The 55,844-nt window shown below is 56.6% G+C and carries 57 protein-coding genes (2 of these 57 only partly in view); 26 read left to right on the top strand and 31 right to left on the bottom strand.

Annotated features, from left to right (window positions below; genetic code table 11):
• Together BV390_RS11280 and BV390_RS11275 are read left to right on the top strand one after the other, a co-directional pair.
• Positions 1-904: the 3' portion of an aryl-sulfate sulfotransferase gene (locus BV390_RS11280; protein ID WP_032696177.1), read on the top strand. 221 nt of this gene lie to the left of the window's left edge; the window shows 904 of its 1,125 coding nt (coding positions 222-1,125); its start codon lies off the left edge, out of view; the stop codon is at positions 902-904.
• A 60-nt stretch (positions 905-964) separates the two neighbouring features.
• Positions 965-2,290 carry a uracil-xanthine permease family protein gene (locus BV390_RS11275; RefSeq protein WP_032699821.1) on the top strand — a complete coding sequence of 442 codons (1,326 nt, stop codon included), beginning with the start codon at positions 965-967 and terminating at the stop codon, positions 2,288-2,290.
• Between the two features lie 10 nt (positions 2,291-2,300).
• On the opposite strand, the gene pgtA is transcribed toward BV390_RS11275, so the two are convergent.
• Genes pgtA through BV390_RS11260 form a run of 3 tightly spaced genes read right to left on the bottom strand, consistent with a single transcriptional unit; the run spans position 2,301 to position 6,728 of the window.
• A complete protein-coding gene (gene pgtA / locus BV390_RS11270; protein ID WP_032687668.1) occupies positions 2,301-3,545 on the bottom strand; it encodes a two-component system response regulator PgtA in 1,245 nt (414 codons plus the stop codon).
• On the bottom strand, positions 3,511-5,538 hold the full coding sequence (gene pgtB / locus BV390_RS11265) for a two-component system sensor histidine kinase PgtB (protein WP_046852493.1): 2,028 nt from the start codon (positions 5,536-5,538) through the stop codon (positions 3,511-3,513). The genes pgtA and pgtB overlap by 35 nt, the downstream gene beginning before the upstream one ends.
• Positions 5,535-6,728: an ABC transporter substrate-binding protein gene (locus BV390_RS11260; RefSeq protein WP_139155984.1), complete on the bottom strand. Its 1,194-nt coding sequence runs from the start codon at positions 6,726-6,728 to the stop codon at positions 5,535-5,537. The genes pgtB and BV390_RS11260 overlap by 4 nt, the downstream gene beginning before the upstream one ends.
• Positions 6,729-7,255: 527 nt before the next feature.
• Here BV390_RS11260 and pgtP point away from each other — a divergent pair.
• The gene (gene pgtP / locus BV390_RS11255) at positions 7,256-8,641 is read left to right on the top strand and encodes a phosphoglycerate transporter PgtP (protein ID WP_032696173.1); all 1,386 of its coding nucleotides are present in this window, start codon (positions 7,256-7,258) and stop codon (positions 8,639-8,641) included.
• A gap of 84 nt (positions 8,642-8,725) precedes the next feature.
• Here pgtP and oxlT read toward each other — a convergent pair whose 3' ends face one another.
• Positions 8,726-10,000 carry an oxalate/formate MFS antiporter gene (gene oxlT / locus BV390_RS11250; RefSeq protein WP_046852492.1) on the bottom strand — a complete coding sequence of 425 codons (1,275 nt, stop codon included), beginning with the start codon at positions 9,998-10,000 and terminating at the stop codon, positions 8,726-8,728.
• A 300-nt stretch (positions 10,001-10,300) separates the two neighbouring features.
• On the opposite strand from oxlT, the gene BV390_RS11245 reads away from it, so the two are divergent.
• Positions 10,301-10,774 (top strand): GNAT family N-acetyltransferase, encoded by a 474-nt coding sequence (locus BV390_RS11245; protein WP_223526187.1) that lies wholly within the window; start codon positions 10,301-10,303, stop codon positions 10,772-10,774.
• 24 nt (positions 10,775-10,798) lie between these two features.
• Here BV390_RS11245 and BV390_RS11240 read toward each other — a convergent pair whose 3' ends face one another.
• Complete coding sequence (locus tag BV390_RS11240) at positions 10,799-11,998, bottom strand: MFS transporter (protein ID WP_032687665.1); 1,200 nt, start codon at positions 11,996-11,998, stop codon at positions 10,799-10,801.
• A 108-nt stretch (positions 11,999-12,106) separates the two neighbouring features.
• On the opposite strand from BV390_RS11240, the gene BV390_RS11235 reads away from it, so the two are divergent.
• Positions 12,107-13,054, top strand: coding sequence for an AraC family transcriptional regulator (locus tag BV390_RS11235; protein ID WP_032687664.1), 948 nt, complete (start codon positions 12,107-12,109; stop codon positions 13,052-13,054).
• A 30-nt stretch (positions 13,055-13,084) separates the two neighbouring features.
• Here BV390_RS11235 and BV390_RS11230 read toward each other — a convergent pair whose 3' ends face one another.
• Positions 13,085-13,363, bottom strand: coding sequence for a VF530 family protein (locus BV390_RS11230; protein WP_032696169.1), 279 nt, complete (start codon positions 13,361-13,363; stop codon positions 13,085-13,087).
• Between the two features lie 285 nt (positions 13,364-13,648).
• Here BV390_RS11230 and BV390_RS11225 point away from each other — a divergent pair, with 285 nt between their 5' ends.
• Genes BV390_RS11225 through BV390_RS11210 form a run of 4 tightly spaced genes read left to right on the top strand, consistent with a single transcriptional unit; the run spans position 13,649 to position 16,951 of the window.
• Entirely contained in the window at positions 13,649-14,677 is a 1,029-nt protein-coding gene (locus BV390_RS11225) for an isopenicillin N synthase family dioxygenase (protein ID WP_032687662.1), read from the top strand.
• A gap of 23 nt (positions 14,678-14,700) precedes the next feature.
• A complete protein-coding gene (locus BV390_RS11220; protein WP_032687661.1) occupies positions 14,701-15,507 on the top strand; it encodes a MetQ/NlpA family ABC transporter substrate-binding protein in 807 nt (268 codons plus the stop codon).
• Positions 15,504-16,295: a methionine ABC transporter ATP-binding protein gene (locus BV390_RS11215; protein ID WP_073554066.1), complete on the top strand. Its 792-nt coding sequence runs from the start codon at positions 15,504-15,506 to the stop codon at positions 16,293-16,295. Before BV390_RS11220 ends, BV390_RS11215 begins: the two co-directional genes overlap by 4 nt.
• Positions 16,292-16,951 carry a methionine ABC transporter permease gene (locus BV390_RS11210; RefSeq protein WP_162180096.1) on the top strand — a complete coding sequence of 220 codons (660 nt, stop codon included), beginning with the start codon at positions 16,292-16,294 and terminating at the stop codon, positions 16,949-16,951. The genes BV390_RS11215 and BV390_RS11210 overlap by 4 nt, the downstream gene beginning before the upstream one ends.
• Positions 16,952-17,002: 51 nt before the next feature.
• On the opposite strand, the gene BV390_RS11205 is transcribed toward BV390_RS11210, so the two are convergent.
• Positions 17,003-18,070, bottom strand: coding sequence for an NAD(P)H-dependent flavin oxidoreductase (locus tag BV390_RS11205; protein ID WP_085396934.1), 1,068 nt, complete (start codon positions 18,068-18,070; stop codon positions 17,003-17,005).
• A 90-nt stretch (positions 18,071-18,160) separates the two neighbouring features.
• Between BV390_RS11205 and BV390_RS11200 the strand changes: the two genes are divergently transcribed.
• Positions 18,161-19,003, top strand: coding sequence for a LysR family transcriptional regulator (locus BV390_RS11200; RefSeq protein WP_085396933.1), 843 nt, complete (start codon positions 18,161-18,163; stop codon positions 19,001-19,003).
• On the opposite strand, the gene BV390_RS11195 is transcribed toward BV390_RS11200, so the two are convergent.
• From BV390_RS11195 to BV390_RS11180, 4 genes are all read right to left on the bottom strand, one after another.
• The gene (locus BV390_RS11195) at positions 19,000-20,175 is read right to left on the bottom strand and encodes a YbfB/YjiJ family MFS transporter (protein WP_085396932.1); all 1,176 of its coding nucleotides are present in this window, start codon (positions 20,173-20,175) and stop codon (positions 19,000-19,002) included. The genes BV390_RS11200 and BV390_RS11195 overlap by 4 nt on opposite strands.
• Before the next feature lie 207 nt (positions 20,176-20,382).
• Positions 20,383-21,003: a LysE family translocator gene (locus BV390_RS11190; RefSeq protein ID WP_032687653.1), complete on the bottom strand. Its 621-nt coding sequence runs from the start codon at positions 21,001-21,003 to the stop codon at positions 20,383-20,385.
• Between the two features lie 125 nt (positions 21,004-21,128).
• The gene (locus BV390_RS11185; RefSeq protein ID WP_085396931.1) at positions 21,129-21,674 is read right to left on the bottom strand and encodes a GNAT family N-acetyltransferase; all 546 of its coding nucleotides are present in this window, start codon (positions 21,672-21,674) and stop codon (positions 21,129-21,131) included.
• A complete protein-coding gene (locus tag BV390_RS11180; RefSeq protein ID WP_032687649.1) occupies positions 21,671-22,117 on the bottom strand; it encodes a VOC family protein in 447 nt (148 codons plus the stop codon). Before BV390_RS11180 ends, BV390_RS11185 begins: the two co-directional genes overlap by 4 nt.
• 201 nt (positions 22,118-22,318) lie before the next feature.
• On the opposite strand from BV390_RS11180, the gene BV390_RS11175 reads away from it, so the two are divergent.
• From BV390_RS11175 to tam, 3 genes are all read left to right on the top strand, one after another.
• On the top strand, positions 22,319-23,509 hold the full coding sequence (locus tag BV390_RS11175; RefSeq protein WP_032696161.1) for an MFS transporter: 1,191 nt from the start codon (positions 22,319-22,321) through the stop codon (positions 23,507-23,509).
• 228 nt (positions 23,510-23,737) lie between these two features.
• Positions 23,738-24,028, top strand: a complete 291-nt coding sequence (locus BV390_RS11170) for a hypothetical protein (RefSeq protein WP_004862141.1) — start codon at positions 23,738-23,740, stop codon at positions 24,026-24,028.
• A 193-nt stretch (positions 24,029-24,221) separates the two neighbouring features.
• The gene (gene tam / locus BV390_RS11165; protein WP_032687646.1) at positions 24,222-24,986 is read left to right on the top strand and encodes a trans-aconitate 2-methyltransferase; all 765 of its coding nucleotides are present in this window, start codon (positions 24,222-24,224) and stop codon (positions 24,984-24,986) included.
• 294 nt (positions 24,987-25,280) lie between these two features.
• Here the strand turns inward: tam and BV390_RS11160 are convergent, their stop codons facing one another.
• The 7 genes from BV390_RS11160 to sad form a co-directional block, all read right to left on the bottom strand.
• A complete protein-coding gene (locus BV390_RS11160; RefSeq protein WP_032696160.1) occupies positions 25,281-25,721 on the bottom strand; it encodes a GNAT family N-acetyltransferase in 441 nt (146 codons plus the stop codon).
• A 298-nt stretch (positions 25,722-26,019) separates the two neighbouring features.
• Complete coding sequence (locus BV390_RS11155; protein WP_046852484.1) at positions 26,020-27,471, bottom strand: tagaturonate reductase; 1,452 nt, start codon at positions 27,469-27,471, stop codon at positions 26,020-26,022.
• Between the two features lie 105 nt (positions 27,472-27,576).
• Complete coding sequence (locus tag BV390_RS11150; protein ID WP_032687641.1) at positions 27,577-28,101, bottom strand: GNAT family N-acetyltransferase; 525 nt, start codon at positions 28,099-28,101, stop codon at positions 27,577-27,579.
• Positions 28,102-28,182: 81 nt separating this feature from the next.
• Positions 28,183-29,604 carry a GGDEF domain-containing protein gene (locus BV390_RS11145; protein ID WP_032696158.1) on the bottom strand — a complete coding sequence of 474 codons (1,422 nt, stop codon included), beginning with the start codon at positions 29,602-29,604 and terminating at the stop codon, positions 28,183-28,185.
• Between the two features lie 112 nt (positions 29,605-29,716).
• A complete protein-coding gene (locus tag BV390_RS11140; protein ID WP_032687639.1) occupies positions 29,717-30,085 on the bottom strand; it encodes a DUF4186 domain-containing protein in 369 nt (122 codons plus the stop codon).
• Entirely contained in the window at positions 30,085-31,011 is a 927-nt protein-coding gene (gene glsB, locus BV390_RS11135) for a glutaminase B (RefSeq protein ID WP_032687638.1), read from the bottom strand. The genes BV390_RS11140 and glsB overlap by 1 nt, the downstream gene beginning before the upstream one ends.
• 79 nt (positions 31,012-31,090) lie before the next feature.
• Positions 31,091-32,476, bottom strand: a complete 1,386-nt coding sequence (gene sad / locus BV390_RS11130) for a succinate-semialdehyde dehydrogenase (protein WP_085396930.1) — start codon at positions 32,474-32,476, stop codon at positions 31,091-31,093.
• Positions 32,477-32,594: 118 nt separating this feature from the next.
• On the opposite strand from sad, the gene ptrR reads away from it, so the two are divergent.
• Positions 32,595-33,473: a putrescine utilization regulator PtrR gene (gene ptrR, locus BV390_RS11125; RefSeq protein WP_032687636.1), complete on the top strand. Its 879-nt coding sequence runs from the start codon at positions 32,595-32,597 to the stop codon at positions 33,471-33,473.
• On the opposite strand, the gene BV390_RS11120 is transcribed toward ptrR, so the two are convergent.
• Positions 33,427-33,909, bottom strand: a complete 483-nt coding sequence (locus BV390_RS11120; protein ID WP_032696155.1) for a GNAT family N-acetyltransferase — start codon at positions 33,907-33,909, stop codon at positions 33,427-33,429. The two genes, ptrR and BV390_RS11120, sit on opposite strands and share 47 nt — an antisense overlap.
• A gap of 143 nt (positions 33,910-34,052) precedes the next feature.
• Between BV390_RS11120 and BV390_RS11115 the strand changes: the two genes are divergently transcribed.
• Entirely contained in the window at positions 34,053-34,997 is a 945-nt protein-coding gene (locus BV390_RS11115; protein ID WP_049264327.1) for an L-lactate dehydrogenase, read from the top strand.
• Between the two features lie 74 nt (positions 34,998-35,071).
• Here the strand turns inward: BV390_RS11115 and BV390_RS11110 are convergent, their stop codons facing one another.
• A complete protein-coding gene (locus BV390_RS11110) occupies positions 35,072-35,860 on the bottom strand; it encodes a PhzF family phenazine biosynthesis protein (RefSeq protein ID WP_085396929.1) in 789 nt (262 codons plus the stop codon).
• A gap of 9 nt (positions 35,861-35,869) precedes the next feature.
• Positions 35,870-36,661, bottom strand: coding sequence for a PhzF family phenazine biosynthesis protein (locus BV390_RS11105; RefSeq protein WP_032687703.1), 792 nt, complete (start codon positions 36,659-36,661; stop codon positions 35,870-35,872).
• Between the two features lie 205 nt (positions 36,662-36,866).
• On the opposite strand from BV390_RS11105, the gene BV390_RS11100 reads away from it, so the two are divergent.
• Complete coding sequence (locus BV390_RS11100; RefSeq protein WP_032687630.1) at positions 36,867-38,066, top strand: sugar transporter; 1,200 nt, start codon at positions 36,867-36,869, stop codon at positions 38,064-38,066.
• Between the two features lie 88 nt (positions 38,067-38,154).
• On the opposite strand, the gene BV390_RS11095 is transcribed toward BV390_RS11100, so the two are convergent.
• The gene (locus BV390_RS11095) at positions 38,155-38,823 is read right to left on the bottom strand and encodes a MarC family NAAT transporter (RefSeq protein ID WP_032687629.1); all 669 of its coding nucleotides are present in this window, start codon (positions 38,821-38,823) and stop codon (positions 38,155-38,157) included.
• A 240-nt stretch (positions 38,824-39,063) separates the two neighbouring features.
• Between BV390_RS11095 and marR the strand changes: the two genes are divergently transcribed.
• The 4 genes from marR to BV390_RS11075 all read left to right on the top strand — a co-directional run bounded on the left by marR (position 39,064) and on the right by BV390_RS11075 (position 41,776).
• Positions 39,064-39,498, top strand: a complete 435-nt coding sequence (gene marR, locus BV390_RS11090) for a multiple antibiotic resistance transcriptional regulator MarR (RefSeq protein WP_004862187.1) — start codon at positions 39,064-39,066, stop codon at positions 39,496-39,498.
• Positions 39,499-39,515: 17 nt separating this feature from the next.
• Positions 39,516-39,896 carry an MDR efflux pump AcrAB transcriptional activator MarA gene (gene marA, locus BV390_RS11085; protein WP_004862191.1) on the top strand — a complete coding sequence of 127 codons (381 nt, stop codon included), beginning with the start codon at positions 39,516-39,518 and terminating at the stop codon, positions 39,894-39,896.
• A 30-nt stretch (positions 39,897-39,926) separates the two neighbouring features.
• The gene (marB, locus tag BV390_RS11080; RefSeq protein ID WP_032687627.1) at positions 39,927-40,133 is read left to right on the top strand and encodes a multiple antibiotic resistance protein MarB; all 207 of its coding nucleotides are present in this window, start codon (positions 39,927-39,929) and stop codon (positions 40,131-40,133) included.
• A 182-nt stretch (positions 40,134-40,315) separates the two neighbouring features.
• Entirely contained in the window at positions 40,316-41,776 is a 1,461-nt protein-coding gene (locus BV390_RS11075) for a TrkH family potassium uptake protein (protein WP_032687625.1), read from the top strand.
• A gap of 91 nt (positions 41,777-41,867) precedes the next feature.
• Here BV390_RS11075 and BV390_RS11070 read toward each other — a convergent pair whose 3' ends face one another.
• Both BV390_RS11070 and BV390_RS11065 read right to left on the bottom strand, forming a co-directional pair.
• A complete protein-coding gene (locus BV390_RS11070) occupies positions 41,868-43,262 on the bottom strand; it encodes an MFS transporter (RefSeq protein WP_085396940.1) in 1,395 nt (464 codons plus the stop codon).
• A gap of 51 nt (positions 43,263-43,313) precedes the next feature.
• Positions 43,314-44,402 (bottom strand): cellulase family glycosylhydrolase, encoded by a 1,089-nt coding sequence (locus BV390_RS11065; RefSeq protein WP_032687623.1) that lies wholly within the window; start codon positions 44,400-44,402, stop codon positions 43,314-43,316.
• 185 nt (positions 44,403-44,587) lie between these two features.
• Here BV390_RS11065 and BV390_RS11060 point away from each other — a divergent pair, with 185 nt between their 5' ends.
• On the top strand, positions 44,588-45,595 hold the full coding sequence (locus tag BV390_RS11060) for a LacI family DNA-binding transcriptional regulator (protein ID WP_032687622.1): 1,008 nt from the start codon (positions 44,588-44,590) through the stop codon (positions 45,593-45,595).
• 501 nt (positions 45,596-46,096) lie between these two features.
• Here BV390_RS11060 and BV390_RS31150 read toward each other — a convergent pair.
• From BV390_RS31150 to BV390_RS11035, 6 genes are all read right to left on the bottom strand, one after another.
• Positions 46,097-46,258, bottom strand: a complete 162-nt coding sequence (locus BV390_RS31150) for a hypothetical protein (RefSeq protein ID WP_164673314.1) — start codon at positions 46,256-46,258, stop codon at positions 46,097-46,099.
• Between the two features lie 250 nt (positions 46,259-46,508).
• A complete protein-coding gene (locus tag BV390_RS11055) occupies positions 46,509-46,991 on the bottom strand; it encodes a glutathione peroxidase (RefSeq protein WP_032687621.1) in 483 nt (160 codons plus the stop codon).
• Between the two features lie 50 nt (positions 46,992-47,041).
• Complete coding sequence (locus BV390_RS11050; protein WP_032687620.1) at positions 47,042-47,374, bottom strand: cupin domain-containing protein; 333 nt, start codon at positions 47,372-47,374, stop codon at positions 47,042-47,044.
• A gap of 181 nt (positions 47,375-47,555) precedes the next feature.
• Positions 47,556-48,146, bottom strand: a complete 591-nt coding sequence (locus tag BV390_RS11045; RefSeq protein WP_085396928.1) for a nucleotidyltransferase family protein — start codon at positions 48,144-48,146, stop codon at positions 47,556-47,558.
• 100 nt (positions 48,147-48,246) lie between these two features.
• Positions 48,247-48,891 (bottom strand): TenA family protein, encoded by a 645-nt coding sequence (locus BV390_RS11040; RefSeq protein WP_032687619.1) that lies wholly within the window; start codon positions 48,889-48,891, stop codon positions 48,247-48,249.
• The gene (locus BV390_RS11035; RefSeq protein WP_032696149.1) at positions 48,891-49,736 is read right to left on the bottom strand and encodes a BtpA/SgcQ family protein; all 846 of its coding nucleotides are present in this window, start codon (positions 49,734-49,736) and stop codon (positions 48,891-48,893) included. Before BV390_RS11035 ends, BV390_RS11040 begins: the two co-directional genes overlap by 1 nt.
• 26 nt (positions 49,737-49,762) lie before the next feature.
• Between BV390_RS11035 and BV390_RS11030 the strand changes: the two genes are divergently transcribed.
• Entirely contained in the window at positions 49,763-50,635 is an 873-nt protein-coding gene (locus tag BV390_RS11030; RefSeq protein ID WP_049264319.1) for a PfkB family carbohydrate kinase, read from the top strand.
• A gap of 1 nt (position 50,636) precedes the next feature.
• Here the strand turns inward: BV390_RS11030 and BV390_RS11025 are convergent, their stop codons facing one another.
• Complete coding sequence (locus BV390_RS11025) at positions 50,637-51,590, bottom strand: ABC transporter substrate-binding protein (RefSeq protein ID WP_032687613.1); 954 nt, start codon at positions 51,588-51,590, stop codon at positions 50,637-50,639.
• Positions 51,591-51,934: 344 nt separating this feature from the next.
• Between BV390_RS11025 and BV390_RS11020 the strand changes: the two genes are divergently transcribed.
• From BV390_RS11020 to BV390_RS11005, 4 genes are all read left to right on the top strand, one after another.
• On the top strand, positions 51,935-52,957 hold the full coding sequence (locus tag BV390_RS11020; protein ID WP_032687612.1) for a LacI family DNA-binding transcriptional regulator: 1,023 nt from the start codon (positions 51,935-51,937) through the stop codon (positions 52,955-52,957).
• 380 nt (positions 52,958-53,337) lie between these two features.
• Complete coding sequence (locus tag BV390_RS11015; protein ID WP_162180094.1) at positions 53,338-54,084, top strand: ATP-binding cassette domain-containing protein; 747 nt, start codon at positions 53,338-53,340, stop codon at positions 54,082-54,084.
• Between the two features lie 18 nt (positions 54,085-54,102).
• The gene (locus BV390_RS11010) at positions 54,103-55,104 is read left to right on the top strand and encodes an ABC transporter permease (protein WP_163921496.1); all 1,002 of its coding nucleotides are present in this window, start codon (positions 54,103-54,105) and stop codon (positions 55,102-55,104) included.
• A 7-nt stretch (positions 55,105-55,111) separates the two neighbouring features.
• Positions 55,112-55,844, top strand: the 5' portion of a protein-coding gene (locus BV390_RS11005; protein ID WP_032687609.1) for a phosphotriesterase family protein. The gene runs 347 nt beyond the window's last position; 733 of the gene's 1,080 nt are visible here — the first part of the coding sequence; the start codon lies at positions 55,112-55,114; its stop codon lies off the right edge, out of view.

The raw sequence follows: 55,844 nt of genomic DNA, 5'->3' as shown, positions 1-55,844 counted from the left end.
CGGCTATAACGGCAGCCATCGCACCTCGGCGAATCTCTATCCGGCCTGGGACCTGTGGCACGGCGGCGATTTCTATGAAGTCACGCCGGATAACGAAGTGGTCTGGCATTACGAGGATATTTTCCATCATCACGATGCGCAGTGGCTGGCGAACGGTCATCTGCTGTACACCGCCGCCGCCCCGCTGCCGGCGGAAATAGCCGCCCGGGTTACCGGCGGCGACCCGCGCCGCGATGCGCCGGATGGCATCATTCAAAGCGATGTCGTCAAAGAGGTTAACCGCGACGGCGAAGTGGTATGGGAATGGCGCGCCTGGGAGCATCTGTCGCCGGAGGATTATCCGGTACATACGATCTTCGATCGCCGTCACTGGCCGATGATCAACGGCCTCTCGGTTACCCGTGAGGGGCTGGTGCTGATGAGCCTGCGCACAACATCCGGCGTCATTGCCGTAGAGAAAGAGAGTGGCAACGTTGTCTGGCACGCGGGAGCGGATATTGTCGCCCAACAGCACACGCCGGTCGAGATGGCCAATGGCACCATTCTGGTGTTTGATAACGGCAATCTTCGTCAGGGGGTAACCTCTCCGCACTCAACGGTGCTGGAATTCGATCCACACACCATGGCTGTCACCTGGCAATATCGCGATATTTTCCCCCCTGCTTTTTTCTCGCCCTATATGGGAAGCGCTCAGCGCCTGGCGAACGGCAACACCTTTATTTGCGAATCGGCATTTGGCCGTCTGTTTGAAGTGACGCCGCAGGGCGAGACGGTATGGGAATACATCATTCCCTACTTCAATACCTACCCGGAACACCTCAGCAAGGGCATTATCCCCGGTCTGCAGAACAGCGCTTTCCGCGCGCACCGCTATGCTGCCGATGCGCTGCCGTGGTTGAAATAATTCGCCGCCGTCGGCCTGTGTCGACGGCTCTCTTTTGACCTCTTTGGGAGGCATTTATCTATGCCGCGTTCTGACTCGGATATTCCGGATAACGAAGCCCTGCCCTGGCAAACTCTGCTGTTGCTGGCGTTTCAGCATGTTCTGGTGGTGGTCGCCACGCCAATCACCGCCGTTTTCCTCATCGCCCAGGCGCTGCACTTCAGCGATACCGTCACCACGTCGCTACTGAGCGCGACCTTTTTGCTGTGCGGGCTGGGAGCCATCGTACAAAGCCTCGGTATCGGGAGCGTCGGCGCGCGGCTGCCTTTCATCATGGTGCCCGGCGGCGCGCCGATTGCAATTTTTATCGCGATTGCCCTACAAACGTCGATACAGACGGCGATTGGCGCAGTAATCTTAACGTCGCTGTTTTACTTTATCGCCCTGCCCGTTTTCCGCCGTTTTCTGCACCATTTCCCGCCGTTTATCATCGGGATCATGCTGCTGATGGTCTCGATTAACCTGATTCGTTTGTACGGCGGACTGATTATCGGGCCACCGGGCAGCGGCCATTTTGCCCAGCCAACCCACATTCTTCTGGCGCTGACGACCATCCTGATTACGCTTATCTTCGCGCTGGCGTTTACCGGGATCCTGCGTCAGCTGTCGGTGATGTTTGGTTTACTGGCCGGTACTCTGCTGGGGGTGGCCCTGGGCAGCGCCGATTTCAGCGAGGTCAGTCACGGGCCGCTGTTCAGCCTGCCACAGCTGTTCCCGTTCGGCTGGCCGGTTTTTAATCTTACGGCTTCGCTACCGTTATTAATTTACGCCGTCATCTCAATGGCGGAAGCGGCCGGGCAAACGATCGCCACCGCGGAGATCGTCAACTCGCCGCAAAACGTGCACAAAGCGATTCCCCGGACGATTCGCGGCGACGCCATTATTTCGCTGCTGGGAGGACTGTTCGGCACCTCCCTGATTATTACCTCCGGCGAAAATATTGGCGTCGTGCGCACGACCAACGTCAGATCCCGTTATGTCACGGCGACGGCGGGAGCGCTGCTGATCCTGATTGCGCTGCTTTCCCCACTGGTTCGCCTTGCCACCTGCCTGCCAGGCCCGGTGGTCTGCGGTACGGCGGTGATCGTTTTCAGCATCATCGGCGTCATCGGCATCGGTATGATTGCCCGCGAACCGCTGCATACGCCGGGGAAAACCTATGCCTTAGCTGCCGGTCTGGCGATGGGGATGTTGCCGATACTTGTACCCGGGCTGTATCAGAATTTCCCGTCAGGAATACAGATGGTACTGGGCAACGGTATGGCGGCCGGCACCCTGACTGCCATCATCGTCAATTCGCTGTTTATGCTGAGCGAAAAACGGGCGGCCGTCAGACTTAAGCATTAGGCCGTACCGCTCAGCGATAATGATGTTTGTCTAAGCCAAATTTTTTCATTCGCAGGTAGAGCTTTTTGCGCGGGATCTGCAAATACTCTGAGACATCGTTGATCCGGCCCTGATGGATGTTCAGGGCCTCAATAATGATCTGCCGTTCATAATCCTCAACCCGCTGGTCAAGCTGCATCGGCTCAACCTGATGCAGCAGCGGATTGGGGATTTCAGCCAGCGGCATCACCCCGACGGCAAATAGCTTGGCCGCATTTGCCAGTTCGCGCACGTTGTTCGGCCAGTGGCGATTGACCAGCTTTTTAGCCAGCGCCGCCGGCAGTTCTGGTACCGGATGGTTCAGCCGTAAACAGGCCTGCTGTAGATAGTGCAGAAACAGGGGCTCGATATCGTCGAGACGCTGCGCCAGCGGCGGGCAAAACTGCTGGGTCATGGCAAAGCAATAATAGAGATCGGGAAGAATAAGGTTATTGCCCACCAGGGCAATGAGCGGCTGCAGCCCCGTGGCAACCAGTCGACACGGCGGTTCATCCTGCGCTTGCTGATGGGCCAGTACCAACTGCTGTGCCTGGCTCAGAAACTCGATATTCCGCAGAACCAGCGTCCCGCCCTGCGCCTGCTCACACCACGCCTGCAGCGGTGCCTCCTGGCCTTGCAGGATATCGCCGAAAATTATCGGCCGGTCGCCGCGCGTGCTGAGGCGATGCAGGTAGCATGCCGCCAGCGTTCGCCCCGTTCCCCGTTCGCCATGAAAATAGACCGCGACATCCGTTTCGGCCAGCTGCTGAAGCGTTTGTCGCATCTGGGTAACCCACTCGCTGCGGCCAATCAGGTTGTCTTCCAGCTGCTCTTTTTGCCACTGTCGCCGCACCACCTGCGACTGACGCTGGGCCAGCGCTTTATCGATCAGGTCTAGCAGCTGCCCGGGATTAACCGGTTTTTGCAGAAAATCCCATGCGCCTTTCTTAACCGCCTCAACCGCCATCGGGACATCGCCATGGCCGGTAATTAATATCACCGGCAGATGCGGGTCGTGTTTAAGCAGTATCTTCAGCAAATCGATGCCGGAACAGTGCGGCATACACACATCGCTGAGCACGATACCGGGCCATGCTTCGCTGACCAGATCCTGCGCGCGCAGCGGATCGCCACAGGCGTAAACCCGATGCCCGGCCTGGGTGAGCAGCTGGGTATAGGCGTCGAGGACATCGCTGTCATCGTCAATCAGCAATATATTGTGGTGATCGGTCAACATGGCTTATTTCCGTAGCTAAAAATTGCAAAACAACACAGGCATGACGATCCAGCGTCGACGCCAGCCGCAGATGCCCTTCCATCTGTATCATTAATGATTCGCTGATCGACAGGCCGATCCCCAGCCCCAGCTGCTTGCTGGTTACAAACGGCTTGAGGAGCGACCCCGCCAGCGCCAGCGGCCAGCCGCCGCCATTATCCGCAATCATCACCGTCCAGCCTTCCGCCGTACGTTCCCATGCCACGCTAATGTAGGGCGCCGTCTGGGCGGCATCCAGCGCGTTGGTGAGCACATTTACCAGCACCTGCTGGATGCGCACCTCGTCACCGAGGACCTGCGGTTCATCAGGCGGCAGGTTCAGTACGCCGCACAGCGGTTTATGGCGCAGCGCCAGCAGCTCCCAGGCGGCAACGAATGCCTGGCGCAGACTGACGGCGCTGGCAGGCGTATCCGCTTCCGAACGACGAGAGAACTGCCGTAGGTTGCGGATAATGGCGTCGATTCGGCCAATCAGCCCTTCCGCCCTGGCCAGGGTCTGGCTGGCGCTGGCCATCTGCTCATGCTTAATGGCGGTGCGGGCGCTGTAGAGATACATCGACAGAGCGTTAAGCGGCTGATTGATTTCATGCGCCAGGGTCGTCATCGTCTGCCCGACGACCGCCAGCTTGGCCGCCTGAACCAGCTCATCCTGGGTCGTACGCAGATGGAGATCGATCCTCTTGCGCTCCGCGATCTCCTGTTCCAGCAGCTGGCGTTGTTGAGTAAGCTGTCCCAGGGTATGGCGCAGCAGTTTCCCGATGCGCCCCAGTTCATCTTCGCCATACACCGGAATAGCGGCGTTAACATCGCCCAGTCCGATACGCACCACCGCCTGATTAAGCTGAATAAAGCGTTTAACCAGCCGCGAACGGATAAAATAGTGGTTGAGCAAATATGCCAGCGCCAGCGCCAGCAGCGTGGCAATCAGAATCAGACTGCCGCTGAACCACATGGTATGTTCGAGGCGCTGATTGAAGGCGCGCATTTTTCCGTGGCTGTCGCTGAGCTGGGACTCCAGCTGGGCGCGAAAACGCGCCAGCGTGCTCTCTTTGGCTTGCGTCACCTGCGCCAGCGCCTTTTGCGCTTCAATATATTGCCGAATCGCGGCCGGCATTTTGTTTTCCGCGATCCCGGTATCGAGCAGCTCGTCAATGGTCTGCCGCAGGGTTATCGTGCTGGGATAGCCTTCCAGCAGATGCATATTTTCATCCGCGGTGTTTTTTAGGTAGGTCAGGTAGCGAATATGCCCTTCCACGTTACCGTCGCCCTCCGTGCTGGACTGCACCTCGGTGAGTCTGTCGCGCAGGTCGCTGATAATCTGGCTCTCAATACGCGCCAGGGTGTAGACCTGCTGCTGTTCCCCCTGCACCGCCCGCAGATTGGCCTGCAGACGATGAACGGCGTGGCCCTGCTGGTCCTCCATCTGATCTAGCAAGGCGCCCTGCTGCCAGCTGAAGTCTTGCACCAGCGAGTTCATCTCTGAGGTAAAGTCATCATGCAGCCAGTTAATCCGCGCGGTGATTTCATTGACCTTTTCCCGCGCGATAAACATGTTGTAGAGCGAACGATCGAGCCTGGCGAGCAGCTGACGGCTGTCGCGAAGCGTCAGCTTAATTTGCTGGCGTTCCGGCATATCAAGACGCTGGCTTAACCTGTCGATGTCATCCAGGTGTTGCAGGATCTGGTTGCGTAATTGCAGGCGCGAGGTGGTATTGGCCGCCAGTAAAAACTCATTAAGCTGATCGACCAGCGTATTCAGGCTGTTTTCAATCAGGAACGAGGTCTGAATCCGCGGGAAATAGTCGTTGAGCGCATAGCGAATTTGCGAGCTCTGCTCGTGCCAGGAGTAGAGGCTGACGCCGCTGACGACGAGGGTCAGCAGCGCGCCGGTCAGGAACGCGCCGCGCAGGCTGGCGCTGATGGTCAGGTTCCTGATAAAGCCGGGCAACCTCATTTCAGGTTCTCCAGTTTAACGATCGCCTGCCGCTGTTGTTCCTGGAAAAAGAGCTGCCACTCCATCATGAGCTGTTCGGCCCGATCTTTATTATCCAGCTGTCGGAGATAGTCCTCATCGCGACTCTGCTGCTCGCTGACCGGCATGGCGGTCAGCAACACGCGGACCTCCGGTAGCGGCGTTTTTAGCCGGGCTTCTGCATTGTGCAACGCTCGCCAGGCATCCTTCAGCTGCGACAGACGAAAGCTTATCGCAGTATCAAACAACTTTTGTACCAGACGCTGACGTTGCAGGATCAGCTGATAGTTGAGTGAGGGTTCGCTCAGTAGCTGGCGCTGCTGGCGCGCGCGCGGTGTATTTCCCGGATCGGGGATAATCGAGTATTTTCCGGTGTTGGTATCCGAGAGCGCCTGCTGGCCTTCCGGACTGAGCAAAAACTGAATAAAGCGCCGGGCATCCGCCGGGTACGGGTTATGACCAATCATCGCCACATAGGTAGGTGACGCCGCCGAGTGCGGAAAATAGTGAAACGTCAGGTTTGGATCGTCGAGCAACAGATTGGCGTAGTTATCAATCACCGGGCCGACCGAGCCTAAGCCGCTTTTGATTTTATCCGCCACGCCAAAACTGCGGCTGGAGATAGTGATCAGGTTCCCCGCCATGCTCAAAATGATTTCCCATCCGTGGTTCCAGCCCTCCTGTTGCAGCAGCGATTCCACCATCAGATGGTTAGTATCCGAACGCGAGGGGCTGCTCATTAATAAGGTGCCCTGATAGCGCGCCTGCATCAGATCGTCCCAGCTGGCGGGCAGCGGCAGCTGGCGCTCGCGGAGATTACGCTGGTTAATGAGCAGACCAAACCCGGAGATGGCCACCGCGACTGCGGTACCGCGGATCGAAGCCGGTACCCGCTGCTGCGACTGGGCCGGCGCGTCCGGGTAGGCGGCCAGTCGCTGATGCTCCTGCAGGTGCTGCAACAGCATGGGCGATGAAGTCAGCACCAGATCGATATTCTCGCCTCCGGCGCCGTCCAGCAGTTGTTCCAGCGAGGCGCTGGTGCGATTCAGAGTACGGATGATCACCGATTGCGGCTGAGTCTGCCAGCGGCTGATGATATAGGCGGTCGCATCAGGTGAGAAAGTGGTGGCAATCACCAGCTCATTCTTTTTGGCCTCAACGCTAAAGACCATCAGCAAGCTGAGGAAGAGTCCAATACCCCAGCCCCGCTGTCGTTTATTTGACCGTTTTGTCATGAAATACCCTTCTCGCTGCCAGCGTTTTGTGATCGTTTTCATAAAACCAGAACATGAATAAATAATATCTCGCTGAGCTTTGTGACAAAAAAGTTCATTGCCCGACGCGTTCGTTAAAGCCGGGGAAATATCCATATTCGGCTTTATCCTACAGAATAATAAACAGCCTACCACCGCTATTAAAATCATACTGTTAACAAGGTCAAACTAACAAGAACGCAGGCCATTAGGGCTATTGCGCAATTTGCACCCAGCTCGGCTAAGTATTTCACAAAAAGAGTGATGGCCGGGAAATATATTTGGGTCAAAAAAAAGAACCTCCGGATTTATATTTGAGTCATTTTTGACTCAAATAGCCTGGATTGTATTGCCGCTTTGTTTTCATCACAATTGATAACGTACTGACGACAGCTTAATTGAATTATCCCGACATTCACCACCGCTAATAAAATACAGGTACGGTTATGCTTTCATTATTAAAACCCAAGGTCGCCGCGGCCACGATTCCTGCGCAACAAATTGTCCCTACCTATAAACGCTATCGGATGCAGGCGCTACTGAGCGTCTTCCTCGGCTATCTCGCCTACTACATCGTGCGTAATAACTTCACGTTGTCGACTCCTTACCTCAAAGAGCAGCTTGACCTGAGCGCCACCCAAATTGGCATGCTCAGCAGCTGCATGTTGATCGCCTACGGTATCAGCAAAGGGGTGATGAGCAGCCTGGCGGACAAGGCCAGCCCGAAAGTCTTTATGGCCTGCGGGCTGGTGATGTGCGCGGCGGTGAACGTCGGGCTGGGCTTCAGCAGCGCGTTCTGGATTTTCGTCGCGCTGGTGGTGATCAACGGGCTGTTCCAGGGCATGGGCGTTGGCCCCTCGTTTATCACCATCGCCAACTGGTTTCCACGCCGCGAACGTGGCCGGGTCGGCGCATTCTGGAACATCTCGCACAACGTTGGCGGTGGTATTGTCGCCCCCATCGTCGGAACCGCTTTTGCGCTGCTCGGGACCGAACACTGGCAGACCGCCAGCTATATCGTCCCCGCCGCGGTTGCGGTGCTGTTTGCCGTTGTGGTGCTGATTCTGGGAAAAGGCTCGCCGCGCAGCGAAGGGCTGCCGGCGCTCGACGAAATGCTCCCGGAAGAGAAAGTGCTGCTCAATACCGGCAAAGTGGAAAAAGCCCCGGAAAACATGAGCGCATGGCAAATCTTTTGTACCTATGTGCTGAAAAACAAGAACGCCTGGTACGTCTCGATGGTCGATGTGTTCGTCTACATGGTGCGCTTCGGAATGATCAGCTGGCTGCCTATCTATCTTCTGTCGGTGAAGCACTTCTCGAAAGAAGAGATGAGCGTCGCGTTTCTGTTTTTCGAATGGGCGGCCATTCCGTCGACGCTGCTGGCCGGCTGGCTGTCGGATAAGCTGTTTAAAGGTCGCCGCATGCCGCTGGCGATGATCTGCATGACGCTGATCTTCTTCTGCCTGATTGGCTACTGGAAAAGTGATTCGCTGTTTATGGTCACGGTGTTTGCCGCCATTGTGGGTTGCCTGATTTACGTCCCGCAATTTCTGGCCTCGGTACAGACTATGGAGATTGTGCCGAGCTTTGCGGTCGGTTCTGCGGTTGGTTTACGCGGTTTTATGAGCTACATCTTCGGCGCGTCGCTGGGCACCAGTCTGTTCGGCGTGATGGTGGATAAGCTGGGCTGGCACGGCGGTTTCTATCTGCTGATGGGCGGCGTGGTGTGCTGCATTCTGTTTTGCTATCTGTCACACCGTGGGGCGCTGGAGCTGGAACGTAAGCGTCAGGAGGCGGCCAACGCGCACGAGCTGTCGCTGGCACAGGCGTAAATTCGCCGGTATGAGATAAAGGTTGAGATAAAGAATAGCCCCGGCGGCGGCAGGCTGGCGCCGGGGCAGACATCCGGAGAGCCTTTAGTCAATCGCGGCAGCGTCACTGTGTTGACGGATAAACCGCGCGCGCCAGGGTTTCAACAGCGCAATCGCCAGCGCGGCGGTAATAAAATCAAGTCCTATCGCGCAGCTAAAGACCACCTCCCACCCTTGAGTATGCTGGTACAGCAGCGCCGCCAGCGGGCCGCCAAAAATCGATCCGATCCCTTGCGATATATACAACCAGCCGTAGTTAGAGCTCGCATATTCGCTGCCGAACGTGTCGGTCAACGTGGAGGGAAACAGCGAAAAGATCTCCCCCCAGCCGAAAAACACCACGCCGGACAACAGCACAAACAGCATCGGATCGTCACGACAGGCCAGCCACAGGGTCATCGCCACCCCTTCCAGCGCAAAGGCGATAAACATGGTGTTTTCCCGGCCATAGCGATCGGAAATAAAGCCGAACAGCGGTCGCGTCAGGCCATTGGTAAAACGGTCGATAGTCAGCGCCAGCGGCAGCGCGGCCATGCCGAACACCACCGCCTTACTGATGCCGAAATCCTCAGCAAAGACCGCCATCTGCGACGTCACCATCAGTCCGGAGGTCGACATCATCGCCATCATGGCAAACATCAGCCAGAAAAGCGGTTGGCGCAGCATTTCGCGCGAAGTGAATTGCCGGCTACTTTGCGCGACGGTCTGGCTGGCGGGCAACGCACCGCTATCGGGCGGCAGCTTCAGCCCCTGGCTGGCCAGAAATCCCACGGCGGCAAAGAGGAGGCCGAAGACCGTCATGGTCTGTTCTAATCCGTATTGGCCCAGCGAGACGGAGACAGGAAAGGTGGTCATAATCGCCCCCATGCCATACCCTGCCGCAACGGCGCCGGCGGCAAATCCACGATGGCGGGGAAACCAGCGCACCATTAAACCGACGACGCCGATATAGACAATACCGGTCCCCAGCCCGCCGAGGCCGCCATAGACGAGGTACAGCGCGGCCAGGCCGCTGACCTGAGCCGAGAGAACCCAGCTCAGCCCCGCCATGACCGTGCCGAGAGAGATAAGCAGCCGCGGGCCAAAGCGTTCAACCAGCCGTCCCTGAAACGGCGAGAAAAACGTCTGCAGGATAATCAACAGCGAAAAGGTCACCTGTAGTTCCGCTAACCCGACGCCCAGTTTGTCGGTCAACGGTCTGGTCAGCAACGTCCAGACATATTGTGGACTGGATATCGCAGCCATACAGATCAGGCCAAGTGCGAGTTGCGTCCATTTGCCATATCTGGCGACAACCAAAGGTTCTCTGAGAACGGTCATAATCAGCTCCAGTAATCCGTTAGCCACAAATCAAAAATGACGGCCACGACGGTATGGGGTCGTTGAAACCCCGCCCCGTCCCCTGCGCATCCCAATACTTACAGTGCTAAGCATTAACCGTGCCACGTTACTTATTTGTTATTTATCAATGCATTATTAAAATAACCGGCCGTCGTGCCGCAGCCCTGCACCGCTGAAGGGCGGTTTTTGTTCGCCAGATGTGCAGGTAAAAAGGGAGATTCGCTATAATTGCGTCGCCGCCGGGGATGTTCCGGATTCAGGCAGAGAAAAGAGAAAGGAGTGAGATTGACTATTTCAGTTCGTCAGGCAACCCGTCATGACTGGCCGGCATTACAGCGGCTGTTTCTTTTATCGCGGTGTCATACGTTTACGTGGCTGAACGTCACCGATTTCCGCTTAACCGATCTGGAAAAGCAGACTGAAGGTGAAACGATCTGGCTGGCACACGATCCTCAGGGAGAGCTGGCCGGCTTCATTGCCGTCTGGATGCCAGACCACTTTATTCACCATTTGCATGTCGCTCCCGCCCGTCAGGGCTGCGGGGTTGGTAAAATGTTGCTGCAGGTACTACCCGGCTGGCAAGAGCACGGCTATCGGCTCAAGTGCCTGACGCGTAATCGCAATGCGCTGGCGTTTTATGCCGCCAGCGGCTTTGTCACGATTGGCGAAGGGATCAGCGACGAGGGAGCGTATCACCTGCTGGAACGCAAAGCGGCCTGGCCGGAACAACAGGCGAAGAAAATGCGCCCGTAGGCGCATCGTTAACGCGGCGCGGATTTATTCTTCGCTGACCGTGGATTTCACCCGCACGCCGGCAAAGACAATAATCATGGCGGTGAGCAAGAGTAAACCGCTGCCGGTAAAGACGCCGCTGGCGCCATTGAGGTCAAACACCGCCCCGCCGCCGGCCGCTCCGGCGCTGATCGCCAGCTGAATAGAGGCAACCAGCAGCCCGCCCGCGCTTTCCGCTTCATCCGGCACCGTCGTCGCCAGCCAGGTTGACCAGCCTACCGGCACCAGACCGAAGGCGAAGCCCCACATGGCGACCAGCAATCCATCGAGGAGCGCGATATGACCGAACGTCACCATCATCAGCGCCAGCACGCTCATAGCCAGAGGAACCAGCGCCAGCGTCAACCGCAGGCTGCGACTCAACAGATGCCCGGCGATCGAGGTCCCGATAAAGTTCGCCACCCCGAATCCCAGCAAAATCAGGGAGACGCCTTCGACGCTGGCCTGGGCGACGGTCTCGAGGAACGGCCGCAGATAGGTGAAAAAGGCAAAATGGCCGCTGAAGATTAAAATGGTGGCCAGCATCCCGCCAACCATGCCGGGACGGCGCAGCACCTTAAACAGCGTAGCAAAGCTGCCGACGCTTTCCGGGCGCATTGAGGGCAGCACCCACAGTTGCCACAGCAGCGCCAGAACGCTTGGGACCGTACAGAGAATAAAGACGCTGCGCCAGCCAATCAGGCCGCCCAGATAGCTGCCCAGCGGCGCAGCCACCACGGTCGCTATCGACACGGCGGAGAAGATCACCGCCAGCGCTTTCGGCACCAACGCGGCAGGCACCAGACGCATCGCCGTGGCGGTCGACATCGACCAGAATCCGCCGATCGCTATCCCCAGCAGCAGGCGTCCCAGCAGCAGAAACTCCAGCGAACTGGCGAAGGCCACCATCAGGCTGGAGACGATCTGCAGGACAGAAAAGAACATCAGTACCCAGCGGCGATCGATATTTTTGGTGGCGGGGGTGATCAGCAAGCCGGTCACCAGCGCCACCAGGGCCGTTGCGGTCACCGCCTGCCCTGCCATCCCCTCGCTGACCCCAAGGCTGGCCGCCATCGGTGTCAACAGGCTGGCGGGAAGGAACTCGGCAACAATCAGGCCAAACACGCCCAGCGCCAGCGCATAGACGGCGCGCCACGCGGGCCTGGCATTTGCCAGGCTCTCTTCAGCTGCAATGCAGGAACTCATAAACATCTCTCCAGAACAATTAACATTTCGTTAAGGTTAGGAGGTTACGCCAGGACGATCTATGATAAATACTCTGTGATTATTGATAATTCGTCCGGGAATGATGTTATGACTCAGCAAGCCCTCGATCTCACCAGCGAACTCCTGCGCGGCATGCGCCTTTCCGGCGTCAACTACCGGCGCATCGAAACCTCCCGTCCTTTCGGCGTCGAGTTCGGCTTCGTGCCTGGTAAAGCGCAGTTTCACTTTATCAGCCGGGGACCGGTACTCCTGCGCATGGTCAGCGGTCAGCGCTTAATGTTGCAAAGCGGCGATGCGCTGTTTATTCCCAACGGCGATGGGCACGTGCTGCTTTCTGATGACCAGGCATCGGTAGTCAACGTCTCCAGACTTCCCAGCGAACCGGTTTGTGGCTCGGTAAGCTGCGTCAAAAACGCGTGCGACGACGCGAAAAGTGACAGCGCCATTATCTTCAGCGCATGTATGGACTTTGAGCTCGGTGGCATGCAGCCTCTGGTCAAAGCGATGCCGGAAGTGATGCTGGTCAGCAGCCTGCTGACCAGTCGCCCGGAAATCCAGCCGATGCTGGCGGCCATGGAACGCGAAAGCCTCACCCGACAGGCGGGCTATGCCGGTATTCTGGCGCGGTTGGCCGATGTGGTCGCCGCGCTGATCGTTCGCGGCTGGGTGGAGTGCGGTTGCGGCAACGCCACCGGCTGGGTACAGGTGCTGCGCGACCCTAAGCTGGCCAAAGCCATTTACGTTATGCATCAGCAGCCCGGCATTAACTGGAAAGTCGAAGATCTGGCCCGCGAGACCGGGACCTCACGTTCCGTTTTTGCGGAGCGTTTCCTCACCGCCACCGGTACCACACCCGCGCGTTATCTTACGGAGCTGCGGATGCGTCTGGCCGTGCAGTATATTTCGGATGAAGGTCAGACGCTGGAAAAGGTCGCCTTCCGCCTCGGATACAGTTCGCTAGCCGCCTTCAGCCGGGCCTTTAAGCGCATCACCGGCAAGGCGCCGGGGTCGCTCCGTGGCGAGACGGTGCTGTAACGCGACGCACCATCACACCCGGGCTACGCCCTACTCTTTTTTCTGCCAGTTCGCCCACGGGCTATCCGCCGGTAGCGGCGTACTGGCGGAGCTTGAATCGTCGAGGGAGTCGATATAGAGGTCTTCAACTGCTTTGCGCGCCCACGGCGTTCGCCGTAAAAATTTGAGGCTCGATTTGATGCTCGGGTCGCTCTTAAAACAGTTGATCTTGATCCGTTTTGCCAACTCGGCCCAGCCATACTTTGCCACCAGGGCGTTGAGTAAAGCCTCGAGGGTGACGCCATGAAGAGGATCTTTGGAAGGCTGCATTGCGATGTTGAATCCTGAATACCTGGGAAATGTCGCACACCATACTGGCTACATCGCCCCTGCGCAAGGTTGAAAGAAGGTTCGCGTCACCTTTATCCATTATTCGCAAAAGCACAGAACCCCGCCCGGTCATAAATTAGAAAAGAAGGTTATTGGTTGATTATTTGCCGTTGAGGCAAGCTGTGTTCACCCCACAGAATGAGGAAATCACCATGCGCTGTTGTTGTCCCCGAACCCTGAACCTGAATAAACGCTACTCCCTGAACGCTGTCTTCGGAGAACACAATGAACGCAACGACTTTGCCGATTCTCGATCTTGCCCGCTACGCCGATCCTACTGAAAAAACGGCTTTTCTGGCCGACCTTCGCCATGCGGCCCGCGAGATCGGCTTCTTTTATCTGATCAATCATGGCGTCGACGATGGCTTGCAAAAAGCTGTCCAGCATCAATCCCGCCGCTTTTTTGCCCTGCCTGATGAGCAAAAGCAGCCGGTCGCGATGATTCATTCCCCACACTTTCGCGGCTATAACCGCGCCGCATCGGAGCTGACCCGCGGAGAGCCAGACTGGCGAGAACAATTTGATATTGGCGCCGAGCGTCCAGCGCTGCGTCTGGATGACAATGCGCCGCGCTGGCAGCGCCTACAGGGGCCCAACCTATGGCCGGATGCCCTACCGACGCTGAAACCCACGCTGCTCAGCTGGCAGCGCGCCATGACCCAGGTCGGCACAACCCTGCTGCGCGCCTTTGCTGAAGCGCTGGCGCTACCTGATGACGCCTTTGAAACCTTATATGGCAATAAACCCAACGAGCATATCAAACTGATCCGCTATCCCGGTCAGCATGAGACGCAAAGCCACCAGGGCGTCGGCGCGCACAAGGACTCCGGGTTCCTCAGCTTCCTGCTTCAGGATGAGCAAAAGGGCCTGCAGGTAGAAGTAGCTCCCGGGCACTGGATCGATGCGACCCCGCTGGCCGGCAGTTTTGTGGTCAATATTGGTGAACTGCTGGAGCTGGCCACCAATGGCTATCTGCGCGCCACCGTGCATCGGGTAGTCTCTCCGCCGGCACACCAGGAACGTCTCTCTATCGCCTTTTTCCTCGGTGCGCAGCTGGATGCCACCGTCCCGGTCTACACCCTTCCACCGGAACTGGCGCAGGAAGCGCTCGGGCCGGACAGCGATCCACAAAACCCGCTGCTGCGCGAAGTGGGCTGGAATTACCTGAAGGGCCGCCTGCGCTCACACCCGGATGTGGCTGAACGCTACTACCAGGATCTGTTTCGCGAACGTACCGAGCAACCGATCGTTTAAAGATAAAAATAAAGGAAAACACCATGAAAATTGCCGCTTTTAAACTGGCAGGGGTTGCTCTGTCTCTCTCCTTAGCCTGGACATCAGCACAGGCCGCCGCATTACGCGTAGCGGCGGACCCGGTTCCGCATGCGGAGATCCTTAACTACATCAAGAAAATCGACCCGAGCCTGGATCTGAAGGTGGTCGAACTGACCAGCGGCGTGAACGCCAATGAGCTGCTGGCCAACGGCGACGTGGACGCAAACTATTTCCAGCACGTTCCCTATTTGAAGGATCAGGAAAAGGCGCTGGGCAAGACCTTCGCCGTCGCCGCCACGGTCCATATTGAGCCGCTGGGTATCTATTCGCGCAAGCACAAAGACTTTGCTTCACTGCCGGAAAATGCCACCGTCGCCGTGCCCAATAACACCACCAACCTGAGCCGGGCCCTGTTCCTGTTGCAAAGCCAGGGGCTGATCAAGCTGGCCTCCACCTTCACCGACCCGGCCACGACGCTGGCGACGCCAAAAGATATTGTGGAAAACCCGAAGCATCTGAAGATTCTCGAAATTGAATCGCCGCAGATCCCGCGCTCCCTCGACGATGTTGATCTGGCCGTGATCAACGGTAACTATGCGCTGGAAGCCGGGCTGACGCCGGCAAAAGACGCGCTTGGCCTCGAGAGCGCCAGCCATAACCCTTACGCCAACATTCTGGTCACCAATCCTTCCCTGGCAAGCGACCCGCGCATCAAACAGCTGGCGAAAGACCTGACTTCACCGCAGGTGGCAGAATTTATCCGACAACGCTATAACGGCTCGGTTATCCCGGTTGCGCCGAAATCATGATTGAAGCGATCGGGCTGAGTAAAACCTACGCCGGAACAGGCCGACCGGCGCTGAACAATGTGTCGCTGCAGGTCCCGAAGGGCGCGATTTACGGCATCCTCGGACGCAGCGGCGCAGGGAAAAGTACGCTGATCCGCTGTCTGAATCTGCTGGAGCGGCCCACGTCGGGCCGCATTATTGTGAACGGACAGGATATTACGCAGATGGATAAAGCCGCGCTGCGCGCCTATCGCCTGCGTACCGGGATGATCTTTCAACATTTTAACCTACTGCATGCGCGCAACGTCGCCGACAATATCGCGGTGCCGCTGGAAATTGCCGGCGTGAGCAAAACGGCGCGTCAGGCGCGCGTGGCGGAGTTGCTTGAGCTGGTCGGGCTTAGCGATAAAGCCCACGCGTTCCCTTCCCAGCTTTCGGGCGGGCAAAAGCAGCGCGTGGGTATTGCAAGAGCGCTGGCGTCAAGACCGGACGTCCTGCTGTGCGACGAGGCGACCAGCGCCCTGGATCCCGAGACCACCGCCTCGGTGCTGGCGCTGCTGGCGGATATTAATCAGCGTCTGAATCTGACGATTGTGCTGATCACCCATGAACTGGAGGTGGTCAAAACCCTGTGCGACCACGCCGCGCTGCTGGAAAATGGCGAGATCGTCGAAAGCGGCAGTATTGCCGAACTGCTGGTGGCGCCGTGGTCGAAGCTGCGTCAGTCATTGCTGCACGATCCGCAGTCGGAACGCGATTTTCTTGCTCGTCATGGTTATCATCGGAGGCCATTATGCACAGTCGCATGAGCTGGGATGACCTCTGGCCGCTGCTGTTGGACGGTACGCTGGACACGGTGTATATGGTGGGGCTGGCGGCGTTATTTACCGTTCTGCTCGGCCTTCCTGTCGGCGTGGTGCTGTTTATTTCGCGCAAAAACGGATTGCTGCCGATGCCGAAACTCAACGCGCTGCTGGGGGCGGTGATTAACTTTGGTCGCTCGCTGCCGTTTATCGTACTGCTGATTGCCCTGATCCCGTTTACCCGGCTGATCATCGGGACTACGCTCGGGAGCACGGCGGCGGTGGTGCCGGTCACGATTGGCGCCTTCCCTTTTTTCGCCCGGCTGACGGAAAACGCGCTTGATGAAGTGGATTACGGACGTATTGAAGCCATTTTGTCGATGGGCGGCACGATCTGGCATGTGATTTTTAAATCGCTACTGCCGGAAGCGTTGCCAACCCTGCTGGCTGGCGTCACGCTGACTATCGTGATGTTGATTGGCTTCTCGTCCATGGCCGGCGTCATTGGCGGCGGCGGGCTGGGCGATTTGGCGATTCGCTATGGCTATCAGAGATTTAATAATGAAGTGATGGTCGGCACGGTGCTGATTCTGGTGGCCCTGGTGCAGGGCGTGCAGATGGCGGGCGACCGCCTGGTCCGCCGACTGGCCCACCGTCGTTAAACGTCCGCAAAGTCTGACCTCAGCCGTAGCGGCAGGTCGCCATCACCACCGCTACGGCTGAGGGGAAAATCCGCCTTCGCGGATCAGCGCTTGCATCAGGTCCGCTGCCGGCAATGCCCGGATCATCCCGACCCCCTGTCCTGCCCAATGTGCGCCAAACCCCCATTCGCCCTGCGCTTTCGCCACTGCCGCCAGCGCTTTCCCCGCGTCGTAGGCTAGCGGGTAATCCGGGGGCATAACCCCGGGATTGCGCCGGCCGGTTTCACAAAATGCATTATCGATACTGCGCGCCGGGCGGCCGGAAATCGCCGTCGTCATCACGGTTTTTGGCGCCGGTTCACCGCTCAGCGCCTGACGATATCCGACGTCGGTAGCCGATTCCGGGCAGAGCAGGAACGCGGTCCCCAGTTGAACCCCTTCTGCGCCCAGATGCATCATGCTGCGGATCCCGGCGCCGTCCATGATCCCCCCCGCGGCAATAACCGGTACTGACACCGTTCGCTTAAGCGCCTGGACCAGCGTCAAGGTACTCATTTGCCGATCGTCGCCGTGGGGATCGAAGATCCCGCGATGGCCTCCGGCCTCATATCCCTGCGCAATCACCATATCGACTCCCTCGGCGACTGCCCGCTGCGCCTCGTCTACGCTGGTGGCGCTGGCCATTATCACCACACCTTTTTCCTTCAGGCGGCGAATGAATGTCTTATCCGCCACGCCAAAGTGGAAACTGACCACCTCAGGCACCAGGTCAAGTAGCATCTCGGCCATGGGCTGATTCACAAGGAAACTTTGATAGATTTCAGTCAGCGTCTCGGGCGGTTCCCCGCCGAAACGAGCAAATAGCGGGCGCAACAGCGCGGTCCACCTTGCTTCCGTGTGCGGGTCCCGGCGCGCCGGCGCATGGCAAAACAGATTGACATTGACGGGTTGCGTGGTCAGATGACGAGTACGTGCAATCAGCGCTTCGGCCTGGGACACGGTCGATGCCCCCAGCCCCAGCGAGCCGAGCCCGCCGCTGTTACTCACCGCCGCGGCCAGCTCTGGCGTTGAAACCCCGGCCATCGGCGCTTGTATGATGGGATAAGCAATATCCAGTCTCTGCGTAAAGCGGTTGCGCATGGTCACCCTTTTGAATGTGTGATATTGAATACTTAACATCTCTTTTTGAGATGATAAGATCAATATCATTCCCATATTTAGAAGAAAAATATGAACCACGCCACGTTACTGATCTTTAAAATTGTCGCGGAAGAGCAAAGCATTACCCGGGCAGCCAAAAAGCTGGGCCGCGCGCAATCCAACATCACCACGCGCATCCAGCAACTGGAAGAAGAGCTTGATGTCGAGCTGTTCAAACGCGGCAATAAAAAAATGGTGCTCTCTACTGCCGGAAAGCAGTTCCTCGATTACGCGCTAAGAATACTGAGCCTTGCCGAAGAGGCGAAACAGGCATTGCACCCGACAAAGCCCGCCGGGCGCCTGCGCCTGGGGGCGATGGAAGCGACAGCCGCGAGCCGGCTTATTCACCTTCTTCCACAGTTTCGCGCGATCTGTCCGCAGGTCGAACTGACGTTGCATACCCAGCCTACGCAGCAGTTGACCGATCGGGTACAGCGTGCCGCCCTCGACTGCGCGCTGGTGAGTCTGCCGGTAACCGCCGAAGGTGAGCTTGTCTGCCCGCCGGATATCGATGCGATTCCCGTTTTTGTTGAGCAGCTGATGCTGGTGAGCACAACGGGTCCGGCAGATAGCAGGCTTGCAGCGTTCCCCAGGGGCTGCAGCTATCGGGCGCTCGGGGAAGCGTTTTTCGCCAGCGACGCGCGCGTCGAAATTCAGGATGTGGGTTCGTACCACGCCATGATCGCCTGCATTGCGTCCGGTGGTTATAGCGGTATCCTGCCGCAAAGCGTAATCGATATCCTGATTCTGCCAGACAACTGCCAGATTCAGCCGTTTAAGCAGGTACAGACCCAGCTCATCTGGCGCCGGGGATATATGTCCCCTGCGCTCAGTGAAATGCGGCAGCTGCTGACGGCAGCCGCCCCCTTTTAATGGCGCGCGCGTGCAGGCCTGACCGCAACCAGCCCAGCCGCCAGACCCAGAGAAGCTGCCGCCACAATCAGTGAGGGATTAAACGATCCCGTCAGGTTATGCAGCGTCCCGGCGACAAATGGCCCGATAATCTGTCCGACGCCATAAGTGGCCGTCATCGCCGCGATCATGTTGAATTTTACCCGTTGATTCAGCCTTCTGGCTTCCGGGAGCGCAATGGTAACGGTGCCCATAAAGGTAAAACCGACCAGCAGCGCGCTGAGCAGGCAAGCGAGCAGCGCCTGGCTAAAGGCTGGCAGTACAACGCCCGCCGCCTGGATCAGCAGATTGACGGTCAGCGCCCGCCGGAAGCCCAGCTTCACCACCAGTTTGTGCCAGATAAAGCATGAAGGTACCGCCGCAAGACCAAACAGCGCCCAGATTTGCACCGGATCGATCTGCGTCAGCGAAGCGGATAAAAACAGCGGCAGATAGGTTGCGGTAATGATGTAACCAAAGCCAGAAAAACCATATATCGCCAGTAATCGCCAGGCATCGGCGGTTGGTCCATCCGTCTCGGTTAAAGCCTGCGACTGCGGCGGCCAGCTCTGCACCTCATGGGCCGGCGTCAGCAGCAGGCGCACGACCAGTAAAAAGAGGATCGTCGCGCTAGCGGCGCAGATAAGCCAGATTTGTGGGCTGGAGAGCGCCCCACGCTTCGCCAGAGAGATACATTCGGCGGATAAAAATATCCCCATTCCAACGCCGGAAAAGAGTACCGGCGCACCGTGATGGTGTCTCATATGCTGAAGAAGCCATAGCGAGGCGGCGATCATCGTCACCGCACTCAGCACCCCCGCCAGCCCCCGGATAAGTATTATCCCCCAGGGTGAGCTCACCCACGCCAGTAGCGCCAGACACGCCAACGTGCCTGCCACCGAGGCGAGAGTCAGACGGGTGCTGTCAGCCGGTCGGGCTTTCGCCAGCAGTAGCGCCCCGATCAGATAACCCGCGTAGTTAACCGAGGCGGCCAGATTTCCCTGCTGCAGCGATAGAATCTGCTCATGCAGCATGACCGGGAGAATCCCGGTATAGGCAAAACGCCCGTATCCCATGCCGATAATCAGTACCACTGAACCGGCCAGCGCCAGCCACAAAGCCTGACGTTCCTGCCGCTGTTTCGTCGTGTTCACACGCTACCTCGCCGCTTAACATCTCAAAAAGAGAATGATGTTTCTCTTGTTGTCGTGGTAATGAATATGCCGGCCAGCAGGATATGTGGAGCGCGGGCCGACGTCTGCTGCCAGTGTAGAGTAGCCCGACGAAGATGCTTCGCTGAACAGCGAAGTGTGGGGGTTAATGCGACGGATAAATACGGGGGCTTGCAGCCCCCGTAACGGTTAGCGGTGACTGAGTGCCAGTCTGGCGGCAAAGAGCATAAATACCCCGCCGGTGGCGCGATCCATCCATTGGATAAAGCGCGGTTTTTTGAGCAGTCCGGAGGCGTAACGGGTTGCCAGGATCAGGGTTAATGACCACAGCGTACCGATCAACACATGAATGGCGACCAGCAGGAAGGTCCAGATGATCGGCGAGTGCCCTGCCGGGATAAACTGCGGCAAAAAGGAGACATAAAACACCCCCATTTTCGGATTCAATACGTTGCCGAGCATTCCTTTTAAAAACCAGTTGCTGGTAGACGGCGCGGCAGGCTGGTGCGTATCAAAGGCCTGACGTGGACGAAGCAGAAGCTGAAAGCCGAGCCAGCATAAATAGGCTGCCCCGCACCATTTCAGGATGTTATAGGCCACTTCCGATGCGGCAAGCAACGCGCCTAAGCCAAAAGCGACGATCGCGCCCCAGATAAAGCAACCGGTATCGATACCCAGGGCCGCCTGAAAGGCTTTTTTACCCCCTTCCACGGTTGAGGTGCGAAGGATGAGCGCGGTATCAAGGCCGGGGGTTAAAGTCAGAAGTAACGCGGCTAAGGAGTAAGCCAGAAGTGCATCGGTAACGGACATGTTCTCTCTCCGAAAGAGCTGATTCTATGGAAAACGACCCGCCCAGGCAATCAAATAACGGCGGCCTTAGCGTGATGGCGTTTCGCCATAGCCTGTAACCATGTGGTCACGGGGCGCACCGTTTTTCAGCGCACCAGGCGGTTCCACTCATCCCGGGTGATTTCCCACAATTCCGCATCCAGCATGCCCGCGGTAAACTGCTGTTTCTCTACGCGAATCAGGCGCATGCCGCTGTTCATCGAGATTTTCCGCGACCCCTCGTTGTCGCGGGCTTTTGGCGCACGCAGCACCTCCCGATGGAGCGTGTTAAACCAGAAATCGGTCACGCAGCGGCAGGCTTCGGTCATGAGCCCCTGGCGCTGCCAGGCCGGATCCAGCCAGAACCCGCGATTGTTATCCGCCTGGTCGGAGAGCGTAATCAGGCCGATAAGCTGCTCCGGGGCGACCTGGCGGCGAATCGTCCAGAACCAGCCGCTACCCTTTTCGGCAGCCGGTAAAGCAATCGTGTTCACATAGCGAGACGCCCCGTCATCCGGGAACGGCCACGGAAAACTGGCCGCCAGATGACGCACGATTTCCCATTGCGGAAACACCGCCTGAATCTGCGGCGCATCGTCTTTGACCAGTGGGACCAGCCGCAGCCTGTCGGTGGTTAAGAGTGGCGCTTTCACGGAGCCTCCTCGCGGAGCCATGGCGTAATGGTGACGCCCGTCAGCAGTCCTTCCGGGCTGAGCAGTCGGCTGACGGTCTGACCCCAGGGTTCTTCGCGGTTGGCAATCAGCAGCCGGTATCCTTTGGCAATCAGCACATCGGTGGCGACCTGAATGTCGCGCACTTCAAATTCAATCCACGCCTGGGGAACGGGCAGATCTGCCGGCCACTCTTCGCTGCCAAAGCAGGAGGTCGCCGCCTGGGCCAGCGGCCAGAGGGCAAAATGTTTCACTCCCGCCAGCGCATCCTGCCCGGTCAGCAGATAGTCCTCGTTACCCGCCATCCGTTGCAAAGGTAAACCTAACGTCTCGCCATAAAAGGCATGGCTCAGCGCGGTGTTTTGCGTGATGGGGCCGAATCCTGCGACAAACAGCACGGCGATATCGGTGAAATCTTTTGCCATCTTCCCTCCTGACGATGAACACAGAAACAGAGCCGGTAGAAAATTTATACATTGAATACGCAGACTTGCACAGATTCGTCTTGTCCCGACGCTAATTTTGGTGGGTTTGGCTAAAACAGCGGAAAAACGCATCCTGTGCTCGTCCGGATGACCGGGTCTGCGCTATGCTGCTCACACCTTCGTTTGAAATACCATGATGTTATGACCTCTTCAGTCAGTAATACTCAGCTTAATCTGCGCATTATCTCGATCGTTGTTTTTACCTGTATCTGCTATCTCTCCATCGGTCTGCCGCTCGCCGTCTTGCCGGGATATATCCATTACCAGCTGGGATACAGTACGCTGATTGCCGGTGTTGTTATCAGCCTGCAGTACATCTCTACGCTGTTCAGCCGCCCGCACGCCGGGCGCTATACGGATATTTGGGGACCGAAAAAAGTCGTCAGTCTTGGGATCGTCTGCTGTCTGTTGAGCGGGCTGTTCACGCTCGGTGCCGTGGCGCTGCAATCGGTGCCGCTGCTGGCGATTAGCGCTTTGCTGATTGGCCGTATTTTTCTCGGCGTCGGTGAAAGCTTTACCGCGACGGGGGCAACGCTGTGGGGAATTAAAACCGTGGGGGCAATACATACTTCGCGAGTGATCTCGTGGAATGGCGTGGCCACCTATGTGGCGATGGCGGTAGGCGCGCCGCTCGGTGTGATGCTGAATAGCGAGTTTGGTATCAGCGGTTTTGCCACGGTGGTCGTTCTGGTGGCTCTGATTGGCCTGCTCTTTGCCCGTACGCGCCAGGATGTCAGCGTCACCGCCGGTATCCGGGCGCCGTTCCACGTGGTGGTGCGCAAAATCTGGCCTTATGGTCTGGGTCTGGCCCTGGGGACCGTGGGGTTCGGGGTTATCGCGACCTTTATCACGCTCTATTTTTCCGCACATCGCTGGCAAGGCGCGGCATTTACCCTTTCGCTGTTCAGCGCCGGGTTTATCTGTGTTCGCCTGGTGGCGGGTAATATGATTACCCGCTATGGCGGCGTTCGCGTCTCTCTGGTCTGCTTCGTGGTCGAATGTCTCGGTCTGGTGATTATCTGGCTCGCGCCTTCCGCATGGATAGCCGGCCTCGGCGCACTGCTGACCGGCTCTGGTTTCTCTTTGGTATTCCCGGCGCTGGGCGTGGAAGCGGTCAGACAGGTTGAAGAACAAAACCAGGGAACGGCGCTGGGAACCTATTCGGCCTTTCTCGATCTAGCGTTGGGTTTGACCGGTCCCGTCGCTGGATGGGTCGCCGGATATTATGCTCTGGATACGATTTATCTGTTGGCCGCGGTGGTCGTCGTGCTGGCCTTCCTGCTGATTTTTCGTGTCTACCTGCAACAACGCGTGGGGTTGCGCCACGTATGAGCGACGGTCTCCGGTAGCCGCAGGTTACCGGGACCGGTAAAAAACTAATCAATAATTGACTGTGATTCCGCATCCGTGCCAACATCCTTGTCACGTCTGGTTACAGACGCACTGACGTGGCGGGTGGCATAACAGAGATCGCGTAATAAAAGATCCGGCCCGTGACGTAACCCAATCCGAATCACTGACCACGACGGTGAGTTCTTGAGCCTGGCGGGAAATACGCAAATGCATCAAAGCTTTAATCAGCGCGTTCATTTCTATTACTGCATCTTAGTCGCGCTGAAAATTCATGGAAAATCAAAAAAATCGGGTGGAATCAGAGGAAAGAACAATTTCCTGCTGAAATGGCTGCGCAAAGCTCAGGACAACAATATCTTCCACCCGGATATCACCAGCGAAATCGAATGGCTACGCGGTAAAATTATCCAGGCCGGATATGACACCGATCTGGAGCCGATGCTGGATTTCGTCTACGCCACGGCAAAACGCGCCGAAGCGCTCAAGGAGAGCGATTAACCGCCTGCACCTTGCACATGCCGGGCTCCCCGGCATCATCCACCAGTACACTCCGACCTCTATCCTATCTACCGCACGTGCGTGACATTGTCACAAAAATAGTCGCCATTCCCTCATCTCGTTCGAAAGACGTTTGATCCGACGGCATTGCCCTTTATGCTGGTGAACGCATCTATCTCATCCGGAGTCACCCATGGCCGACTGGAATCCCTCTCTGTATCTGAAGTTTGGCGCTGAACGTACGCGCCCCGCCGCTGAATTGATCGCCCGTATCGCACAGCATCCCGTCACATTTGCCGTCGATCTGGGCTGCGGTCCCGGTAACAGCACCGCGTTGCTTCATCATGCCTGGCCGGAAGCGACGCTTATCGGCGTCGACAGTTCGCCGGCAATGCTCGATGACGCCGCCCGGGCGCTGCCAAACTGCCGGTTCGTTGCCGCCGATATTCGCCAGTATCAACCCGAACGGCCCGCGGATCTTCTCTATGCGAACGCGTCGCTCCAGTGGTTGACGGATCATGAAACCCTGTTTCCGCAGTTGGTCAATCGGCTGGCGGATAACGGCTTGCTGGCGGTACAAATGCCGGACAACTGGCAGGAACCTTCTCATACGCTGATGCGTCAGGTGGCGCAAGAAATGGGGTTCCCGGAGAGCGGACGTCATCCGCTGCCGGGGGCACAGGCGTATTACGATATTCTTACCGCCTGCGGCTGTGAGGTGGATATCTGGCGAACGACCTATTACCACCCGCTGGAGTCGCACCAGGCGATTATCGACTGGCTGCAATCCACGGGGCTTCGCCCCTACCTGCAACCGCTCGACGCCGGGCAGCGGGAGGCTTTTCTCAATCGTTATCTGACGCTGTTGCAGCAACACTATCCGTTACAGTGTAACGGAAAGGTTCTGCTCCTGTTCCCGCGCCTGTTTATCGTCGCGCAGCGCACAGCTCATATCTGATGACAGAGACGCCCGGTGATATAGCGGTCACCGGGCGTCAGCGTCGTTTTGGTTGTTGTCATGACCGGCTTCTGGCATTACGCGTTTTTACTCATTGACCGGCAACTCATCCGGCGCCGCAGCTGCGTTACCAGGAAAGATGGTGCACCAGAGAGAGATCCCACGCGGTGGCCAGCAGCGAAAGAAACATAATCAGGTTAATGGCGGTCTCGATACGTTTTTCCATTTTTGATTCTCCTGAGTTATTTTCAGCCGCCAGGCGACGCTGAACAACGGCTTTTCTTTTAACCCGTGTTAACAGGTGATGCGATAACGCACGTAATCATCAGCGGGAGTGAATTCGTCATACAGTCGACGGGCCGGATTGTCGGTCTGCGTATGCCAGTAAAGGCGCGACCATCCTTGCTCTTTGGCTTCGGCTCGTAGCGCCTGCATCAATTGCCGGGCAATGCCGCGGCCGCGGACCTGCGGATCGACGAACAAGTCTTCCAGATAGCAAACCGGGGTTTTCACCCAGGTCCCTTCATGGAGAACGCATATTGCGAATCCCACCACGCGATCGTCAACCACCGCCACACGCCCCAGAACCGGCGAGCTGTGGTCCAGTAACCGCTGCCAGGTATATTCCGTGACATCGTCCGGCTGCGGGCTGCCATAAAAAGAGGTATAGCCTTGCCAAAGCTGCAGCCATTGTGATTTGTCTTGCCCACAGATCTCACGAATATCAACAACCATTGATTATCTCTCCTGATGCCCGAACTGCACCGGTTACGCGGGCGATCGATGTACACTTTTGCCGTTACGATAACCCATTATTTTCCTGGCCTAAAATTTCTTCAAGCGGCAGGGGCACAATTTGCACTTATTCGTCTTTATCTGTAAGCCCCCTTTCCGCTGTTTAGCGATTGCCCCTGAAGGAGCGACAGAACTGCACGGTCTGCTTTTTGATTCAGGGCTATTGTATGTTGTAACTAAAATGAGCGAATCAATAACCCGGCCGTGGCCGGGTCACCTTTTATCAACGATGTTTAGATCAGCACAACGGCTTCACCGCTTCACGCATTCCGCGTAGCAGAATCGCGTCAAGATCCCGCGTCACCTGTTCAACCAGACCATTAACCTGGGTCAGGTCCTGCTCCCAATGGGAGGTCACCGATAGCACCGCTTTCACCAGTTCGCCGGTGCCGATCTGCGCATCGCGATGCTGCGCCCACAGCGTCTGGAAACGGGTTATCCATTCGGCGTCATCCTGCACCGGATAAGTTTCGCCATCGCGCTCCGCGCGATAGAACGCAATCAACGCCGCCAGCGCAAACGTCAGACGCGCCGGTAGTTTACCTGATTTCTCCTGCCCTGCCAGCAGCTGCGGCAGAATGCGGGTGCGGAATTTGGTCATGCCGTTCAGCGCAATGGAGAGCAGCTGATGTTTGATATACGGATTGCGAAAACGCCCTGTCACCGCGCTGGCAAAAGACTCCAGTTCCGCGCGCGGCAGATCGAGCACCGGAATAATCTCTGCATAAATCGCTTTCTCAACGAACGCACAAATCTCCGGGTCGTTCATCGCTTCGCCAACGGTATCCAGCCCTGCCTGATAGGCAACCGGCACCAACGCGGTATGTGCGCCGTTAAGAATCGCCACTTTCCGCTCTTTGTACGGCTTAATATCATCAACAATCAGGACATTAAGTGGCAATTTATCCAGTCGCAGTTCAGCGGCCAGCGATTTGGGTCCCTGGATAACAAACAGATAGAAGTGTTCGGCGGTGGCGAGGAAACCGTCTTTGTAACCCAGCTGCGCTTCGATAGCCCCCGCTTCATCACGCGGGTAGCCGGTGACGATACGGTCCACCAGCGTCGAGCAGAACGCATTTGCCTCCTGCAGCCAGGTAATAAATGCCGCCGGCAGCGCCCATTCATGAGCATAGCGCAGCACCAGCTCGCGCAGCGCCTCGCCATTATAATCGATCAGTTCGCAAGGAATGATGATCCAGCCTTTATCCGCCGCGCCGGCGAAATGGCTGTAACGTTCGTATAGCAGACGGGTCAGTTTTGCCGGGTAGCTCACTGCCGGCGCATCTTCAAATCGATCGCCTGGGTGATAGCTGATGCCGGCTTCGGTCGTATTGGAAAACACAAACCGCATATCCGGGTTATGAGCCAGCTGAAGGAAGGCGTCGTAATCCGCGTAAACGCTGATTTCCCGGTTTACCGAACGGATCAGACGCGCATCGCTGACCGCTTCACCCCGTTCGTTCAAACCGCGGATAATGGTGGTGTACAGTCCATCCTGCGTGCTCAACGACGGGGGAAACGCGCTTTCTATGGGACGAACGATCACCACGCCGGCGTTCAGGTCGGTATGCTCATTCAGCAGATCAAGTTGCCAGTCGACAAATGCCCGAAGAAAATTACCTTCACCAAACTGGATAATGCGTTCAGGGTACTGCGCGCCGGGAAAATCACGACGGTTTAATGTTTTCACAATAGGTTCCCTCGTAGAGTGGTCATACAACCTGAGTAATTGGTGTAATAACTTAACAACTTTTCTAAGAGTAAAACCGTGTTTTGATCAAACCTGACTCTGTTATTACAGGATCTTATAGAACAGTGAGGTCGCCGTCATCGTTCCGTCCGGCATTAAGGCATAACGCGGAATTTCCCCGGCTTTTTCCCAGCCGCACTGGACATAGAAGCGTTCCGCGCCACTGCCGGTGGCCGTATCAAGCACCAGAACCGACTTGCCCTGCTCGCGGGCAAGCTGCTCCAGGTAGTTCATCAGCGCATTAGCCAGCCCCTGCCGTCGCGCATTTTGGTGAACCAAAAGTTTTGCCACGTCGGCGCGATGAGGCTGGTTTTCCGGTTGATCGATGACTAATTGTACCGTGCCGACAATCTGCCCGGCCTGTTCGGCCACCAGCACGAGGCGCTCCCCGGCCGCCACGCTTTCGGCGATGCGCAGCCAGAACGTTCGCGCCGTTTGCAACGAAAAAGGCAGCATAAAGCTGACGGAGGCGCCGCTGTTAACGCAATCGGCCAAAATATCGCTCAGTGGGGAAAGGTTTTCGAGAATATCAGCACGCGAAAGCGTACGAAGAGAAAAGGATGTGGTCATTGGTCACTCCATGAAATTGACCACATCACTATGTTTTTAACTTATATTTAACACAAGCGGAATTGTCATTCCGTTTTCTTATTACTGATTCTCCGCCAGCGTCGGGGTGCAAATCCGATTGCGTCCGGCTTGCTTCGCATTAATAAGATAGTCATCGGCAGCCATCAGCAGTTGATTAAACAGCTCGGTGATCCGTCCGCCGCCGACCGGACGACACTCCAGCCCCATGCTGAGGGTCAGTTTGATCTTGTGCGGCCCCCAGACAAAGGTTTGCGCCGCCACGCCCTGGCGAATTTTCTCAGCCAGCAGCTGACCCTCCTGCGGCGTTGCGCTCAACATGGCGACGGCAAACTCCTCCCCGCCAATGCGCGCCACCAGCCCCTGCTCGCCCACCAGATCCCGCACCCGTTGGGCGAACTGAGCCAGCACGCAATCTCCGCACTCGTGGCCCCAGCTATCATTCACTCGCTTAAAGCCATCGATATCCAGCAACATCACGGTAAGCTGCTGCGTTGCTGATTGCGGTTGACGCTTCAGCGCCTCGCTCAGACCGGAACGCGAGTAAACCCGCGTCTGGAAATCAAAATCAGCCCGTAGCGCCAGCTGTTTCACCAGGTTATTGATCGCGTCAACGCTGGAGGCAACAATCACCGGGCTGATTAACATCGCCGCAATGCCAAGGCGGGTCGAGAACAGCTGCCATGGCTGCAGATGCGCATCGGGAGAGAGATGAATTAATGCGTTCGCGACCAGCAGGATCTCACCGATGCCGGTGAGGAAAGTCAGCAGACAGGTCAACGGCAGCGGATAACGAATCGCACACCAGATCAGCGCAGGCAGCGGGAAGGTGATACTTTCGGCGCCCCCTACGGCGACGCCAAGAATAATGGACAGCACCAGCACCATGACCGGCAGCAGCTGACTCCAGCGGAAACCGCTTAACGTCGAAGGGATCGTCACCGTCAGGATAAACGGCAGGATCAGCACCGCCGTCGAGAACTGTTCGCTAAACCAATCGGCCAGCAGAGAGATAAATGTCTCCCGCTCTACATCCATCGAGCCAAGCGTCCCCACGGCGGCGCTCAGGAAAGCCGCCAGCAGGCAGTAACAGAACAAATTCAGCACATTGATCGGGCCCGGCATGGAATCAGTCCGTCGCTTATCCCACAGCAGCAGCTGCGCCAGGCTGACGATAAAGACAATATTCGAGAAATTAATCAGCAGCGAGGCAAAGCCCATCCCCCAGCGTGAGGTCAGGCCGTCGTAGACCATCATCGCCACAAAACAGGTGGCATAAAAATAGCTACGATTGAGCCAGACATAGCGGGCGAAGATCCCGACCATCACGGCATTCAGCGGCCAGAAAAAGGACAGTTCCTGGACCAGACGCAGCATGGCACCGAAAAAATGGAGCAACAACGTTATGGTGAATAACACCAGCGCGTCACGCACGGGATGTTCCTCACGAAACAGCGTGAATAACCGAATCGACAGTGAAGACATTCAGTGATTATCCGTCTAATTGTTTCAGGCAATTATTATGTTAATAATTAGTTAGCGGATTATCATAACATGAGAATATTTATCCAGCATACCCATGACGGATAAATGCGCATTATTGAGGGCCGGATAAATTCATCTGGATAACCAGCCAGCGATGGATAACCTGCACCACATAGTGCTGCTCGCGGTCTGTCAGTTCGCGACCGGCGGGAATATCATGCCACTTCGCCAGACAGCCACGACAGCAGGTGGCGGTGGCATGCTGGGCGATAAACACCGGATGCCCGCGCATCGGCGTCTGTTTACCGTCATTTGCAATATGCGCCGGCGCCAGACGGCGGGCAATAAAATCCGCCGCGTGCTGGTCGATGGTCTCCGGCCCTTTATCGACACAATACTGCCGCTCTTTACTGCCAAGATGAAAGCGGGAACGAAAGGTCGAACGCTGGAGACGGGCAAATAAATAATCCATGTTCACCATCAGAATACCGACCTTCCCAGGCGTTGGGTGAGTTTTTCCAGTACCGCGGTTCCCGCCAGCGAGTTACCGGCCGCATCCAGTTCCGGACTCCACACCGCGATAGCCATCTCCTGCGGGACAATAGCGACAATACCACCGCCTACGCCAGATTTTGCCGGCAGTCCGACGCGCCAGGCAAACTCGCCGGCGTTCTGATACATCCCGCTGGTCATCATTAAGGCATTCACCTGCCGCGACTGGATCGGGGCAATCACCGGGGTATCCAGATGCGGAGCCACCCCGCGATCGGCGAGAAACAGAAACGTGCGCGCCAGTTCGACACAGCTCATTTCCAGCGAGCAGTAGTGAAAATAGTTTTGCAGGACCGTCGCGACATCATTATGGAAGTTGCCGAACGATTTCATCAGCCATGCGATCGCGGCATTGCGTGCCGAATGTTCGAACTCCGAACGCGCCACCAGCGGATCATACGCGATATCCGTCACCCCACTCAGACGACGCACGATTTCCAGCATTCTCTGCCGCGGCGCGCTCAGCCGGCTTTGCAACATATCGCAGACCACCAACGCGCCGGCATTAATAAAGGGGTTGCGCGGTTTGCCCTGCTCGATTTCCAGCTGTAATAACGAATTGAACGGCTGTCCGGAAGGATCTTTCCCCACCCGTTGCCAGATTTCATCCTCCTGATAGTGGTTCATCGCCACCACCAGGCTCAGCACTTTAGAGATGGACTGAATAGAAAAACGTTCGTGGGCATCGCCGGCAGAATAGTGTTGACCCTCCACCGTACAAATCGCCACGCCAAGCTTATTGCCGCTTACGCTTGCCAGCGCCGGAATATAATCCGCCACTTTGCCACGCCCAATCAGCGGCCTGATTTCTGCCAGAATCGTCTCCAGCATTGCATTATTGATGACCGTCGCCACACCCGGCTCCTTGCCCGCCGTCAAAATTCGGGCTGCGAGTATAGCAGAGCACGGCGACGATCGTCAGGTGCGACTTCCGTTAGCGACGGTCTTTCCATACGGTCTGGACGTTACAGAACTCATGCAGGCCAAAGTGGGACAGCTCGCGACCAAAGCCGCTCTTCTTCACCCCGCCAAACGCCACGCGCGCATCGCTGGCGCTGTAACCGTTGATAAAGACGCCACCGCACTCCAGCTCGCGAGAAAAACGCCCGGCTTCATCGACGCTGGCGGTAAACACGGTCGCCGACAGACCGAATTCGCTGTCATTGGCCAGCGTCAGCGCATGGGCTGCGTCTCGCGCCACGGTAATAGTCGCCACCGGGCCAAACAGCTCCTGGCGGAATCCGGTCATCTCCGGGGTCACGTTGCCCAGTACCGTTGGCGCATAGTAGTTGCCCGGCCCGGCGATTTTCTCCGCCCCGAGCAGCAGGGTCGCCCCTTCAGCCAGCGTCGCCGTCACCTGTTGATGCAGCTCATCACGCAGATCGAAACGCGCCATCGGCCCGAGGTAATTGGCCTCATCACGCGGATCGCCCATCTTCAGCGCTTCAACCGCGGCAACAAATTTTTTGCTGAAGGCCTCGGCAATCCCGGCCTCAACGATAAAGCGCTTCGCGGCGGCGCAAACCTGCCCGGTATTTTGATAGCGGCCAATCACCGCGGCTTTTACCGCTTCATCGAGGTCGGCATCATTCAGGACGATAAACGGATCGGAACCGCCCAGTTCAAGAACGCATTTCTTCAACGCCGCGCCGGCCTGGGCGCCAATCGCCTTGCCGGCGCGCACGCTGCCGGTTACCGTCACCGCGGCAATACGCGAATCGTTGATCATCCGGGAAACACCATCATTCGTCGCGTTAACCCAGCCAAATACGCCAGCCGGCAACCCTGCCTGATTGAAGATCTCGCCAATCAACGCCGCGCTGCCCATCACGTTCGGCGCATGTTTCAACAGATAGCTATTCCCCGCCAGCAGAATCGGCACCGCGCCGCGCAGAACCTGCCACAGCGGGAAGTTCCACGGCATAATGGCGAGAATCGCGCCCAGCGGACGGTACTCAATCACCGCATTGTTATTTTCCACCTGGGTGGCTTCGGTCGCCAGCATGGCCGGGCCGTGTTCCGCATACCAGTCGCAGAGATTCGCGGATTTCGTCACTTCACCACGCGCCTGGGCAATCGGTTTGCCCATCTCAAGGCTGATCATTTGCGCCATCTCTTCGGCGCGAGCGCGCAGCGCGTTACCGACTTTACGCAGAGCATCGGCGCGCTGTTCAAGACTGACGGTACGCCACTGACGATAACCCTGCTCAGCAAGCGCAATCGCCGAATCCACCTCTTGTTCGCTCGCCCAGGGCAGAGACGATACCCTTTCTCCCGTGGCCGGGTTGACGGAAACCGCGTGAGTTGCAGATAAATTCATCGTTATGCTCTCTCTGTTGATGACCAATGTTGATTGCGAATTGACCTCATTCTGGCTTACCCTTCCTTTCATTGAAAATGAATAATATTAAGCAACCTATTCACAAAAGAAGAACACTATGGACCTGACCCAGCTTGAGATGTTCAACGCCGTCGCCAGCACCGGCAGCATTACCCAGGCCGCGCAGAAGGTGCACCGCGTCCCGTCAAACCTGACGACCCGTATTCGCCAGCTGGAGGCCGACCTCGGCGTCGAGCTGTTTATTCGTGAGAACCAGCGCCTGCGCCTTTCGCCGGCGGGACACAGCTTTTTGCGCTACAGCCAGCAGATCCTCGCGCTGGTCGATGAAGCCCGAATGGTGGTCGCCGGAGATGAGCCGCAGGGGCTGTTTTCGCTGGGTTCGCTGGAGAGTACCGCCGCGGTTCGCATTCCATCGACGCTGGCGCTTTATAACCAGCGCTATCCGAAAATCCATCTCGCGCTCTCTACCGGCCCGTCCGGGACGATGATTGATGGCGTACTGGAAGGCACCTTAAGCGCCGCATTTGTCGACGGGCCGCTGGTCCATCCAGGCCTTGAGGGGTTACCGGTCTTTCCGGAAGAGATGATGATTGTGGCGCCCTTTGGCCATCCGCCGATTACCCGCGCCAGCGAGGTGAACGGCAGCAACGTCTACGCCTTTCGCGCCAACTGTTCCTATCGCCGCCATTTTGAAAGCTGGTTCCACGCCGACCGGGCAACGCCAGGGCGGATCCATGAAATGGAGTCCTATCACGGGATGCTGGCCTGCGTCATTGCCGGCGCCGGACTGGCGCTGATCCCGCGCAGTATGCTGGAGAGTATGCCCGGCCACCATCAGGTGTCGGCCTGGCCGCTGGCCGAAGAGTGGCGCTGGCTGACGACCTGGCTGGTCTGGCGACGCGGGGCGAAAACCCGTCAGCTGGAAGCGTTTATAGCGCAGCTGAACGAAGATCGGCAACGAGCAGTTTCTCCATAAACAGGCTCAGCGGGTCGGGTTGATACGGTGCGAAGGCGCTGCGGGTCTGATAACCCCAGCGGGTATACAATCTGACCGCCGCCTGCTGATAGATTCCGGTCTCCAGCCGCACGGTATGGCAGTCCCGGCGCAGCGCTTCCGTTTCCAGCGCCTCCAGCAGCCGTTCGCCAAGCTTTTGCCCGCGATGCTCCGGGTCGATAAACACCCGCTTCATTTCCCCAACCCCATCGTGGCCGAGCACAATCGCCCCGCAACCGACCGCCTGATGTTGGACATCGCGGATCAGCAGCACAATCACCGACTCCACCGCCAGCTGGCTCAAATCAACGAGGTGGTTGCTCTCGGCCGGATAGAGGGATTCCTGATATGCATCCAGGCGGGCAATCAGCGCCGTCAGATCCGGATCGGTTATGGCTGTCGTGGCGATGGTATACATAGGCGAGCTCCTTTTTTCGCCTACTGTAGCGCAGCGCATACCCCTGTTCTCATAGTTTTAACTTATACAACCCGCAGCCGCTTGCGCTAAGCGATTGAACCGCAGTAATTTTATGCCATGACGCTTGATATCGGGAATGAACCATGAATACCAAAGCACGCAAGGTAATGATTATCGGTGCCGGCAATGTCGGCACGTCGGCGGCCTACGCATTGTTAAACCAGACGATCTGCGAGGAGTTGATCCTTGTGGACCTCGATACGGCCAGAGCACAGGCGCATGCTCAGGATCTGAGCGATGCAGCCGCCTATATGCCGGGAATGATGACCATTTCAACGCGGGACATCAGCGAGTGTGCCGATGTCGATATCGCGGTGATTACCGTTTCCGGCGGAGCGCTGAAACAAGGCCAGAGCCGCCTTGACGAACTGAACGCCACGGCCAAAATCGTGAACAGTATCGTTCCACCGATGATGGGCAACGGCTTCAACGGTATCTTTCTGGTGGCCACCAACCCCTGCGATATTATTACCTGGCAGGTCTGGAAGCTGTCCGGACTCCCGCGCAGCCAGGTGATAGGCACCGGCGTCTGGCTGGATACTACCCGCTTGCGACGGGTGCTCGCCCAGGCACTCGATATTGGCGCCCAGAGCATTGACGCTTTTATTCTCGGCGAACATGGCGATACCCAGTTTCCGGTCTGGTCGCACTCGTCGGTTTACGGTTCTCCGATTGCCGATGTTTACCTGAAACATACCGGTCAGCAACTGGATCGCCAGCAGATCGCAGAGAAGGTTCGCACCCTTGGCTTTGAAATTTACGCCGGGAAAGGATGCACGGAGTACGGCGTCGCCGGCACCATCGCCGAGATCTGTCGCAATATATTCACCGGCAGCCATCGCGCGCTGGCTATCTCGTGCATTCTTGACGGCGAATACGGTATGGATGATGTCGCGGTCGGCGTACCGGCGGTCCTGGCGCAGAGCGGCGTTCAGCAGATTATTGAACTGCAATTAGCCGAGGATGAGGCGGCGCTATTCCGCCACTCTGTTGAGGTGATTAAAGCCAATATCGCCCGTCTCGCGTAAACCCGCTTCCCTTGCGTTGACGCCCGCTTTACGCGGGCATCCCGCTCTCACGGCTAGCGGCGGTCGGGATAGATTCAGCGTAGCAAAATTCTCCCCTGCAGCCAGGTCACCGCCTGGCCGGCCATCAGCACGCGATCGCCCTTCAGCTCACAGCGAATATCGCCGCCGCGCGGCGATATCTGCCGGGCCAGCATCTTGCTTTTCCCGAGCCTGGCGCTCCAGAACGGGATCAGCATGGTATGCGCCGAACCGGTGACCGGATCCTCCCAGACAGCTTCTCCCGGGGAGAAAAAACGGCTGACAAAGTCATACTCGCCATCGCCGGGTGCGGTAATCGTCACCTTATGCTCACCGGGCGTCATTGCCGCGATAGTCGGGCGCACGGCGGCAACCTCCTCGCGACTGGCCAGCTCGATAAGCCATGCCCGGCCACGGCGGGCGCTCACGTACCGCTCAATGCCTAATCCGGCGAACAGGGCCGCAGGCGGAGTACTCTCTTGCGTGGCACAGGCCGGGAAATCCAGGGTCAGCCAGTCCCCTTCCCGGCTCACGGTCAGGCGACCGGAGGCGGTCGCAAAATGAATCGCCGCATGAGGGAAGTCGAGATGATGAAAAATGACGTGTGCGCTGGCGAGAGTGGCGTGACCACAGAGGTTCACTTCATTGCGGGTGGTGAACCAACGTAGGGAGAACGACTCTCCCTCGCGCACCACGAAGGCGGTTTCAGACTGATTATGCTGCTGCGCCATTTTAAGCAAAATATCATCCGCCAGCCACGCGTCCAGCAGGCAGACCGCCGCCGGGTTACCGGCAAAAGGCCGCTCACTGAACGCAGAAACCAGATACATGGGGATCTCTTTCACCGTATCTCCTTAGCGTAGCGTAATGGTGCCTGTCATGTACGTGGTCGCCTGCCCGCCAATCAGCACCCGATCGCCATGCCACTGGCAGCGCAGATCGCCACCGCGGGCGGAGACCTGTCGCGCCTGCATGGTCGTTTTAGCCAGTTTTTCCCCCCAGTAGGGGATCAGCATACTGTGCGCCGAGCCGGTCACCGGGTCTTCAACAACCCCCTCGCCCGGACAGAAAAAGCGGCTGACGAAATCATATTCATCATCGGCGGCGCTGACGCAGATCATTTTGCCCGTGCGCTCAAGCAACGACATATTCGGCCGCACGGCTTCCACCTGCTGACGATTTTCGAGGATCACCAGGTAATCCCGCCCCTCGCGAATCTCAACGGCCTTGTCCAGACCAAGCCCGGCAAGCAGCTCCGGCGGCGGCGCGATAAGCGGGGTGGTTTGCCACGCCGGGAAGTCTAACGTCAGCCAGTCGCCGTTACGCGTGACCCTCAGTTCCCCCACAAAACGGGTACTGAACACCACAGTGGTGGAAGGATGGTCGAGATATTCAAAGATAATGTGCGCCGAGGCCAGCGTGGCGTGGCCGCAGAGATTAATCTCATGCAGCGTGGTGAACCAACGCAGCTCATAACCCTCATCGGTGCGGACAAAAAAGGCGGTCTCAGACTGGTTGTGCTGCTGCGCCATACTCAGCAGCGTGTCGTCCGGTAACCATTCGGTGAGTGGGCACACCGCGGCAGCATTACCGCCAAAATTGCGATCGCTGAAGGCATCAACCAGGTAAAAATCAATTTCCTGCATCATACAACTCTTCCTTTTTTTTACTTTTCTTCAACATGACATAAAAGCGTGCCATGTACACGATCTATATAAAAATGAATCCGTTAGCTTATAAATGCCGCCAGATGCCATAGTGAGATCCAGATCACAAAACGATTGTATTTTCACCAGCAATCGTTTTAAGATCGAGACTTCTTCTTCCTCTTTAGTAACCAGCTCAGAACCTATGATTACAAACACGGTTTCACGCAGGGTCGCGTGGCTTCGGGTAGTCACGCTTGCGATCGCCGCTTTCATTTTTAACACCACTGAATTCGCTCCGGTCGGTCTGCTGTCCGACATTGCCGACAGCTTCGGCATGGAAACCGCTCAGGTGGGCATGATGCTGACCATCTATGCGTGGGTGGTCGCGTTAATGTCGCTGCCGTTTATGCTGCTGACCAGCCAGATGGAGCGCCGCCGCCTGCTGATCGGCCTGTTCATTCTGTTTATTGCCAGCCACGTGCTGTCGTTCTTTGCCTGGAGCTTTAACGTTCTGGTGATCAGCCGCATCGGTATCGCCTTTGCGCATGCGGTCTTCTGGTCGATAACTTCTGCACTCGCAATACGTCTGGCGCCACCGGGCAAACGTGCGCAGGCGCTGAGTCTGATTGCAACCGGCACCGCGCTGGCGATGGTATTCGGCATTCCTATCGGCCGCATCATCGGGCAGTACTTTGGCTGGCGGACCACCTTCCTGGCGATCGGCCTGGGGGCGCTGGTGACGCTGGTGTGCCTGTTTAAGCTGCTGCCCAAACTGCCTAGCGAGCATTCCGGTTCGCTGAAAAGCCTGCCGGTACTGTTCCGTCGCCCGGCGCTGTTGAGCATCTATCTGCTGACCGTCATTGTGGTGACCGCGCATTACACCGCCTACAGCTATATTGAGCCGTTTGTGCAGACGGTAGCCGGTATGAGCGGTAATTTTGCCACCGTGCTGCTGCTGATCCTTGGCGGCGCAGGAATCATCGGCAGCGTGCTGTTTGGTAAACTGGGCAACCAGCATGCTTCCGGACTGATTAGCATCGCCATTGGCCTGCTGCTGGTCAGCCTGCTGCTGCTGTTGCCGGCATCGCAAAACGCTCATCACCTGATGGTGTTAAGCATCTTCTGGGGCATCGCTATCATGATTATTGGTCTGGGGATGCAGGTGAAGGTTCTGGCGCTGGCGCCGGATGCCACCGATGTGGCGATGTCGCTGTTTTCGGGGATCTTTAATATTGGTATCGGCGCGGGCGCGCTGGTCGGCGGCCAGGTCAGTACGCATCTTTCAATGGCCTCGATCGGCTATGTCGGGGCGATTCCGGCGCTGGTGGCGCTGGTGTGGTCAATCATGATATTCCGCCGCTGGCCGGTGTCGCTGGACGATCATCAGCCTCACCACTCCTGAACGGGGTGACGAAAGAAAAAAAGCCTGCCGGTTGTTCCATCGGCAGGCTTTTTTATTCGCGGGTCGCCAGTCAGGCGACGGGGCGTTATCAGGCGTGGTAGTGAGTAATGATTTCCAGCACGCCGTTGATAATAAACTGTACGCCCATGCAGACCAGCAGAAAGCCCATCAGTCGCGAAATCGCTTCGATTCCCCCTTTCCCCACCAGACGCATGATTGCCCCGGAACTGCGCAGACAGCCCCAGAGGATAATCCCGACCAGGGCAAAGATAATCGGCGGCGCGGTCAGTACCACCCAGTCGGGAAAATCGACGCCATGCTTCACCGTCGATGCCGTACTGATCAGCATGGCGATGGTCCCTGGCCCGGCGGTGCTCGGCATTGCCAGCGGCACAAACGCGATATTGGCCGTCGGTTCATCCACCAGCTCTTCGGATTTGATCTTCGCTTCCATCGAGTCATGCGATTTCTGCTGCGGGAAGAGCATGCGAAAACCGATGAAGGCTACAATCAATCCACCGGCAATACGCAGGCCAGGGATAGAGATGCCGAAGGTGCTCATCACCACCTGACCGGCATACCAGGCAACCATCAGGATGATGAATACGTACACCGAGGCCATCAGCGATTGTTTGTTGCGCTCCTCGTTGTTCATGTTGCCAGCCAGCCCGAGGAACAACGCAACGGTCGTCAGCGGGTTCGCCAGCGGTAAAATCACCACCAGCCCCAGACCTATCGCCTGAAAGAGTTCAATCATAATGAATTAAGGCCCCGTTAATCTTTCACTATTAAAAAAGTTTTGCCGCGCAAGTATAACTTTGGTCGTCAATATCATTCCAGCGCTTATCACCCGGCCGACGCGCCGCCTCACCGCCGCTTCATCCCAGGTCAGAAGTCTGCTTTAGCAAATCGTGTCATCGTCTAATCCCTCAGGTTGACATATTATTGCCTGGGCAATAATATCAGCAGCAATTAACTACTTGCCTGGGCAACCATTGTGAAAAACACCAGCGATCTGTTTAACGAAATGATCCCTCTCGGTCGCTTGATCCAAATGGTTAACCAGAAAAAAGATCGCCTGCTCAACGAATATCTCTCGCCGATGGATATTACATCCACCCAGTTTCGGGTGCTTTGTTCCATTCGTTGCGAAGTATGTATTACCCCCGTTGAGCTGAAAACCGTGCTGTCGGTCGACCCAGGCGCAATGACGCGCATGCTCGACCGTCTGGTCTGTAAAGGCTGGATTGAACGGTTACCCAACCCCAATGACAAACGCGGCGTACTGGTGCAGTTGACACCGGACGGTGCGGCCCTTTGTGAGCAGTGTCATCAGGTTGTGGGTCAGAAATTGCACCAGGAATTAACAAAAAATCTGTCGGCGGATGAAGTGGTCAACCTTGAGCATTTACTCAAAAAAGTCCTGCCGTAATAAGAAGAGGTAAGATGATGTCCAGACGCAATAATGACGCCATCACTATCCATAGTATTTTGTCGTGGATTGAAGATAACCTGGAATCGCCCCTGTCGCTGGAAAAAGTGTCCGAGCGTTCTGGTTACTCCAAATGGCACCTGCAAAGAATGTTTAAAAAAGAGACCGGTCACTCCTTAGGTCAGTACATCCGCAGCCGCAAGCTGACGGAAATCGCGCAAAAACTCAAGCAGAGCAATGAGCCGATTTTGTACCTGGCAGAGCGCTACGGTTTCGAATCGCAACAAACGCTGACGAGAACCTTTAAAAACTACTTCGACGTTCCGCCGCACAAATATCGCATGACCAATATGCCGGGTGAATCCCGCTATCTGATGCCACTAAACAACTGCTGTTAATCGCCTGCAACAAGACGTATTGAGGAAATCATGAAACTATTCGCTACCGCGGCCATGGTCCTGGTCGGCCTGGCCTCCAGCCAGAGCTATGCGGAGCAAACCACTACGCCGGTTCGCCACAATCACCGCGACGCGATGATTATGCCTTCCGAACATAACGACTCTCCATTTGATTTCAATCATATGGCCGCCGGTAGCGACAAATCGGATGAGCTGGGCGTACCGTATTACAATTAACTGCACTACCCGAGCATTTTGCCCCGTTTACGGGGCTTTTTTTTGCGCCTCTGACAACGACGGGTCGCGACCCCTGGTCTGTCCCGTTTGCTGCACTCCCTGATCTCAATTTGTGCCCAAATATCATATAATTCCTTATCCCTGTTCATCGTAGTTACGCGCGTGAAACGCTAAGACCGCTGATGTACATTTCAACCCGGTTCAAAATTGTTCTTCACCTGTGTGGGTTTCTGGTTTTGCTCTACAGCCTGACCATGATCCCGCCGATGCTGATTGCGCTGTTCGCCAAAGAGCGCAGCGTTTTTGCCTTTTTTTCGACCTTTGCTATCGCCTTCTCTGGCGGCTTGCTCTGCTGGCGAGCGACGCATCAGTCCAGGGTTAATCTCGAAACCCGCGATGGTTTTCTTATTATCGTGCTGTTCTGGCTGCTGTTTTCCGCCATCAGCGCCTTGCCGCTGTGGCTAAATGACGAACTACACCTGTCGATAGCCGACGCCCTGTTTGAGGGGGTTTCGGGGATTACCACTACCGGGGCGTCGGTCTTTCATGACGTCTCTTCGCTGCCCGTTTCGATCCTCTATTACCGCGCCCAGCTCAATTTTGTCGGTGGCTTAGGGGTTATCGTTCTTGCTGTAGCGGTGTTGCCGCTGCTGGGCATTGGGGGAATGAAGCTTTATCAGTCCGAAATGCCAGGGCCGTTTAAAGAGGAGCGTCTGACGCCGAGACTGGCGGATACCGCCAGGAGCCTGTGGCTCACCTATATGCTGCTGGGGGGCGCCTGTACCCTTGCTTTCCTGCTGGCCGGGATGCCTTTTTTTGATGCCCTTTGCCACGGGCTATCGACGGTGTCGCTGGGAGGGTTCTCCACGCATACCGAAAGCATCGGCTACTACCAGAGCGATGCAATAGAGCTGGTGGCCGGGGCATTCTCTCTGCTCTCGGCCCTTAACTTCACCCTCTATTTTGTGGCTATCGCGCGTCGCAGCCTGAAACCGTTTCGCCGCAGTACCGAGATGCATTTCTTTTTCCTGGTCGTGGCGCTGGTGGTCGCGGTGGTCACTTTCGCAGTGTGGCGCGCGGGGATGTACAGCCTGCCCAAATCGTTCGTCCACGCTTTTTTTCTCACCAGTTCCATGATCACCGATAACGGTCTGGCGACGGCGGATTATGCCTCCTGGCCGCCGGATATTATCGTGCTGCTGCTGTCAGCGAGCTTTTTCGGCGGCTGTGTCGGTTCGACCTGCGGGGGAATTAAGGCGCTGCGTTTTCTGATCCTCTTTAAGCAGAGCCGCCACGAGGTACATCAATTAGCTCATCCCCGGGCAATCATGAGTATCCGGGTCGGAAGCGCCATCATCAACGATCGCGTGTTGCGTTCCGTGTGGAGCTTCTTCTTCCTGTATATCCTCACGACCTGCGTATTTGTCTGGCTGTTGAATCTGCAGGGCTACGATCTGCTGACGTCGTTTGCATCGGTTGCCGCCTGCATTAATAACATGGGCCTCGGTTTTGGTGCCACCGCCGATGGCTTCGCGGGGCTGAATGATGTCTCGAAATATCTGATGTGTATGGCGATGCTGTTGGGGCGACTGGAAATCTATCCGCTGCTGATTCTGCTTTCGCGTACATTCTGGCGTAGTTAGCGGGGCAACGGCGACAGGCAATTCGCCAGGCAGATGAGCGCGCTCCGGCGCGGAGAAGAAGACATAACGCCTGCAATGCAGGCGTTAGTTTTTAGTTCACCGTGGCCGGATGCTCCAGACTCTCCGTGCCCTCATGTTGCGGCTCTTTCTCGTGCCTGCGCGCCGCCAGCAGTCGACAGATCTCCGCATGCTTCTCCTCGGTAAAGGTAAAGCGCGACATAAACACCAGCCGGATCAGCGAACCTATGGCCGGCAGCAGGCAGATACCAAAGAACAGCCCCGACAGCACGCCGTCACTCTGGGTTTGCGCCTGCGGCACGTAGCCGATCATTGTCAGAAACACGCCGATTAACCCACCGCCTACCGCCACCGACATCTTGCCGGTAAAGGTCTGTCCGGAGAAGGTGATCGCCGCGCAGCGCTTGTGGGTGTGGTACTCCGCATACTCGATGGTGTCGGCAATCATCGACGAGGTGAGGATGTTGGTCATCATCACGAACAACGTACTCAGGCCAAGCAGAATAAACAGCATGGTCACGTGCTGATATCCAACAAACCACATCACCACGCGAACCGCGACATCCAGCCCGCAGAGGATCATAAACAGCTTCCGCTTCTGCATCCTGCGCGTCAGCATCGGGGCGACGAGGCACACCACCGCCGCCATAATCCCCATCACGCCGATCGCCATCTGCAGACTGCCGTCCCCCATGTTGTTGATAAAGAAATAGATATAGAGACCACCTGCCACGTTGTGGAACACGCAGAAAAAGAACGACAGCAGAACGATAAACAGCGGCTTGTTCTGGCGCAGGTTATGGAAGGTGTCACGTATGGTCACCTTTTCCGGGCTCGGCGGGACGCGCTCTTTGATCTGCATAAAGCCGTTGAGCATCAGCGGTAACCCCACCAGCATCATCACCAGCGCCGCCATAAAGTAGCCTTTGTCGTTGCTGTACTGGGCGAAAAACGCCGCCAGCTTCGGGAAGAAGATATTGGCGCAGGCGATCCCGGCGTTGACCCCCAGCATGGCTGCCGTCACCGCGCGGGTGCGCTGCCCGGAGTCGTTGGTCATCACCGACGACATCGACCAGAACGGGATATCAGAGATGGCGTATAGCGTTCCCCACAGAATGTACGTCACCCCGGCGTAGAGAATTTTGGTGGTCATGTCCGCTTCGATTTTATAAAACGCCAGCAGGGTGACGCCCGTGATCAGCAGCGGGGCAATCAGCAAAAAGTGACGAAACTTGCCGAAGCGGCTGTTAATGGTGTCCATTATGCTGGCAAACAGCGGATCGTGAACCGCGTCCCACGCGCGGGCAATCAGGAAGATGGTACTCGCCGCCAGCGCTGAGATCCCCAGCACGTCGGTGTAAAAATAGTTAATAAACGAACCCACTAAACCAAAGCTAAAACACTGACCTAAACCATAACCAAAATAAGACCACAACTCACGAGACGGTATTTTCATTGCCATTGCCATTGCCATAGTGCGTACCTGGTTGCCCGGCGGCAGCCCGCCGGGTGGATATTATTAGCCCTGAGCTTGCGGGGCGATGTTACGGAGTTTCTTCATTAAGGCCATTTCACCGCGCGAAAACGGGATCCCGTTCTCCTCAAACACATCGTGGAACCAGAGGCGGCAGTAGTCCGCGGACTCCTTCATCACCACCGGCCACGGCAGCCAGGTCTGCGTTTTGCCGCGCACCAGTCCCCACTGATACGGGGCTATCTTCGCCGTGTACATCAGCGGGAGTTGCTCTTCGATGGTGCTGCCCACGTGGCGGGCCAGCCATTCGGTGCAGAAGATTGGCCGCCCAAGCGCCTGCAGCTGCTGGATAATCGCGGTCATGCGCCCGGTATTGGTGTAGGCGTGGAAGCTCACCACGTCTGATAACGCCAGCGCGGTCTGATCCAGCGGATGTTGATAAAACGTCTCGCCCTCCTCTTCCGCCGGTAGACGCCACGCGCAGACGGTAAGCGGCTGCGTTGGATCCTCTTCACGCACCCAGCGGAACGCCAGCTTCATCAGCTCATGCGCGCAGGTTTCCAGCTTCGCGTCGTACTGCACCTCTTGCGTGCCGGTGGCGAATATGCCGCGGTTGCCCGGCTCGTTATACAGATCCCACAGCAGCACGCGCTTGTCGTCGCGGAACTGGCGGACAACGTCACGGATATAGCGCTCAACCTGCGGCCAGCTGTCGGGATCGCACACCTTGTCGCGCCCCGGGCTCGCGGCCGCCTGGCTGTTGTGCTTGCCCGGCACCGGCGGCTTTTGCGGCCCCAGATAGGGCTCATCACCGGAGAAACCGCAGTCGTCCATCAGCGTCAGCATGGTGCTGAATCCGTGGCTGTCGGCAATGGTCAGAAACTTGTCGATACGCGCTATCAGGCCGTCGCGATCGTGTTCCCAGACAATAAACGGCAGGTTGATGCGCAGGGTGTTGTAGCCCGCCGCCGCCGCCCAGCCCAGTTCGCGATCGATGGTGTCGGCATCGAAAGTCTCTTGCTGCCAGATATCGGTCCAGTTCACTGCCGTCGACGGCAGGTAGTTAAACCCGCACAGCCACCCTTTCTGCTGATACCACGCCTGCGCCTGCGCTTTACTCCACTGCTCTTTCATTACGCGTCCTCTTACTGATAATGTTTAGCTAATAAATATTAGTTGCGGGATAAATGCGCAAATCACCACGCTAAGAAAAGCGACAGCCTTCTCAAAGTTCACGCTTCGATGAATGAGAAACGTGATCGACAGCGCGTAAGCGAGCAGTTAGGGTATGATGCGGTGACGCCAGAGGGAGAGGACCAATGAAGCGAAAGACAAAAGTCACGATGAACGATATTGCGCGAACGGCGGGCGTGTCGCAGGCGACGGTATCGCTGGTGCTCAACCAGTCCCGTAACATTAAGCTCAGTGACGACACCCGCCAGCGGGTTATCAGCGTGGCGACCGAGCTCGGCTACGATCGCCTGCCCGCCATTCATGCGCCGCGTAATCAGGAAGAAATCGCCCTGCTGGTGAGCTCTCTGCAAAGCTTTGATCCGTTTATCGATGCCATCAGCCAGGCGCGGGAAGCCGCGTGGCGCAACGAAGCGCTGCTGACCGTGTACGACTACGGCGATGACGTAGAGCTGGCGCTGAACATTATCCGCCAGCTGGAGAAGCGCAACTGCATCGGGATTATACTCGCGTCCCCGGTCACCACGCTGGTCGACATGACGGCTTTTCAGGACTGCACCCGCATTCCGCTGGTGCTGCTCAACCAGCGCGACCCCGGCTCACCGCTGCTACCGTCGTTTATTCCGGACGACTACGCCAACGCTTTCCAGGTGACAAAACACCTTATCGCCTGCGGCGCAAAGCGTATCGCCCACATCACCGGGGAGAGCTGGATGGAAGCCTCCCGTCAGCGACTGGCCGGCTACCAGGCCGCGCTGCAGCAGGCCGGTTTTGCATGCGACGACAGCCTGGTGCGCCAGACCAACTGGCAGTTCAGCGAGTCCTTTACCGCCACCGCCTCCCTGCTGGCACTGGATGAACGCCCGGATGCCATCTTCTGCGCCAGCGACTGGCTGGCGATCGGTTGCTATCAGGCGCTGGCGGTCAATGGCATTGGTATCCCGCAGGATATGCTGTTAGCGGGCTATGATGACCAGAAGATCTCCGAGCAGCTCACCCCGCCGCTGACCAGTATCCAACTGCCTTACAGCGAGCTGGGACGCCTGGCAGTGGAGTACCTGTGTAATCAGGAAGATGCCGCCACGCACGTGACGCTGGCGGGCAGGCTGAAGGTGCGAACATCAAGCCTCGTCTGAGGTGAAGACCATTCTGGCATCGGGCTCGTCGCCGGCGGGGAGCATAAACTTACGGCTATTGACTCTCCGCGCGGGCACCACTGCATCGATGAGCAGCGAATGGCTGTCCTGCGTTTGTAAGCACGTGGTTATGCCACTCATCAGCGGGTTTTACAGGTATTCATTGCTAATCATCAAACGGCCCGACAAAATCGGTTAAGCGCGTGACGCTAAGTCAGATAATTGCACTTCCCCGCTTATTTTTTTAAATATCAGACCTTCAGAAAATAGCGGATGTATTTTAATACTTGATGAAATTATATTCACTGCAAGGTTCTGTGACGCAGCGACCATGCCTTTTTATGTCGCGTTCGATAAAAGTGGCAACCGAAAGTAGTATGACTATATTTCCTGTCAACAGCTGAAAACCAGGGAAATATTTAGTCAGTAACGTTGATTAAAAAACCATCCCTCTTCTTAGTGTGTTGATTAAGAAGAGGAATATGAACTTGTTTAAAAAAATCAGTACCCTGCAGCCTTGTTAGCGGCTTTTATACGCTTGTTCCTGGCATCTTTTTCTTGTTTGTCATGAGCTTGCATTATCCCGCTTGCCGCATCTACCCAATCATTTGCACTACATCCTGATAATCCCACGCTCAGCATAAGCGCAAAAACATACTTCATATTAGCTCCATCATCTGATTATTGTAGAAATAACGTCCATGTAATACACAAAGTATTCGACGCTTGAGTCGTTACTTTAACAAAAAATTGGTCTCATGAACAAGGCGAGGATTTCAAACCCGCTACGTTATAATAGCCAGAGATGAATTCTGGCTTTATTAATTTAAAACGGAGGGGAGAAAATAAAACTGAAGATATGCCATTTTAAATGGCGTAGCTGTCAATTGTTTAGGGCGAATGACCGGAACGCTTAGAGTTCGAGTGCGGCAAGGATTGCGGTTTCCATTTTCTCCGGCGTGGCGATCGGTGCAAAACGCTTGAGCGGTTTGCCGTCGCGCCCAATCAGGAATTTAGTGAAGTTCCACTTGATCCGTCCACCCAAGACACCGGGCAGTTCGTCTTTCAGGAAACGAAACACCGGGTGCGCTGCGGCCCCATTCACCTCCACTTTCTCGAACATCGGAAAGCTTACACCGTAGTTGATGTGACAGGTCTGCGCGATGTCGTCGGCGCCGCCGGGTTCCTGCTTACCGAACTGATTGCAGGGGAAACCAAGCACCACCAGCCCCCGGGCGGCGTACTTCTTGTAGAGCGTTTCCAGTCCTGCGTATTGTGGCGTGAAGCCACAGTGGCTGGCGGTATTCACCACCAGAACCAGCTTGCCCGCGTAGTCGGCCATCGAGATGCGCTCGCCACGCAGACTGTTGGCACTAAATTCATAAAAGGTGGTCATGGCGGAATCCTCAGAGCAGAACCAGTAAGAGATAGTGCCAGTCATTCAGACTATTCGCCACTGTGGCCACCGGAAACGTAGCTTTCTGGTAAATCTATGATCACCAGTGTGCCAAAACTGCCGGTTTCCACAGTATGAGGAATGCCCGCTTTGGCGACATAAAGCTGGCCAGACGTTACGGCGATTTTTTTACCCTGCACGCTCAGTTCCAGACGTCCGTCAATAACCAGTAACCCCTCGTCATACTCATGTACTTCTTCAGTTACCGGGCGCTCATCCATGCGTAAGACTTTGAGGTTCGCGGCCCCCACGCGTCCTAAGATATGAGAGCGCCAGGCCTCCGGTAACGCATGTGCTTCGGTTCTGAGATCATAAAGCGGCATAAGGTCATTCCCTGTGATGTATTCAATACTTATATGCCATATCAGTGCCCCGTCGACATAGAACAAATATGGCAAAAGAAGTTGAAAAAGAGGGTTAACCCCTGCCCGATACGGCGAGTCATTCTGAAGAGCCAGATTCAGTCCATTGACCAAAACACTTTCAGCGCTACCCCGGCGGCGCTCACTTTGCTGTGCTCATCCCCGAGCGGGACGATGCGGGAGGGATAAGCTGCAAGCCCGGATAGCGCTCCAGCCACCTTTTTTCCGCGACGCGTCGCCAGAAAATATCCTGCTTATCGCCCTCAAATAATGGCGTTGCCCGAAGACGGAGCGCAAACAGATCGTCGAGCCCATACGGCGCAACGATCTCAATAAGAGTGGAACTGCTTATTCTGACCGCAACGGCCGTCGCCGTCTCAGGCCAGTAGAGGAGAGCATCCGCTGTCGAGCGATAGGGTTCATGATTGTTACGTTGATGCATTCTGGCCTGATTCTTCACTGACCAGTTAAAGAGCGGTGCTTGCCGGCTGAGTTTCTCTTCCACAGCGCTATCAAGTACTGAATCGCAGTTTTTCGGCTCGAACCAGACCACATCCACATCACCCGAGAGTGGCCTTGGCCCGTATCCGTGCAGATGATCCCAGACCGCATCTCTAACAAAGCCGGCACCAATCCAGCCATCGTTGAGTCCCAGCGCCTGAACGGCGTGCAGCGCTTTCATTCTTAGCGGGTCGTTTAACAACAGGCCCTGCAATACGTCCTGATATTTCATCATGTCCCTGAAAACGGTAATTGAGGTTGGTCTCTGCCTGATAATAGTATCAACATCCAGGGGGCGCCGCTGCTGGCGCCCCCTGTTATTGACCTCGCGGCTAATCCTCGTACGCAGCGTGATGGAAATCAATTTCCCACTGCAGCACATCGCCATAAAGCGCAGACAGCGCCTGCTTTTCGTTTTCACTCAGCGCCATGGCGCAGCGATCGAGTTCGTTCTTCAGCCAGAGAGCCTGCTGATAAAAGTCGTCCTCCGCGTGCATTTCCACCCAGCGCCTGACGTCAGCATCGCTCTGGCGATGCTCACTCGCCCCCCGGCACCAGGAGTAGTACATCCATTCCGCACCGAACATCATGGTAATGATCTGTTCATAGTTGCCCAACCGGGCTGTCTGCAGCATGCCGTCGCGAAAGCGCTGCACGCCTGGCAAATCGTGCGGATAATCCGCGGGAGAGATCCGCCGTTCTGCCAATACCTGTTCAAACCACGAAATCTGGGTGTCTACCAGGGCGTTCAGTACGTTGATTAGCCAGCGCTGTTGCTGAATATTCGGCGCCTTGCTGACCCCGAGGGCGAAAATGGCGATAGCCGTAGCGACAAAGTTGCCCTCAAACACCAGATAGCGATTGAATACGGTTGTCGGCAAACGATCGTGTTCAATATCAACCACAAAACGGTGCCTCTGCATCGTCTGCCAGACCTGCTGATGTTCGCGCAGCAGCCGCTCGCTAAACGCCTCCATTAGGCCTCCTCCAGCGCAGCCTGGGCGATAGACATAAAATGCTTAACCCGGGCCAGCTCAACGTCGTTCCACCAGACGCCATCAACCTTCATGGTGCTGGCCACAATCACCCCCTGAGTTCGTCCGAGGATCTGGCTGACATTGGCTGGCGTCACCCCCGAGCCCACTAACAACGGTAGCTCTGTCGCCGCGCGAATCTCATCAATTTCCGCCATCGTGGCGCTATCGCCGGTACGCTGCCCCGTGGCAATCACCGCGTCCGCCTCGAAAAAGTCCACATCGCGAGTCAGCTCCTGAATCGAACGATCGGCAACGATAGCATGGCTACCGTGCTTAACGTGGCTATCGGCAAAGACGCGAATATGCTCAGCACGCAGCATACTGCGATAGCGCAGCGCCTTAGCCGCCGCCCCTTCAATAAACCCTTCGTTGGCGATATAAGCATTGGCCCACTGATTGACGCGCACGAAATCGGCCCCCCCCGCCAGGGCGATAGCCATCGCCGGAATCGCAGCGTTGGCCAATACATTAATTCCCAACGGTACGCCAAAACGCTCGCGAACTTTCTCGGTAATGACCGCCATCAGCGCCGAGGTTTCATGACCGATATCCTCGGGTTTGGAAAAAGGGATATCGCCATGATTTTCAACAATCAGTCCATGAACGCCTCCAGAAATATAATTTTCTGCGTCACGAAGCGCACGCTCAACAATATCACTCACTGATTTCCCTCGATATTTAGGCGCGCCGGGAAAAGGATCGCAATGAATAACACCTATAACAACCTTACTACGTGAAAAAATAGCTTGTATTGCATTCGTTTTTTCTGCTGAGATAGCAACCATCTTATCCATCCTGTTAAGGGAACACTATGCGTGTTTACGTTACCGGCAATATTACCGTAGATGAAACCTGGTCTGTTTCGGATATACCAAAAAAAGGCACTTCAATTCATGGTGTTAAAATTTCGCAGGATATCGGCGGCAAAGGCGCGAATCAGGCGATTATATTATCCCGCTGCGGAATAGATACGCGATTAATTGCCGCCACGGGAAATGACAGCAACGGAATCTGGATCCGCCAGCGGATAAAAAATGAATCTCTGACGCTACTACCCGACTGCCATTTTAACCTGCATAGCGATACCTCGATTATTTTAAATAGCGCTGATGGTGATAATGCGATCATTACCACTACCGCCGCCGCCGATACATTCCGCCTTGATGATATTATTGCGCACATCGCTGATGCCGCTGCGGGCGATATTCTGTTACAGCAGGGCAATTTCTCCCTGGACAAAACTCGGGCGCTATTCCAGTACGCCAAAACCCACGGTATGACAACGGTATTCAACCCCTCACCCGTCAATCCTGACTTTTGTCATCTGTGGCCGCTTATCGACATCGCGGTGGTCAATGAATCAGAGGCTGAACTGCTTCAGCCTTACGGGGTGAAAACCTTAGTGATTACCCAGGGGGCTGCAGGCGCCTGGCTGGTCCGCGATGGCCAGCGCCAGTTTTGCCCCGCGGCCCCCGCCGAGGCGCGAGATACCACCGGCGCGGGCGATACGTTCCTCGCCGTGATGCTGGCGTCTGCGCTACTGCGCGACGTTGAGCCGGATGATCTGGCGCTGGCCCATGCCAGCCGTGCTGCCGCCATTACCGTGAGCCGCCGGGGGACGCTCAGCGCCTTTCCCGATGCCCGGCAACTCGCCGCCCTGTTAGACACGGACGGCGCGCACTGACCTACTTAAACAGCGAGCGGTAGGTATCAACGTTCGCTTTGGTCACCACCGTAGCCGGAACCAGAATGGTTTTCGGCACGGTTTTACCCGAGGTAATGCTGTTCAGCGCCTTGAGGGCTTCGGCCCCCATTTTTTCCGGGTCCTGTTGCAGTACGGCGGTGACGTATCCGCCGTCAATACCGGAAATCGCCTTCGCCGTCAGATCCCAGCCAAAGACTTTAATATCCTTCTGGCGCCCCTGGTTTTCCACGGCGGCAATGGCGCCGAGCAGCGCGGGTTCACCGGTGGCATAGATAGCCGTCAGATCCGGGTTACCGGTGATCAGGTTTTCCGCCGCGGTCATGGCTTTATCCTGCACGTTCTGCCCGTCGACAACGTTAGCGATGGTAATCTTCGGATTGCTTTTCAGCGTCTCTTCGAACCCTTTCTGCCGCTGGTTCTGAATCGCCGAGTTCAGGGCGCCGACAATACCCAGCCGCGCCTGGCCTCCCATCTCTTTTTGCACGTAGTCAACAAAATACTGGCCAATGATTCTGCCGCCTTCGATATTATCAACGCCGACCTGAGCCGCCTGAGGCCCGGCCGGTAATACGGCATCAATCGCAATCACAGGAATGTTAGCGGCAGCGGCTTCTTTTACCGCGGGCATAATTCCGTTAACGTCGATAGCGGCAACCAGAATGCCCTTCACACCTTGTTGAATATAGTTTTCAATCGCGTCGTTTTGCGCGACGGGATTGTCGTTCGAGTTAAAAATAACTAAATCCTTACCGCTGGCTTTTGCTGCATCCTGCGCGCCTTTATTCATCAGATTAAAAAACAGAGCCTGCTGATTGATCTGTACCAGCGCATAAGTTGGAGCGGCGGCACTGGCGGCAGAAATAAAACTCATTGATGCCAGCATCGTTGTTGCTACAGCAATAAAACGCAGTTTTCCGGTGTTAAATAACATCATCAGTATCCTCGTCGGGAATAGTTGATAGCCAGCAGAGTTCCGCGCCGCATGCGAACGCAGAAGGATTATTTTTTTGGCGGGCAAATATCGTCTATAGGGCCAGAACGATCTTCGACCGTTCGGCTGGACCTGCTTAATTTCATTCCGGCAACCGGTCCGTGTCGGTGCGCGACTGGAATGAGTTAAACGGGTTTGGGAATGACTTCCCGGATGATGCGGTAAACTGCCTATACAATTCTCCGCCATTTAAAATTTGTCAAGCATTTATTTCAGGGTATTGTTAGCCGAGAAATTGCTGTATCCAGCGCGCTTAACTATGTTACAGATAGCCGATTCTGGCAGAAATGGCGCAGGAAATGAGTATAAAACGCGTATTATTATCCGACGTGGCAAAGCTGGCGGGCCTGTCGAAGGCTACCCTGTCACGCTATATGAACAACAGTATTGTGCTGCCACAGGAAACCATCGACCGCATTGAAACGGCAATACGCGAACTGGACTATCGCGGTAATAGCCTCGCACGCCGTCTGAGTAAAGGCGGAAGCGAAACCCTCGGCCTGGTGCTACCCGATATCACCAACCCCTTCTTTGCCGAACTGGCCGATGCCGCCGAAGAAGCCGCCTCTGCCCACGGCTACAGCCTGGTGCTGTGTATCACCCGTAATAACCCGGAAAAAGAGTGTCAGTTTATACGCTGGCTGGATACCTGCCAGGTCGATGGTCTGCTGTTCACCACTAACCGCCCCGATAACGGCCTGCTACGCAAAGAGGTTCAGCGCCACGAACGCATTGTGCTGCTGGATGAGGATATTCCCGGCAGTAAGGTCCCCAAAGTCTTTGCCGATAACGTCCAGGGCGGGCGAATTGCCACCGAAAAGCTGATCGCCGCCGGGCATCGCCATATCGCTTTCGTTGGCGGCCCGGACAAGCTGATGAGCGTTCGCGAACGCTATCAGGGCTTTTGCACCGCGATGGAGCAGGCCGGTCTGAGCTGGCCCGCCGAATGGGTTATGTACGGCGACTACCAGCGCGAGTTCGGCCAACAGGCGCTGCAGTATCTGTTTAGTCAGCCGGTTCGCCCTACTGCCGTCTTCGCCGCCAGCGATTATCTGGTGCTTGGCCTGCTCGACGGGCTGCGCGCCAGCGGACTACAGGCGCCGGAGGCGCTGTCGTTAGTCGGCTTCGATGACGCCAGCTATGCCGATTTCACCCAGCCGCGGATTTCAACTATCCGCCAGCCCGCCCGGGAGCTGGGCCGCACCGCGGTGAATATCATGATGCGCTTGCTCAACGACGACAAAGATATCCCGGCGGAAACCCGTCTGCCGGTTGAATGGATTGGCCGCGACTCGATCAAGATTTGTTAAGCGCGTCCCAAAATGGCGCAAAAGCGCCCAGTTTTGGCGCAAAAAACGTTCAACTCACTATCTCTTCACTATAATCAGTAAACCGGTTTACCGGAATGTAATCAAGAAACTCTATTTATTACATAAGGTTAAGTCACAGGGCTGCTGTGTTGTTCCTGCCCTGGCACGGATGCTGCAATGTTCTTACTGGCGAACAAATATCTTACATAGCGTTTGACCAGACTGTGTTGGTGAGTACTCCACTCCGCAGGTAAACCGGTTTACTAGAATGTAAACCGTGTCGGATGGGGTCTCTCACACAGGATGGCGAACATTTTCCCGGCAATAGCGATGGGAGTTATCAGATGCAGCAGCCACAAACTACCCCGCCAAGGGTGGAGATGATCAATATCACCAAGACCTACGGGTCGATACGTTCATTGCGCGGAGTCAACCTGGAGCTGGCTCCGGGCGAGGTGCTGGGATTAGTGGGCGATAACGGCGCGGGGAAATCGACCCTGACCAAAGTGTTATCTGGCGCGGTGATCCCCTCCAGCGGCACGATTCGTATCGACGGTGAACAGCACCAGTTTACTAATCCGGCCGATTCTCGCCGCTGCCATATCGAGATGGTGTATCAGGATCTGTCGCTTTGCGACACGGTCGACGTTGCGGGCAATCTGTTTATGGGTCGCGAGCCGATGAAATCGGTTCTCGGCATCCCCTTTCTCGACGAAGCCAGAATGCACGCCGATGCCCGGGAGATGCTAAAAGGACTGGGAATTTCCATTCCCGATACTCGTCTGCTGGTGCGAAATCTTTCCGGCGGTCAGCGCCAGGCCATTGCCATCGCCCGCGCGGCGGCTTTTGACCCGAAGGTGCTGATCATGGACGAGCCCACCGCCGCGCTGGCCGTCGCGGAAGTCGAAGCGGTTCTGGAGCTTATTCGTCGCGTTTCCGCTCGCGGCGTGAGCGTCATTCTGATTACCCACCGCCTGCAGGACCTGTTCCTGGTCTGTGACCGGATCATGGTGATGTATGAAGGGACCAACGTCGCCGACCGGCGGGTGGCCGACACCAGCCTGAGCGATATCGTTAACCTGATTGTGGGCGAAAAATTCACCGCCCGCTCTGCGGCTGCACATTGAGGTAACAGGATGAGTATCATGAACTTAAGCAGCTCCCGCATGATCCAGCATTCGCTGCCGCGCCGCCTGCTGCATAACCACTCGGGCGTGGTGAGCATCGCGCTGTTTTTTATCTTCTGTTGCGTGGTGTTTTCACTGATCACCAGCAATTTCCTCACCGGCACCAACTGGCTGAATATCATCCGTCAGAGCGCCCCGCTGCTGATCGTCGCAACCGCAATGACCCTGGTGATTACCACCGGCGGCATTGACCTGTCGGTGGGCTCCACCCTCGCGTTAGTCGGCGCGCTTTCCGCTATCGCCCTCAACAACTGGGGGCTGCCGTGGCCGGTGGTACTGCTCGGCGGCCTGCTGCTCGGCGGATTAGTCGGCGCCATTAACGGCTTCTTTATTGCCTATGAAGGCATTCCGGCGTTTATCGTCACCCTCGCCACCCTCGCCGTTGTGCGCGGCATCGCGCTACTGGTCACCCAGGGCTATTCGATTCCGCTTCCCGCTGACAGCCTGTTTACCTTTATAGGGCGCGCCTGGGTCGTGGGGATCCCCATGCCCGCGCTGATTGGCATTATGGTTCTGGTTATCGGGCATATCGTTCTTAACCATATGCGCTTTGGCCGCTACGTCACGGCGATCGGCGCCAATGCCGAAGGCGCGCGACGCAGCGGGATTAACACCAAAGCGGTGACCATGAAGGTCTATATCATCAGCGGAATGGCCGCCGCGCTGGCAGGAATGATTATTACCGCACGCCTCGGCAGCGGCTCCTCCAACCAGGGCGAGGGCTTTGAACTGCAGGTCATCGCCGCCGTGGTGCTCGGCAGTACCAGCCTGTTTGGCGGCTTCGGTACCATTATCGGCACGCTCCTCGGCGCGCTGTCGATTGCGGTGATTCAGAACGGGCTGATCCTGTCGCATATTTCGCCGTTCTACACCCAGATAGCCACCGGCACGATCATCCTGCTGGCAATCTGGCTGAACACCCGCATTCTCAATCCCACGCGCTCGGCGGCAAAAGGATAGATAGCTGATGAAAGGATCAATTTTTCGCCATCCCTCCCCGCTGCCGGTCGGCGTCAGCAGCGGTTACGTCATGACGGTGCTTGGCCCGCTGCCGATTAGCGAGATGGGCGTCACGCTGATGCATGAGCATATTTTGCTGGACGCTTCCGGCAAATGGGTGCCGCCCTGCTGCTGTAGCGATCGCCATCTCGCCGAAATGCCGGTGAAGATGGAAAACCTTGGCGAACTGGCGCTGAACCCGCTCATGAGCCGTGATAACTGCCAGCTGTTTGACGTCGACGTCGCGATTGAAGAGCTGACCAAATATCGTGCGCTTGGCGGGGAAACGGTGGTCGACCCGACCAATATCGGCATTGGCCGCGATCCCAACGCGCTGGCGCGCATCGCGCGTCTGACCGGTCTGAACATTATTATGGGTACCGGCCTCTATCTGGAGCCTTCACACCCCGAATGGGTAAAAACCAGCAGCGTCGAACAGCTGGCCGAACGGCTGATTTACGATGTTGGTGGCGCGGAGGAGAAACCGGAAGTGCTCGCCGGGCTTATCGGCGAAATCGGTATCTCCAGTCGCTTTACGGCGGATGAAGAGAAGTCCCTGCGCGCTGCGGGTCGGGCCAGCGCCGCGACCGGCGTGCCGATTGAGGTCCATCTGCCGGGCTGGGAGAGACTGGGTCACCGGGTGCTGGATATTCTCGAACAGGAAGGCGCCGATCTCCGCCATACGGTGCTGTGTCATATGA

Source organism: Klebsiella sp. YJ (assembly GCF_002108615.1).
GTDB lineage: Bacteria > Pseudomonadota > Gammaproteobacteria > Enterobacterales > Enterobacteriaceae > Klebsiella > Klebsiella planticola.
Note: the sequence above shows the minus strand (reverse complement) of the source record. Positions and strands in the feature narration are given on the sequence as shown.

What these genes read in the sequence shown, in the direction of transcription:
- BV390_RS11055 (WP_032687621.1), bottom strand. Translation starts at nt 46,991, where the DNA reads ATGACCACCTTTTATGAATTTAGTGCCAACAGTCTGCGTGGCGAGCGC.
- marA (WP_004862191.1), top strand. Translation starts at nt 39,516, where the DNA reads ATGTCCAGACGCAATAATGACGCCATCACTATCCATAGTATTTTGTCG.
- BV390_RS11275 (WP_032699821.1), top strand. Translation starts at nt 965, where the DNA reads ATGCCGCGTTCTGACTCGGATATTCCGGATAACGAAGCCCTGCCCTGG.
- BV390_RS11035 (WP_032696149.1), bottom strand. Translation starts at nt 49,736, where the DNA reads ATGGTTGCTATCTCAGCAGAAAAAACGAATGCAATACAAGCTATTTTT.
- BV390_RS11210 (WP_162180096.1), top strand. Translation starts at nt 16,292, where the DNA reads ATGAGCTGGGATGACCTCTGGCCGCTGCTGTTGGACGGTACGCTGGAC.
- marB (WP_032687627.1), top strand. Translation starts at nt 39,927, where the DNA reads ATGAAACTATTCGCTACCGCGGCCATGGTCCTGGTCGGCCTGGCCTCC.
- BV390_RS11040 (WP_032687619.1), bottom strand. Translation starts at nt 48,891, where the DNA reads ATGGAGGCGTTTAGCGAGCGGCTGCTGCGCGAACATCAGCAGGTCTGG.
- BV390_RS11105 (WP_032687703.1), bottom strand. Translation starts at nt 36,661, where the DNA reads ATGCAGGAAATTGATTTTTACCTGGTTGATGCCTTCAGCGATCGCAAT.
- BV390_RS11050 (WP_032687620.1), bottom strand. Translation starts at nt 47,374, where the DNA reads ATGCCGCTTTATGATCTCAGAACCGAAGCACATGCGTTACCGGAGGCC.
- BV390_RS11175 (WP_032696161.1), top strand. Translation starts at nt 22,319, where the DNA reads ATGACCTCTTCAGTCAGTAATACTCAGCTTAATCTGCGCATTATCTCG.
- BV390_RS11140 (WP_032687639.1), bottom strand. Translation starts at nt 30,085, where the DNA reads ATGGTGAACATGGATTATTTATTTGCCCGTCTCCAGCGTTCGACCTTT.
- BV390_RS11115 (WP_049264327.1), top strand. Translation starts at nt 34,053, where the DNA reads ATGAATACCAAAGCACGCAAGGTAATGATTATCGGTGCCGGCAATGTC.
- BV390_RS11150 (WP_032687641.1), bottom strand. Translation starts at nt 28,101, where the DNA reads ATGACCACATCCTTTTCTCTTCGTACGCTTTCGCGTGCTGATATTCTC.
- BV390_RS11160 (WP_032696160.1), bottom strand. Translation starts at nt 25,721, where the DNA reads ATGGTTGTTGATATTCGTGAGATCTGTGGGCAAGACAAATCACAATGG.
- BV390_RS11015 (WP_162180094.1), top strand. Translation starts at nt 53,338, where the DNA reads ATGATCAATATCACCAAGACCTACGGGTCGATACGTTCATTGCGCGGA.
- BV390_RS11260 (WP_139155984.1), bottom strand. Translation starts at nt 6,728, where the DNA reads ATGGTCTTTAGCGTTGAGGCCAAAAAGAATGAGCTGGTGATTGCCACC.
- BV390_RS11100 (WP_032687630.1), top strand. Translation starts at nt 36,867, where the DNA reads ATGATTACAAACACGGTTTCACGCAGGGTCGCGTGGCTTCGGGTAGTC.
- BV390_RS11235 (WP_032687664.1), top strand. Translation starts at nt 12,107, where the DNA reads ATGACTCAGCAAGCCCTCGATCTCACCAGCGAACTCCTGCGCGGCATG.
- BV390_RS11045 (WP_085396928.1), bottom strand. Translation starts at nt 48,146, where the DNA reads ATGAAATATCAGGACGTATTGCAGGGCCTGTTGTTAAACGACCCGCTA.
- sad (WP_085396930.1), bottom strand. Translation starts at nt 32,476, where the DNA reads ATGAATTTATCTGCAACTCACGCGGTTTCCGTCAACCCGGCCACGGGA.
- BV390_RS11095 (WP_032687629.1), bottom strand. Translation starts at nt 38,823, where the DNA reads ATGATTGAACTCTTTCAGGCGATAGGTCTGGGGCTGGTGGTGATTTTA.
- oxlT (WP_046852492.1), bottom strand. Translation starts at nt 10,000, where the DNA reads ATGACCGTTCTCAGAGAACCTTTGGTTGTCGCCAGATATGGCAAATGG.
- pgtP (WP_032696173.1), top strand. Translation starts at nt 7,256, where the DNA reads ATGCTTTCATTATTAAAACCCAAGGTCGCCGCGGCCACGATTCCTGCG.
- BV390_RS11170 (WP_004862141.1), top strand. Translation starts at nt 23,738, where the DNA reads ATGCATCAAAGCTTTAATCAGCGCGTTCATTTCTATTACTGCATCTTA.
- BV390_RS11065 (WP_032687623.1), bottom strand. Translation starts at nt 44,402, where the DNA reads ATGAAAGAGCAGTGGAGTAAAGCGCAGGCGCAGGCGTGGTATCAGCAG.
- BV390_RS31150 (WP_164673314.1), bottom strand. Translation starts at nt 46,258, where the DNA reads ATGAAGTATGTTTTTGCGCTTATGCTGAGCGTGGGATTATCAGGATGT.
- BV390_RS11025 (WP_032687613.1), bottom strand. Translation starts at nt 51,590, where the DNA reads ATGATGTTATTTAACACCGGAAAACTGCGTTTTATTGCTGTAGCAACA.
- BV390_RS11075 (WP_032687625.1), top strand. Translation starts at nt 40,316, where the DNA reads ATGTACATTTCAACCCGGTTCAAAATTGTTCTTCACCTGTGTGGGTTT.
- BV390_RS11010 (WP_163921496.1), top strand. Translation starts at nt 54,103, where the DNA reads ATGAACTTAAGCAGCTCCCGCATGATCCAGCATTCGCTGCCGCGCCGC.
- BV390_RS11230 (WP_032696169.1), bottom strand. Translation starts at nt 13,363, where the DNA reads ATGCAGCCTTCCAAAGATCCTCTTCATGGCGTCACCCTCGAGGCTTTA.
- BV390_RS11240 (WP_032687665.1), bottom strand. Translation starts at nt 11,998, where the DNA reads ATGAGTTCCTGCATTGCAGCTGAAGAGAGCCTGGCAAATGCCAGGCCC.
- BV390_RS11200 (WP_085396933.1), top strand. Translation starts at nt 18,161, where the DNA reads ATGAACCACGCCACGTTACTGATCTTTAAAATTGTCGCGGAAGAGCAA.
- BV390_RS11020 (WP_032687612.1), top strand. Translation starts at nt 51,935, where the DNA reads ATGGCGCAGGAAATGAGTATAAAACGCGTATTATTATCCGACGTGGCA.
- pgtB (WP_046852493.1), bottom strand. Translation starts at nt 5,538, where the DNA reads ATGAGGTTGCCCGGCTTTATCAGGAACCTGACCATCAGCGCCAGCCTG.
- tam (WP_032687646.1), top strand. Translation starts at nt 24,222, where the DNA reads ATGGCCGACTGGAATCCCTCTCTGTATCTGAAGTTTGGCGCTGAACGT.
- pgtA (WP_032687668.1), bottom strand. Translation starts at nt 3,545, where the DNA reads ATGTTGACCGATCACCACAATATATTGCTGATTGACGATGACAGCGAT.
- BV390_RS11120 (WP_032696155.1), bottom strand. Translation starts at nt 33,909, where the DNA reads ATGTATACCATCGCCACGACAGCCATAACCGATCCGGATCTGACGGCG.
- BV390_RS11145 (WP_032696158.1), bottom strand. Translation starts at nt 29,604, where the DNA reads ATGTCTTCACTGTCGATTCGGTTATTCACGCTGTTTCGTGAGGAACAT.
- ptrR (WP_032687636.1), top strand. Translation starts at nt 32,595, where the DNA reads ATGGACCTGACCCAGCTTGAGATGTTCAACGCCGTCGCCAGCACCGGC.
- BV390_RS11030 (WP_049264319.1), top strand. Translation starts at nt 49,763, where the DNA reads ATGCGTGTTTACGTTACCGGCAATATTACCGTAGATGAAACCTGGTCT.
- BV390_RS11220 (WP_032687661.1), top strand. Translation starts at nt 14,701, where the DNA reads ATGAAAATTGCCGCTTTTAAACTGGCAGGGGTTGCTCTGTCTCTCTCC.
- BV390_RS11215 (WP_073554066.1), top strand. Translation starts at nt 15,504, where the DNA reads ATGATTGAAGCGATCGGGCTGAGTAAAACCTACGCCGGAACAGGCCGA.
- BV390_RS11070 (WP_085396940.1), bottom strand. Translation starts at nt 43,262, where the DNA reads ATGGCAATGGCAATGAAAATACCGTCTCGTGAGTTGTGGTCTTATTTT.
- BV390_RS11205 (WP_085396934.1), bottom strand. Translation starts at nt 18,070, where the DNA reads ATGCGCAACCGCTTTACGCAGAGACTGGATATTGCTTATCCCATCATA.
- BV390_RS11225 (WP_032687662.1), top strand. Translation starts at nt 13,649, where the DNA reads ATGAACGCAACGACTTTGCCGATTCTCGATCTTGCCCGCTACGCCGAT.
- BV390_RS11180 (WP_032687649.1), bottom strand. Translation starts at nt 22,117, where the DNA reads ATGGCAAAAGATTTCACCGATATCGCCGTGCTGTTTGTCGCAGGATTC.
- BV390_RS11060 (WP_032687622.1), top strand. Translation starts at nt 44,588, where the DNA reads ATGAAGCGAAAGACAAAAGTCACGATGAACGATATTGCGCGAACGGCG.
- BV390_RS11190 (WP_032687653.1), bottom strand. Translation starts at nt 21,003, where the DNA reads ATGTCCGTTACCGATGCACTTCTGGCTTACTCCTTAGCCGCGTTACTT.